A 57,671-nucleotide genomic window follows, 5' to 3' on the forward strand; every position below is an offset into this window, starting at 1 on the left:
GATGCTGCGTCGTGTCGCCGATGGTCGGGTGACCCGGCTCAGTAGCGACGGCCGTGCAGATGATTACTTCGACCTGGAGAGTGTTGCCTGGTCGCCGGATTCGCAGCAGCTGGCGGTATACCGCGTGCGTCCCGGACTGGCCCGCCGTGTCACTCGGGTGGAGGCCGCGCCTGCCGGTGGCGGGCAGCCGGTCGTGCACACCCAGCTCTATCCCAAGCCGGGCGATGCGGTGGATGTAGAGCGGCCGGTGCTGTTCGCGCTGGACGGCACACGGCGCGATGTGGACACGGCGTTGTTCGCCAACCCGTATTCGCTATCGCCGCTGCAATGGCGCAGCGATGGCCGCACTGTGGCGTTCGAGTACGTGCAACGCGGCTTTCAACGCATGCGCGTGATCGCAGTGGATGTCCGCACTGCGCGCGCGCACGTGGCAGTCGGCGAAGACGCACGCACCTTCGTGTATGCCGACCGCAGCTTTCGCCACGATGTCGAGGGGCGCGGCGATCAGGTGCTGTGGATTTCCGAACGTGACGGCTGGCGGCACCTGTATCTGTTCGATGGGCGCAGCGGCAAGGTGAAGCGCCAGCTCACCCGCGGGCCGTGGGTGGTGCGCGATGTGCTGCGCGTGGACGATACGCAGCGCCGCATCTGGTTCACTGCCAGCGGCATGGAGGCGGGCAAGGACCCGTACGACCGACAGCTCTACAGCGTGGATTTTGACGGCCACCGGTTGACTCGCCTGACCCATACCGATGCCGACCACGATGTCGCGATTGCCGACGACGGCCTGCATTACGTCGACGTTTACTCGCGTCCGGACCTGCCGCCGGTGATGGAGCTGCACGCCATCGATGGACAACTGCTGCACACCGTGGAGCGCGGCACTATCGACAAGCTGCAGGCCGCCGGCTGGCGCGCGCCGGAGACCTTCGTGGCCAAGGGGCGCGACGGCACCACCGACATCTGGGGCATGGTGGTGCGACCGCGTGATTACGACCCGCGCAAACGCTACCCGGTGATCGAAAACATTTACGCCGGGCCGCATGATTCCTTCGTGCCCAAGACGTTCTGGCCGTTCGGTTATCACTCCGGCGGCGACAAGCAGATCGGCATGCAGGCGCAGGCCGATCTGGGCTTCATCGTGGTGATGATCGACGGCATGGGCACCGCCAATCGCTCCAAGGCGTTTCACGATGTGGCGTGGAAGAATCTTGGCGATTCCGGTTTTGACGATCGCATCGCCTGGCATCGTGCACTGGCGGCCAAAGATCCGTCCTATGACATCAGTCGCGTCGGCATCTACGGCGCGTCGGCGGGCGGTCAGAGCACGCTTGGGGCACTCGAACGTCACCCAGAGTTTTACAAGGTGGGCGTGGCCTTCGCTGGCTGCTACGACAACCGCATGGACAAGATCAGCTGGAACGAGCAGTGGATGGGCTGGCCGGTGGATGCGAGCTATGCGGACGCGTCCGGTGTGGTCAATGCGAGCAAGCTGCAGGGCGATCTGCTAATGATCGTCGGCGAGCAGGACAGCAATGTGGACCCAGCGTCCACCGCACAAGTCGTCGATGCCTTGATCAAGGCCGGCAAAGAGTTCGATCTGCTCAACGTGCCGGGTGGCGAGCATTCGGTAGGCCGCTCCAGTGGCCCGATCGATTACGTGCAACGCCGCCAGTACGACTTCTTCGTGCGCCATCTGCGCAACGAACCCACGCCGCACTGGAATTGGCTGCCATCGGAGGCGCAATGATGCGTTTTTCTCTTCGATTCAGGGCATCGCGGCGCAACCGGGGTGCTGGTCTGCTATGGTCGCTGGCGTTGCTTGCGGTCAGCATGCCGCTGCTCGCCACGGCAGAGGAACTGCCGCGCTTGGTCACCAAAGACGGTCGCCATGCGCTGTTCGTCGACGGTGCGCCATATACGATCCTGGCTGCGCAGCTGCACAACTCCAGCGCGTGGCCGGCGGTGTTGCCGCACGCGCTGGACGATGTGGTGGCGCTGCATGCCAATACGGTGGAAGCACCGGTGTATTGGGAGCAGTTCGAACCGGTGCAGGGTCGCTTCGACACCACCAATGTAGACGCGCTGATTGCCGGCGCCCGCAAGCGCGGCCTGCGGGTGGCCTTGCTGTGGTTCGGCAGCTGGAAGAACGGCCAGATGCATTACGTGCCGGAATGGATCAAGCGCGACGAGGCCACGTACCCGCGCATGCGCGACGCCAACGGTGAGCCGGTGGATGTGTTGTCGCCGCATGTGGCCGCCAACATGCAGGCCGATGCGCGCGCCTTCACTGCATTGATGCAGCACCTGCGCAAGGTGGATGGCGACCGCCATACCGTGATTCTGGTGCAGGTGGAAAACGAGCCCGGTGCGATCGGTACTGTGCGCGATCACGGCCCGGCCGGTGAGGCGGCGTTCGCGCAACCGGTGCCTGTCGAAATCGCACGCGTGCTCGGCAAACCGCAGGGGAGCTGGCAGCAAGTGTTTGGCAGCGACGCGGCCGAAGCCTTCAATGCGTACGCAACGGCGGCGTATATCGAACAAGTGGCCGCCGCCGGCAAGCGCGCCTATCCGCTGCCGCTCTACGTCAACACCTGGCTGCGCTACAAGGGCAAGCGTTACCCGGGGCTAGACTATCCGTCAGGCGGTGCGACGGTGAACATCTTCGCGTTGTGGCGCGCGGCCACGCCGTCAATCGATTTCATCGGCACCGACATCTACACCAACGATTACACCGAATACACCAAGGTCATCGGCCAATACGCGCGCCCCGACAACCCTGCCTGGGTGTCGGAAACCGGCTTCGAAGCGGCCACCGCGCCGTATCTGTTCCATGTACTGGGGCAGGGCGGTGTCGGGTTTTCGGTGTTCGGCGTGGACGGCAACCAGGACAGCGAGGCCAATCGTGCCGCCGTCGCTGCGCATGCGGCCAATTTCAAGCTGTTGGCGCCGCTGCAGCGCGTGTTGGCGCAGGCCGCCTTCGATGGCCGCTTGCAGGGCATTGCCGAGCAGCCCGGCATGCCACAGCGCATCCTGCGCTTTGGCGATTGGCAGGCCAAGGTGTCGTTCGGCGCGCCGATGTGGGGCGACGCGCCGGCGATCCTGCCGGGCAACGACGACCACGCAGGCCGGCTGCTGGTGGCCCAACTGGGGCCGGAGGAGTTTCTGGTGACCGGTATGGCTGCACGCATTGAATTTTTCCGCGACGCGGCCGATACCCGTCATGGACAACTGTTGCGGGTGGAGCAGGGGCGGTATGTCGATGGGCGCTGGCAGGTAGAAAGGCAGCTCAACGGCGATCAGACCGACTACGGGCTCAACTTCGGGCGTGTGGATGCGGACGGTAACGTGCCTGTGGTGCTGCGGGTGCGGGTAGAGACTTACTGAGCCTTGCTGATCGTGTTGCCGACTTCCGCCTGTTATCTGCAATGGCTTGAGCCTTGTTCACATCCACTCACCGCCACACCGGAGCCACCATGAGCATCAGCAGCATCGCCAGTTCCGGAATGCAGGTCGCGGCCTTACGTCAGCAGGTGGCAGCCAGCAATGTGGCCCGCCAGCCGGTGGACGGCAGCCCACGTCAGTCTGTCGCGGCCAGCACGCAGGCCAACGGCGGCGTGTCGGCCAGCGTGGTCGATGCCAGCGCCGATCCATCTGCGCCCGTCACCGATCTGGTCGAAGGTCTATCGGCACGCAACGATTTCCAGGCCAACGCCACGGCGCTACGGCGCTCCGACGAGATGTTGGGTCGCTTGTTGGATGTGTTGAGCTAAGACGTTCGGAGTGGACGACGGCCGTTGTCGATCGGTTGTACCCGTTGCGCGGCCATCTGTTTGATGTCTGCACCAGTGAGGTCTGTCTGCTGCCTGGCTGCAAGGATCCGTCGAATTGCTTGGTGCGCAGAGGTTGCAGAGCAATCAGCGAATCGGTGTTCTCGCTCTCAATACAGATTGCCGCGACGGCTGTCTGCCCGCACCCCTGCGTCGTTCTCAGTCGGGGCGCAGCGCATCGGTCAAGCGTGCGCCGTCGGGCACGCCCAACCCAGTGTTGGCATCCCAGCCGGTGGATGCGCGGAAGCCGGCGTTGTCACCGGCGACGATGTCGCGGAACGCGTCAGGTTGGCCGTACAGGCGCGGTAGCACGAAGTGGGGTTGCATGCGGTTTGCGCCGTAGATGCGCGCCAGCAAGGCCGCCCATCACGGTGCAGCGGCGCTGGTGCCGCCCATCACGGCGGGTTGCCCGTTGATCGACAGGTAGTAACCGGTCTGCGCATCGGCGTTGGCCGCCACGTCGGGGACGCCGCGCATGCGCAGCTGGCGTGACTGATGCGGTGTATCGGTGAGATGCAGATCCTTCTGCCAGGCCGGGCATGCAAAGAACCTGCTTTCTCCGCCGCCGCCGTTCGCCCATGCCTGCTCGTTGGCGCTGTCCGCCGTCAGCTGTAGTCGAGTGCCGCCGCAGGCGAGCACGAACGGGCTGGATGCGGGAAAGCAGACGTTCAATCCTGGCTGCCCGTCGCTGGCGCCATCGTCGCCAGCGGCAATGCACACGGTGATGCCCATCAATGCGGCGGCCTGAAACGCACGGTCGTAGGCCTGGCGCGATTGCGGCGTCCATTGCGATTCGGTGAAGCCCCAGCTGATGGCGATGATTCCCGGGGAATGCTCGGTGTCGTGGATAGCGGCGTTGATCGCTTCCAGAAAGCCGTTGTCGGTGTTGGGCGCGAAATACACCACAAGTTTGGCACCCGGCACGAGTGTCCCGGCGATCTGGATATCCATCTGCGCTTGGACATCGGCATTTGCATTGCCATGCCTGACGGTGTTGGTGGCACCGTGCAACAGCACATCCACCAGCGTCGGCATGGGGACGTGCAACTGCGCGAAATAGGCGGCCATCTGCTCGCGTGCATAGCCGCCACCCAGCACGATGATGCCGATGCACTGCCCGTTACCGTCGTGCTCGGGAAAGCCGTATAGCTGCGCCAGCTGCGGCGGCGCGTACTGCATGATCGGGCTACCCTCCGGCGCTACCGGCGCGGGCGGTCGCGTCGCGGTTGGTAGGGGGGAGGTTGCGTCAGGCGCGCTTGGCAGCGTCTGCGCCTGCGGGCGCGCGTCCAGCCCCGGCACGGCGGTGACGATGCCGGTTAATGCCTGCCTGCGGCATCGACACCGGGCCGGTGCGGCCGCGATAGCGCACTGTGCCGTGTACGTAGTCGCGCAGGCTGACCTGGAACGCGGCTTCGCACTGCTGCACGGTGCCTTCAAGAATGACGGTGCCGCTGTCTGCATGCGAACGTTCGACCGCTAGGCCATAACTGGCGGCAAAGTCGGCAACGGCCTGCAGATCTGCCGCGCTGGCGGCGAAGCGTTCGCTGAACTCCGCGCGCGTCAATGCAACCGGCAGCGTATTGGGCTGCAGTTGCAGCAGCATATCGGCAGCGGCATTCAACGCCGGCATGCGCACCGCGAGTAGGACACGCAGTCGTTCGTCCTGCGGCGGTTGTCCGGTCTCGATGGTCGAGGGTGCGGTGTGGCGCTCACTGCCAGCGAGGATCGTATGCATGCGGGGGGAGCACTCCATCGAGGTGGGTGAGCCGAGGTGGTTGATGCAGATCGAACTGTGGCCGTCGCATGCTGCACGAACACTGCAGCACATACCGCTGCCAGCCGCACGCCATTTTGCATTCAAGGCCAAGCGCTGGTGATGGATGCGGCCGGTGCCACGTGCGATGGACTAAAATGCGAAGCGCTGACGCATTGAGTGGTGCACCACTGGTCGATGGCACGTCGCGGCAGTGGTGCAACAAGGCCAGCATCGCGCGCGCGCCTCAGATGCTGCGACAGCGCGCCGCGTGCTGGGGAGTGCTGGCGGTCTGGCGCATCCAGGGCTGCTGCGGGCACAACGGCAAGCCGTCCACGCGCCGTGGCGATGTGCAGATTTCCGCACGGGTGTCTGACCGCTGTCACAAGACGTGCCGCGTGAAGGCGCGCACGATGGGCAACGATCATTTGAGGGCGCACCGATGGACCGTAGAACCTTTCTGCGTCAGGGGATGGCGGCCACTGCGGCGGTTGGTGCGGGTGCCGCACTGGTCATGCCGGCCACTGCCGCCGCTGCAACGGCGCTGCCCGCGCACGCACTTCCCCGCCTAGAACCGCTGCCTTCGGCGGCGCATGTCGGCAGTACGCTGTGCAGCTTCACTCACCTGCAGCAGCACTGGACAGTCTACGAGCATCTGGACGACGCGCAGGGCCAGCTCACGTTGTGGAGCGACAGCGGCATGCTGCGGCTGGACAAGCGCACCGAGCCGGCCTATCCGGCCGAGGGCAAGCCATACTTCGGGCTGCCGCTGGCCCAGGTGGCGATGGCCGATGCCGACCTGCTGGCCGACCGCCTGCTGCGTGATGGCGACCCGGACGAAGCACAGGTGCGCGATGTGGCGCCGCCGCCGGCGTCCTTGCTCGACCCCAAGGACAACGGTGGGCGCTGGCCGTGGACCACCTTCGTCGGTACGCGCGAAGCGCTGGACACCATGCCGATCCTGCCCAATGGCCGCAGCCGCACTTCGCGGCCGGAACATGCCTTCACCGAACTTGGCGAGGAGGCGCTGATCAAACGGCGCGAAGAAGGCATGTTGGGTGGCTGGATGCCGGCGGTGCGCAAGGTGATGCGCCGCGAGGGCGAGGCCGATGCCTGGTACGACGTGCTGGTGTTTGCCGATGTGCGTGCCAGCGACCGCTTTGTTGTGCAGACCTGGCACCGCACGATGCAGGTCCGCGGCGGGCAGATCGTGGCAGTGCACTACACGCACAGCTATCCCGCATTCGGCGACGTGCGTACGGCGGCCACTGCCGAGCAGTTCTATGCGGCGTTGATCGATTTCGCTGCGTATTGGCAGCAGGCATTGGACGGCACGGTGCAGGCGCAATTGCCCGATGCGAGCTGGAATGACATGGCCCAGTTCGCGTTCGCGCGCGAGCTGGTAGTGCGCCCCGGTGGCGACTACCCGAAGTACGGCGCGGTGGAGCGCGACTACTACGGCAACGAATACGATGGTTTCCAGGACACGTTTACCAGCTCGTTTTACGCCAATCTGGAGTGGGGGCGTTTCGCACAAGCCGCGGCGGTGCTGGACAATTACTTCGATGCGTTCGTACAGGACGATGGCTTGCCGAATATGCGCGGGCCGGAAGTGGGGCAATTCGGGCTGACCTTGTCGTTGCTGGCGCGTTATCTGCGTTACACCGGCGATGCGCCACGGCTGCGTCGCTTGCTGCCCAAGATCGCCACCACCGCGCAGGTGTTATGCGCCTTGCACGACCAGGCATTGGCGTTGCCGCGCACCGCACAGGGCCATGGCCTGCTGCACGGTTGGAACGAATCCGATGCCTGCCTGTTTCCCGATCCATCGCTATGGTGGAAGCCGTATTACGCCAATAGCGCGTTGGCCATCCGCGGCTGGGAAGACATCGCACAGGTGTGGAGCACGCTCGGTGGCGACACGGGCCAGGCGACCCGGTGGCAGCGCCGCGCGACGCAACTGCGTGCAAGACTGCAGGCCAGCCTGCGGGCCAATGTGCGTCGCGATCTCTCGCCGCCGTATGTGGGGCCGTTGCCCGGCACCAAACTGACCTTCCGCCAATCGCTGCTGCAGGAAAAGCCCAGCGAACAGCAATGGCCGCACCGTGCGTATGCCGAGCTGCTGCAGGCCGATGTGTTGCCGGACGATCTGGCCAACCTGGTGATCGATTGCGTGCGCGGCCATGGCGGCACCAGCATTGGCGTGGTTGCCAATATCGCGCCGCCGGAGCCGGGCAGCCGCGATCTGCTCGGTTTCATTTCCTATGGCTATGCGCAACAACTGCTACGGCTGGATCGCATCGAAGAATATCTGCTGTTCGTCTACGCGCACCGCTATCAGGTGCACACGCGCGGCAGCTGGACGGCCGGCGAGGTCAGCGGCATCACCGGTGGCATGCCGTTGTTTTGCATGCCCGCGCAGATGACCATCCCGCTGCTGCTGCGCTGGATGTTGGTCAGCGACGACAGCGTGGGTGAGCAGTTGTTTCTTGCCCGTGCGGTACCTCGCGCATGGCTGGGCAGCGGCGCGCCCGTGGGCATCACCGCTGCGCCAACGCGCTGGGGGACGGTCACGCTAACCTTGCGCAACGATGCTGCGGCGCGTTGCATCAGTGCCGATGTGCAGTTGCCGGAGCGCGCACCCAAACGCACCTGGCTCACCCTGCGTGTACCCGCAGGCACGCGCCTGCAACGCGTGCTAGTGGATGGCACGCCGGTGCGACCGCAAGGCCCGCATGCAGATCGCGTGGCCTTGCCCGGCGCTGCTGCATTGGTGAAGGTGCAGGCTTGGTACGTGTGAGCCCAGCGGTGCGATGATCACGCGGCGAAGCTGCTGCGATGGAGCTGCAGCTATCGCGCGCCACAGCGCCGTGCGCGTGCACGCGCTGTGGTTGTTCACAAGAGACCAGGGCACATCGGGTGGCCGTGTCGACATGTCGCTGCTCAGGCAATGCAGGCATACCCGGAAACAGGCGCAAGCACGCGATTTTCCGCATGTGGTCCGACTAAATTCGTCAAGACGGCGCGGCGGTGTTGCCGCAAGATTTTTTAACGCAACGCGTGTATGCCAAGGCACGCGCTCTCAGGGGAGAGCAGTGTCGTTGCAGTTGCCGTCCTTGCATTCGTAGATACCTGCTGTTGAGACGGCAGGCCGCCGCTGCAGTCTCTGTCGTGATCGATCTCCCATCTGTGCGCTGTGCCAGCGCGGCTTGGCCGTGCACGCAGGTGGGCCATTGCCTGTGCCAGCACAAGGATTTCCGATGTCGCCCAGCCGCACTGCTGTTGCTTCTAAGCGCCTTGCCTTGCAGATCACCATGCTCGCTAACGCGCTGATGTTCGCGCTAGCCGTCACCTCGGTGCCGGCCGCGGCGCAGCAGCGTAGCGATGGCGCAGACGATGCCACCCAGACGTTGGATCAAATCAACGTCACCGGCACCCATCTGCGCCGCGTCGATGCCGAAACCGCCAGCCCGGTGGTGGTGATCGACCGCCAGCGCATCGAAGACAGCGGGCAGAGCACACTGGGGCAGCTGCTGCAGCGCTTGCCGATGATGGCCGGCTTCCAGGCCGGGCCGGCGCTCAATTCCAACTTCAGTCACGGCCGCGCGCTGGTGTCGCTACGCAATCTTGGGCCTGAGCGTACGCTGGTGCTGGTCAACGGCCATCGCATGGCCGGACCTGCCAGTAGTGTGGCTTCGGCACCCGGCGTGGACGTCAATGCAATCCCCGCGGCGATGGTGGAACGGGTGGAAGTGCTCACCGACGGTGCGTCGTCGGTGTACGGCTCCGATGCGATCGGTGGCGTGGTCAATGTCATTCTCAAGGACAAATACGATGGCGTTGCTGCCACCGTGGACTACGCGCAGAGCACGCATGGCGATGCCAACCGGCGCACGCTCGGGCTGGAATGGGGCAAGACCTGGGATCGCGGTGGGCTGATCCTGGGGCTTAGTCGCAACTCGATGAACCCGGTGTTCAATCGTGACCGCGGTTATGCCGCCAAGGACGTGGTCTTTCTCGATGGCCGCGTCAGCGAAGTGCGCGGCGCCAATACCCGTGCCTTCCTGACCGACGGGCGCGTGCTGACGCCGGTGGACGGCGTCGCGCCGGGGCCGGTCGGCGAAGAGGCCTTTCGCCCCTACAGCCGCGCCACCGACAGCTACAACGTCTACGACGCGCAGTACCTGATCACCCCAATCGAACGCACCAACGCCTCCCTGCACGGCAGTTTCGACGTGACCCCGGCGGTGCAGGCCTATGTGGATGTCTTCTGGACGCGCAGCAAGACGGTCTCGCGCCTGGATGCCTACGGGCCGGAAATGCCGGATGCGGTGGACAACTACTACAATCCGTTCGGCGACCAGCTGGACGCCTACTATCTGCGCTCCCCGCAGGCCAATACGCGCGTCTACACCTCCACCATGTTCCAGACCAACATCGTTTCCGGTCTGCGTGGGCGCGTCGCCGATAGTAGCTGGCAGTGGGATGCGGCAGCAGGCTATGCGAACTACAAGGACACCTTGGTACGCACCGGGTTCTCGGTGACTTCCACGTTGAATAACGCAGTCGGCGCGTCGTTCCTGGACAGCGATGGAGTGGTCAAGTGCGGCGCGCCCGGTGCGGTGATTGCCGGCTGTACGCCGATCAACGTCTTCAATCCCAACGATCCGGCCACCATCGCCGCATTGCGAGGCACCCAGTTGGCGGTGGATCTGATCGACAAGAGCCAGATGCGCTTTGTCGATATCAGCGCCAATGGCGATCTGTTCAAACTGCCAGCCGGCGCGGTGCAGGCCGCGGTCGGCCTGGTCTATCGCACCAACAAGTTCGCCCAGGGCACCAGCAGCGCGGTCGCTGCGGCCGATGCCGATGGCAATTGCGACTACAACGACGGCTGCATCCTCAAACAGGGGCGCGACGAGTCGGTCAGGGAAGCCTATGCAGAATTGCTGGTGCCGCTGCTGAAGGATGTGCCGCTCGCCAATGTTTTGAACCTGAATCTCGGATCGCGCTATTCCAAGTACGACGCCTGGGGCAACACCACCAACAGCAAGGTCGCGATCGAATGGCGGCCGATCGCGAATCTATTGATGCGCGCCACCGGCTCGCAGGTCTTCCGGGCGCCGGCCTTGGGCGATTTGTATGGCTCCCCGTTCAATGGCGTGATCGACACCACCGACGATTTCAGGGACCCCTGCAACGGCTACGTCGGCGGTGGCAATCCGGCCTGCGCCAATGTGCCCAACGATGGCAGCTTCACCAACGCCGCGCAGTTCAATGTAGTGACCTCCGGCGCCAACAATGTGGGCTTCAAGCTCAAGCCCGAGCGTGGCCGTTCCTATAACCTCGGGTTGGTCTACGATCCGGATCAGATACGTGGGTTATCGCTGAACGTGGACAGCTGGCGAGTCGTGCTGGACGACATGCTGAGCGGTGTCGGCTTGCAACAAGTGGTCAGCGATTGCTTCGACGGCAGTGAAACCGCGTTCTGCCCGCTGATTCAACGCGATGCCGCGGGCCAGCTGACGCGTGTGTCGGTGCCGTTCGCGTACAACAGTGGCAAGGTGGATATTCGCGGTTACGACGCCGGCATCCATTACACGTTGGCCGAGACCGCCTGGGGCGCATTTGTGGCCGGGCTGGATGCCACGTTCTTTTCCAGCTATCGCTTTGCGGGCGATGCGCATAACTACGTTGGCGAAAATTCCAGTTGGGGCAACATGCCGCGCTGGCGTGCGGTCGCTAATCTGGCCTGGGACAAAGGCCCGTGGCATGCGAGTTGGAACACCCGCTACCTGGGTCGTACCGTCAACGGTAGCCAGTACGAAAATTTCTGCGCCGACACCAATGCCGATGGCAGTTGCGCCTATTTCCGGATCGGCTCGGTGGTGTATCACGACGCCTCGTTGAGCCGGAAGATTGCATCGCTGCACAGCACGCTGGCGGTGGGTGTCGACAATCTGGGCGACCGTAAGCCCCCACGGTTCTACAGCTACTCCAATGCGGCCAATACCGAAGCGAGCACGTATGACACGCTGGGGCGGTATTTCTGGAGCCGGCTACGAGTGGAGTTTTAGACGCGGCTAGCAAAACAGAGCGGGCAGTCGTCGGGCGGATGTGAGGGGGACGCGGAGGTGTTCGCTTTGCATCGCTGCACTTCGTATTGACGCAGGTGTTGCCAGCGCAAACAACTATGGTGAGGCGGGCTGCAGTACAACGGTTGCGATGCAGTGGGGGAGTAGTGCAGCTGTCTATTGTCCGATGCGCGCCAGCCGCCGCATCGATCGCGCTGTTTTGCACGCTAAAGGGATGGATGCATGAGGGATTTACGCTGGAAGTCGTTCCTGGCTCGGCACCGGCGCTGGTTGCGCTTGACCCGGCGCAGCGGCGCTGCAGCGCTGTTGTGGACATGCATCATGCTTGGTTGGCCACTTGCAGCCGCACAGGAAGCGCCGATCGCTCAGCCCAACGCAATGATCGGCGAGCCGCTGTTTCGCGGCCTGGACCACCCGATGCCCGACAGCGCCGTGCCGTTTGCGCCGGGCGGGCACCTGGCGAGGATCTACGCTGCCGATGTTGCGCATGGGGCAGGGCAGGCGCCGGGCAATGATTTCTGGATCGACCGCATGCTGGTGCGCGAGGGAACCGGCGGCGGCTTCGAGGATCGGAACGACTGGCTGTTTACCCGTGGTCGCGCCGCATATCTGACGTATCACGCGCCTGATGCGCCGGGATTCGTGGGGCAGGTGGCGTATTGGCATTCCACCGACTACGACGCGATGTTCCGCATCTACGCCACGCTGGGCAAGCGACATGTCCAATGGAAGGAGCGTTCGCAGCAGCGGCGGCAGACACCGAGTTATTTCACAACGGTGTTCGAAGATGCCGGCGTAGGCGTGCGCATGCGGCTGGTCAAGTACATCACCGAGCAGAACGTGGCGGTCGCCAGCGTCGTGCTGTCGAGTCTGGATGGGGCGGCGCACACGGTATCGTTGCAAGCCGTGTCGCCGATTGCGCAGCATGCCGATGGCAATGAGCTGACCGGCGCATTCGACGCCTATAACGCCATCACGACGGTCTTCCCGCGTCTTTCCGGCGATGGATTCCATGTCGAGGGGCAACGCCTGGTTCGCGAGATGGACATCCCCGCCAGCGGCGAAACCGCGGCAATCAAGCTGCAGCTCGGCATGCTCACCCGCGAGTTGCCCGAAGCGCGCGCCGAGTACACGCGCATTGCCGCGCAGACACCGCAGCAGGCCTACCAGCAGCACGTGGCCAGCTATAACCACTGGTGGGTGGACAACCTGCCGTACCTGGATACGCCCAACGAGAACATCAGCAAGAGCCTGTTCTATCGCTGGTGGGTGCTGCGCTTCAACTTTCTCGATGCCAACGTCCCCGGCAACGACTACCAGTTTCCGGTGGCCATCGAGGGCGTGCTTGGCTACGACAATGCCATCGTGCTAACGGCCGGGATGTTCCTGGACGATCTGAAATACCTGCGTAATCCGCTGTACGCCTATGGCACCTGGCTCAGCGCGGGCGAAACCGCCGGCGGCGGCAAGTACACCGACAACCCCGGCTCGCCGGAGAACTGGTCCAATTCCTACGCGCAATACATCACTGCCGCTGCATGGCGGTCGATGCAGATCCACGGCGGGCCGGTGGCGCTGGCGGGCAAGCTGGCACGCTATGGCAGCGGTGACGTGGATGGCGTGCTGGCCGCCTACGATCTCAATCACAACGGCTTGATCGAATACGACTGGGCGGCGATGACGGGTAACGATGCCGATGCGGTGTCGTTCGATTGGGCCGACCAGCATGGCCAGATCCGCATGGACCGCACCGAGAGTGCCTACGTCTACGCCAACGCGCAGGCGGCAGCGCAGGCCGCAACGCTCGCCGGCGATACCGCCACTGCGCAGCGCATGCAGGCCACTGCGCGCCGCATCCGCAAGGCCACGCTGGAGGTGTTGTGGCAGGATCACAGTGGCACCCCCGATTCGGTCGGCCTGTATGGCGACCTGCTCAAGCATCGCCAGGCCAGCGGCCCGCGGCTGGCGGTCGATTGGAAGGAAACCAACAACTACTATCCCTTCAGCGTCGGTTTGATGCCCAAGCAGGGCGATGCCGACTACGACCCCAAGTATGTGCGTGCATTGCGGCTGTTCGCCGATGCAGCGCAGTACCCGCTGTTTCCGTTCTACACGGCCAACCAGGTGGACATGCAGGCGCGCGGCAGCGGCTCGGATGTGGGCAGCAATAATTTTTCCACCATCAATGCGACCGTGGCATTCCGTTTGTTCGGCTCGGCACTGCGCGATTACCCCAGTCCGTATTTGAACGCGCAGAGCTATCGCAAATTGCTGTACTGGAACGCCTGGGCGCCCTATATCAATGGCGACAACCGCTATCCGGATCAGAACGAATTCTGGGCCAAGGGCAGTGCCAGCCGTGGCGGCAAGATCGGTTACCGCTCGTGGATCCACCACACCCAGCTGGGCGCGACCAACTTCACCATGATCGAGGATGCGATGGGCTTTCGCCCGCGCAGCGACGGCAAGATCGAGTTGTATCCGATCGATATCGGCTGGGATCATTTTGCCGCCGACAATCTGCGCTATCGCGACCGCAATCTGAGCATCGTCTGGGATCGCGATGGCAGCCACTACGGCGGGCGCATCCCGAAGGGCTATAGCGTCTATCTGGATGGCCGCCTGGCATTCCGCGTGGATCGGCTGGCACACGTGATCTACGACCCGACCAGCGGACAGGTCAGCGCCGCGCCGGATGCGGTCAATGGCAATGGCGCCGCGCAAGTGCTCCAAGCCCATCCTGCAACAGTGGCCTCGATCACGCAGGTGTCGTTCGCTGCCGGCACGCGGATCGCGCAGATCCTGGCCAAGGCCGGCGTGGATGTGACGTTGCCGCCAGCGAATAGCCGCAACCTGGCACAGGGTGCACGTGTCAGCGCCAGTTTTGCCGCAGCGGGGTTGCCGGCAACGGCGGCAGTAGATGGCAGTACTGCCAGTACGCCGTTCTGGGGGACCGCAGGCTCGCCGTCGGCCAGCGACTGGATCGCACTGGACCTGGGCGGCATGCGGACGTTGGATCAAGTGGTGCTGTACTTCTATCGCAGCTCGTCGCCGGGCGGTGATCAGAACGGCTTTCCGTCCGGAACGCAGCCTGGCTACGCAGCACCGTGGATCTACGCCGTGCAATATCAGGACAGCAGCGGGGCGTGGAAGAACGTTCCCGGGCAGGTGCGCGATGCCACGATGGCGGAAGGCAATCGCAATCGGGTGCGCTTTCCGGCAATCCATACCGCAGCGCTGCGCGTGGTGGTGACCCATGCTGGCACGGCGCGCACCGGCATCAAGGAAATCCAGCTGTTCGACAGCGGCTTGCCGGCGCCGGCGTTTGCGGGCAATACGCCGCCGCAGGTGCAGGCATGGCAGTTGGACACGCCGGGTGCTGATGGCGCGATGGTGGTGCAGGCGCGCGTCGGCGATGACGGCTTGCCCAATGGCACGCTGCAGGCCCGCTGGCGCGTGCAGCAGGCACCGGAAGGCGGCGATGCGGTGTTTGCCGATGCGGCTGCGCTGCAGACCTCGGTGCGTTTCACCCGTGCCGGGCAGTACACCTTGCGTCTGGTTGCCAACGATGGGGCACTGATGGGGCATGCCGATGTGCAGGTCAACGCACCGGCCTCGCGCCCACTGCAGAGCATTGCGTTGCAGGCCATGGCCAGCGTCAGTGCGCAACTCACCGGGATGCAGTACCGCGTGCAGGCCTTGAACGATGGTTTCATTCCACAGCCGGGCAGTTTTCCCAGTGGCAGCCTGCGCTGGGGCAGCTATGGGCTCGACCAGCCCGCAACGGTGTGGTTGCAATATCAGTGGCCGCGTCCAGTGCGTCTATCGTCCAGTGCGCTCTACCTGTGGAACGATCAGCCCAACGGCGGGGTGGGCGCGCCTGCCGGCTGGAAGTTGCAGATGCTGCAGGACGGACGTTGGCAGGACATCGTCAGCAAGAGCGGGTATCCGATTGCGGCGGCGGCCACCGGCGCGGCGAGCACCGCCAGCTTTGCGCCGGTGGTGACCACCGGGCTGCGCGTGGTATTGACGACCCAGACTACGGCCAACGGGCACGCCGCCATTGGCGTGGACGAATGGCAGGCGCTATCTGAGTTGCCCAAACAGATGGAGACGATCGATCTACGCACGGCTCCCGGTCAGACGCCGACGCTGCCGCAGGAGATCACCGCGTTCTTTGCCGATGGCAGCGTGCTGCCGGTGGCGGTGCAGTGGTCCGAGCTGGCCGCCAGCCGCCTGGGCCGCGAAGGTGCGGTGGAACTGCAAGGCCTGGTCGAAGGCGCGATTCCCGTCAAGGCCACCATCTGGGTACGCGCAACCCCGCCCGGGCAGATCAACACCGTGCAGCCGTTGCCGACGGTGACTGCGGTGGTCGGGCATGCACCGACGCTACCGGGCTTTGTCACGGTGCAATACAACGACGGCTCACGTGAACGCGTGCCGGTGCAATGGCCCACATTGCCAGCCGCGCGTTACGCACAGCCTGGGCAGATCCAGCTCACCGGTACGGCGCAAGGGCGTGCACCCACCCGGAAAGTGTCGGTGCCCCTGGTGTTGCAGATCAAGGCGGCGACGCCATGATGCGTCCGTTCTCATGTTTGCTGGTGCTGGCCTGCGGGTTGTTGCTGGCCAGCGCTCCGGCCTGTGCCATGCAGCCGCCGCAGGGAACGCCGCTGCACTCATCCGGTAATCCCATCCTCGCCGACGGCAGCGCATATTCCGCCGACCCTGCGCCACTGGTGGCCGACGGCAAGCTGTACATCATTGCCGGTCGCGATACCGCCGCTCCCAATCTCAATGCCTTCGTCATGCCTGGCTGGCAACTGTTCGTCAGCAGCGATCCGGGCAGCGGTGAGTGGACCCACTACCGCGATTTTCTTCGGCCCCAGCACGTCTTTGCCTGGGCAGACAAGCGGTATGCCTACGCGTCCCAGATCGTGCAGGGCCCGGATGGGCGCTATTACCTGTATGCGCCGGTGCAGCAGCGCGATTCGCCCAACGACGATCCTTTCGCGATCGGCGTGGCGGTGGCCGATAGTCCACTCGGCCCGTGGACCGATGCACATCCGCAAGGTCCGGTGGTCTCGCAGTCGGTGCCGGGGCGCAACGATATCCAGAACATCGACCCGACCGTGATGGTCGACGATGACGGACGGGTGTATCTGTACTGGGGCACCTTCGGCGCGTTGTATGGCGTGGAGCTGCAGCGCGACATGGTCACCTTCAAGGGGACGCCGGTCCTGGTGGACACGCTGGACGGCTATTTCGAAGCGCCCTGGCTGTTCAAGCGCAACGGCACCTACTACCTGGCGTACGCGGCCAACAACGCCGGTCGTCTTTCGCCATGCACGCCCACGCTGTATCACGCATGCATTGCCTATGCGAGCGCGCCAACCCCGCTGGGCCCGTGGACGTACCGCGGCATCGTGTTGCCGCCGGTGTCCTCCACCACCTCGCATCCGGGCATCATTGAATTTCAACGGCAGTGGTATCTGGTGTACCACACTGCCGACGCGCAGGGCGGCGGACATTTCCGCCGCAGTGTGGCCATCGACCGGCTGGAATGGGACGACAGCACCCAACCGGCCAGCATCCGCACCGTCGTGCCGACGCGGCGCGCCATGCCGCCGGCGCCGCCCACGCGCAATCAAGCGCCATCGGCCTACGCAACCGCGTCCAATGGTCCGGATATCCCGGTGCAGTACTGGATCGCCGCGCTCAACGACGGCATCGTCAAAGCCAATCCATTGCCGCCGGAGATGTGGGCCAGCTGGACGGACAACAATCCACCGCAGCAATGGCTGCAATACAGCTGGGCGCAACCGATCACCGTGGATCGCACGCGCATCGTGTTCTGGGCCGATCACCCCGCAGGTGCCGACGTCGGCGTGGCGCCGCCAGCGCGCTGGCATCTGGAATACCGGCACGCTGGGCGATGGCAGCCGGTGCAGCCCAGCGATGGGTATGGCACGCGCACCGATCACGATGAAGCGGTGTCGTTCGCGCCGGTGACAACGCGCTGCGTGCGCGTGGTGATGGATGCCTCCGGCAACGCGGCCAGCTACGCTGCGCTGGCGGTACAGGAATGGGAAGTGCTGGCACCACAGCCACAACGCCTGCCAGCTGCTACTGCCGCCGACAGCAAGCGTTGCGATGCGCCGTGAAACAGCTGACACAGCGCAGTGTGCGGCAGTCGCACCGATGCTGACGGTGCGCAGGCAGCGGAGCGCACTGGCGCGGTGTATGACGATTTGGATTTCATCGACCGCACGCATGTACGTCGCGAATGCGCACCCGTTTTTTCAACCGCCCTGACGCGCTCCACACCACACGGCAAGCAAAGGTTCGGATGCAGGTTGCCAGCGCACCGTGACTCCCTAGCGAGCTGCCGCAACGTACATCGCTTGTGTCTTTCGCAGCGATTGCAGTCACGGGCTCGGCCATCGTCCATCAATGCCAAGTTCTCGTTCCACTCATTCCATGAGGTCGCAGGTGCCACACATCCCCGCCATGCGCTTGCGCACCATCGCAGCGTGGTGCGTGTCTCTCGCGCTCATGCCGATCCTGTCAGTGACTGCAGCGCCTGTGGCCGCGCCCACGTCTGCGCAATACACGCAGGCACTGGGCTTGTCCAATCATTACGCCTCGCTGGTGGACCGGCAGCCCGCGGCACCAGTGTGGGTGGATGCAGGACATTTTCTGTATCGGCGTGGGGTGGCGCGCAGTCGCCAGGCGCCGGCCATCGAATACCGCCTGGTGGAGGCGGCCAGCGGCCGCAACACATTGGCCTTCGATCACGCGCGGCTGGCCGCAGCATTGACGCAGGCCGGTGCCAAGGCGGTCGACGCAGCGCGACTGCAACTTGAGGTGCCCACCCTGGAACAGCAGCGCCTGAGCTTCCAGTTGGCGAGGCTGGGCTGGCAATGCGATCTGCTGCGCTATCGCTGCACGCATGTGCCCGAACGCGACGTGCCGGCCGAATCGATGGACATGCGCCTGCCGCTCAAGCAGGGCGAACGCCAGGCCAAACTATCGCCGGATGGCCGTTGGCGGGCCTGGGTGGAGCAGGCCAATCTGGTCATCGCGCCGGTCGGCAGTCACGAGCACAGCGTGCTCAGCCACGATGGCAGCGCCGAGGATTACTACGCACTCGACAGCGTGGTGTGGTCGCCGGATTCGCAGCATCTGGCTGCGTATCGGGTCAAGGCGCCACCGCCGCGCAGGGTGTATTACATCGAATCGGCGCCAGCCGATCAGGTGCAACCGAAGTTGCATCAGCAGGTCTACCCCAAGCCGGGCGATGTATTGCCGGTGATGCAACCGGTGTTGTTCGACGTCGCCACGCTCGCTGCGCATCCGGTAGCGATGACCTTGCTGCCCAATGCCTTTACCCTGAGCGAGATGGTCTGGTGGAAGGACAGCCGCGGGCTCACCTTCGAATACAACGCACGCGGCCACCAGCTGTACCGGGTGATCGAAGTAGACGCACGCACGGCCGCCGCGCGCACGCTGATCGACGAAACATCCCCCACCTTCATCGAATACTCCGAGCTCAGCGGCGAGCATGAAAACGGCGGCAAGCACGCACGCCAAGATCTGGACGATGGCGCACAGATCGTGTGGGCGTCCGAGCGCGATGGCTGGGAGCAGCTCTATCTGTACGACGGTCGCAGCGGTAAGGTGATCCGTCAGATCACCCGTGGCGAGTGGGTGGTGCGCAAGCTCGATCGTCTCGACGAAGCCGCAGGGCAGGTGTACTTCACTGCCTCCGGCATGCAGCCCGGCGAGGACCCGTATTACCGCCACGCCTATCGCATCGGCCTGGATGGCAGCGGGCTCACTGCACTGACGCCGCTGGCTGCCGATCATGAGGTGCGCTATTCGCCGGATGGAACATGGATGCTGGACCTGTATTCGCGTGTGGATCTGGGCCCGGTACTGGAGCTGCGGCGCAGCGCAGATGGTAGCCTGGCACGCACCGTGGAGCGCACCGACCTAAGCCGCTTGCTGGCGGCAGGGTGGCAAGCGCCGCTGCCGTTCCATACCGCCGGGCGCGATGGCAAGACCGAGATCTGGGGCGTCATCTATCGCCCGCAGCAGCTCGATCCGCAGCAGCACTACCGGGTCATCGAAGATATCTATGCCGGTCCGCAGGGCGCGTTCGTCCCCAAGCGTTTTACCACCGCCACGCCGTCACTCACCGGGCTGGGGTTTGCGGTGGCGTCCATCGATGGCATGGGCACCAACAACCGCTCGCGCGCCTTCCACGATGTGGCCTGGCGCAATCTCAAGGACGCCGGGTTGCCGGATCGTATCGCCTGGCACAAGGCGGCCGCCGCGCACTACCCGTGGTATGACATCGACGGCGGTGTCGGCGTGTACGGCACCTCGGCAGGCGGGCAGAACGCCTTGGGGGCGCTGCTGTTTCATCCAGAGTTCTATGTGGCGGGTGTGGCCAATTCCGGTTGTCACGACAACCGCATGGACAAGATCTGGTGGAACGAACAGTGGATGGGCTGGCCGGTAGGCCCCTGGTACGCCGAATCGTCGAACGTAGAGAACGCCGCGCGGCTGCAGGGGCATCTGTTGCTGGTCACTGGCGATATGGACATGAATGTGGACCCGGCCAGCACCTTCCAGGTCGCCGACCGCTTGATCAAGGCCGGCAAGGATTTCGATCTGCTGGTCGTGCCCGGCGGCGACCACGGTGCCGGTGGCGATTACGGCAGGCGCCGTCTACTGGATTTTTTCGCGCGCTGGATGCAGCAAACGCCAACGCCGGACTGGAATCGCACCGCAGCAGCGCCAGCCGCACCGGCGCCGTGATGTGCGCCGCGGGTCACGTGCTTTGACCTGATCACCTGCGCGGCGCATCGAGGACGATGCCCCGATCCTTCCCGTCTTCATCCGCACCCCTAATCGCCGCACAGCAGTGCGCACGCGTGCGGGCTCGAGCGCGGTCAAGCCATCGACGCACGATCGTTCAGTTGCGAAACATGCTGTTTTCCGCATGCGCTGTCGCCAAATGCGACAAGACGTAGCGTCTACGCACAGGCACATTGTGACCAACTGCTGAAACTGGAGCGCATGGGCGCATCCAGTGCGACACGCACATCCTGCCTGACAACCCGCGTTGCTGCGCGATCGTTCGCTCGCCTGTGCCGCAGGTTGTCTGTGTGTCTGCACCACGGCCGTTGCCAGCGGTCCGCTGGAGCATGCGTCTGCCATCTACGTCCACCTGCGCTGCTGTCTGCCGGCACGGGCGTGCGTTGCCCATCGTTTGTCTGTCGTACCACTCAGGAGCCCTGCATGCCGATGTTGCCGTTGCCTTTTTCCCGCACCACTGGCGCAACCATGCGGCCGTTACCGAGCATGCTCACCACCGCGTTGTTGCTGGCGCTGTCGGCCGGTGCGGTTGCGCCGGCGTCTGCGCAGCAGGCCACCGGCGGCGATGCAACGCAGACTCTGGACAGTGTGGTCGTCACCGGCTCGCGCTTGCGTCGCGTGGATACCGAAACCGCCAACCCGGTGGTCACCGTCAGCCAGGAACAGATCGCTGCCACCGGCAAAGCGACCGTTGGCGATCTGTTGCAGGAACTGCCATCGATCGCCGGCAACGCCACGAACCCCTACACCAACAACGGCGGCGGTACTGGCGCTTCGGCGATCTCGCTGCGTGGCCTGGGCGACAAACGCACGCTGGTGTTGGTCAACGGCATCCGCCTGGCCTACAACGACGTCAACGCCATTCCGTCCAGCATGATCGAGCGCATCGAAGTGCTCAGCGACGGCGCCTCGGCGGTGTACGGCTCCGATGCCATCGGTGGCGTGGTCAACTTCATCCTGCGCTCTCGCTTCGACGGTGTGCAGTTCAGCAGCGACTTCGGTACCAGCAGCGAGCGCGATGGCAACCGCCGCAACTTCGCCCTTACCGCCGGCAAGACCTGGGAGCGCGGCAGCCTGATCGGCGGGCTGTCGTATCACAATATCGATGCCGTGTCGGCAGCAGCGCGCGATTACTCCAAGAACGCGCTGGCCCTGACCAATGGCCAACCGGTGAAGCAGGGCTCCTCCGCCACGCCTACCGGCACGGTCAACTTCAATGACGGGTCAGATCAATCACAGCTGCTTGCACAGTCCAATGGCTGCGGGCGCGTCACCCTCAACAGCGGCGTCAGCGGGCGCGCCGGCCCGAACGATTTCCACTGTTACAACGCCAGCGCGGACTCCTACAACTACCAGCCGTTCAATCTGTTGCAGACGCCGCAAAAGCGCACCAATGCCTTCCTGCTGGGCACTTACCGTTTCAGCGACGGCGTCGAGGGCTATGTCAACACCTGGTTCAGTAAAACCGAATCGGCCTCGATCATTGCGCCGATTCCGATCTTCTCCAATGGCGACAACATCCTGGTGTCGGCACAGAGTTACTACAACCCGTTCGGCGTCAATTTCGGCACCGATCGCACCACCGGCACCTCCTACAACGACCTCAATACGCGTGCCACCGTGCTGGGTAATCGCAGCTATCAATACAACACCTACAACTTTCAGATCAGCCCGGGCCTGCGCGGCCGTTTCGGCGACAGCTCCTGGCAATGGGATGCCACCTTCAACTACGGCAAGGTCAAGCAGAAGTCGATCAATAACGGCTTTCTCGACTATGCCGCGTTCAATCAGGCCATCGCCCCGTCGTTCCTGGACAGCGATGGCACGGTCAAGTGCGGCAGCGCGGGCGCGGCGATTGCAGGCTGCACGCCGCTGAACTTCTTCAACCTCAACGACAGCGCCAACCTGGCCACGTTGCAGGGCATGGTGGTCAATCCCATTGTCACCAGCGTGTACACGGTCAAGCAATTCGAGGCCAATGCCAACGGCACGCTGTTCGAGTTGCCGGCCGGTGCGGCCAGCCTTGCAGCCGGTATTTCGTATCGCAAGGAACGTTCTACCACCACCTCGGACCCACGATGGACCGGGGATGAGAACGGCCTGTGCGGAGTGATCGAATTCTGCTCGTCCACCTTGAGCGGCAGTTTCGATGTCAAGGAAGCCTATGCCGAAGCGCTGTTCCCACTGCTCAAGGATCTGCCCGGCATCAATGCACTGAACATCACCGTGGGCACGCGTTTTTCCGATTACAGCTCGGTGGGCAGCAAGACCAATAGCAAACTGTCGCTGGAATACCGTCCCATCGAAAACCTGCTGCTACGCGGTACCGTCTCGCAGGTGTTTCGCGCACCGAATATCAACGAGCTCTACACCGGTGTGACCGGCGATTCGGCAACCGTCAACGACCCGTGCAATGGCTACACCGGCGGCAACACGGTGGCCTGCGCCAACGTACCCACCGATGGCAGCTACCAACAATCGGACGGGCAGGTCTCGGGCAAGGCCTCGGGTGCGGCAGTGGCGGGCTACCAGCTCAAGCCTGAGACCGGCAAGTCCTACGACGTCGGGTTTGTGTACGACCCGCAATGGATCGACGGGCTGTCGCTGAGTGCGGACTGGTGGCGCATCGATCTGGAAGACACCATCACCACGGTGTCCGCGCAGACCGTGCTCAATCAGTGCTTCGCCAACTCGGCCAGCTCGTTCTGTGCGCTGATCCATCGCAATGGCAACGGCACCATCAATTACATCGCCGAGCCCACCGTCAACCTGGGCAAACTGTGGGCCAAGGGCATGGACTTCAACCTGACCTACCGCTTGCCCGCAATGGCCTGGGGGAATGTCACCGCCGGCCTCAACGGCACCTATCTCACCCGTTACGACGTATTGCCCGACACCACCGATCCCAGCTCGGTCACCATCCACAACGTCGGCCGTTACACCCAGGCCTACGGCAATTTTCCGCGCTGGCGCGCATTGGGCACGGTGAGCTGGGCGCTGGATGACTGGAGTGCGACCTGGCGCATCCGCTATGTAGGTCATACGGCTATCGGCAATTCGGATCCGGACCAGAGCCTGTCGGCCGATTCCAGCACGCCGACAGTGGTGCGCAACATCGGTGCGTACGTCTACAACAACCTGCAGCTCGGCTACAACGTGGAGCCGTGGCATACGCGCTTTGAAGTGGGCGTGGACAACATCGCCAACAAGCAGCCGCCGCTGTATTACTCCAACAACGTGGGCAATGCGAACACCGACGTGGCCACCTACGATCTGCTCGGTCGCTTCTATTGGGCGCGTGCAACGGTGAAATTTTGAGCGCGGCCATGTCGCCGCCGCTGTCGCGTAACGCGGCTGCTGCCCGAGCCGGCCGGGCAGCAGCAGACCATGTCGTCCAGATGCCCTGCAGCGCGATTGTCGGCCTGTGCTGTAACGGCGCGCGCAGTCCGCAAGCAGCGGCAGGAGCTAAGCTGACCCCATGACAGAGCCATCCAGCACCGAGCGCATCACCGACCGCGCCTTGACCCTGTCGCGGCGGCGTTTTCTGGCCTGGAGTAGCCTGGCGGTGGCCGCGGGCTTGCTGCGCTTCCCCGCCGATGCCAGCGCCGCCCAGCCTGGCCGCATGCGCGCGGTGCCGCTCGCCCAGGTCCGCCTGACGCCCTCGTTGTTCCTGGATGCGCTGCACACCAATCGCCGCTACCTGATGCGGCTGCAGCCGGACCGGCTATTGCACAACTTCGTGCTGTACGCCGGCCTCGATCCCAAGGCGCCTGCCTATGGCGGCTGGGAAGCGGACACCATCGCCGGGCATACGCTGGGCCACTATCTCAGTGCGTTGGCATTGATGCATGCGCAAACCGGTGATGCGCAATGCGCCACGCGTGCCGCGTATCTGGTGAGCGAACTGGCACGTTGCCAGGCGCATGCAGGCGATGGTTATGTGGCCGGCTTCACCCGCAAGAACGCGGCAGGCAAGATCGAAAGCGGGCGTGCGGTCTTCGATGAACTCAAGCGCGGCAAGATCGACCCGGCGCCGTTCTATCTCAACGGCAGTTGGGCGCCGCTGTATACCTGGCACAAACTGTTTGCCGGCCTGCTGGACGTGCATGCGCACTGCGACAATGCACAGGCGCTGCAGGTGGCGGTGGGCTTGGCCGGGTATCTGCAGGGCATCTTCGCGGCGCTGGACGATGCGCAGCTGCAGAAGGTGCTGTCCTGCGAATTCGGCGGCCTCAACGAATCGTTCGTCGAGTTGCATGTGCAAACCGGCGATGCGCAGTGGTTGGCACTGGCGCAGCGCCTGCATCATCACGCCGTGCTCGACCCGTTGATCGCCCAGCGCGACGAACTGGTGCACCAGCATTCCAATACCAATATCCCCAAACTGATCGGCCTGGCGCGCGAATACGAGGTCACCGGCGATGCAGCATCCGGCGCGGCAGCGCGCTTCTTCTGGCACACGGTCACCAACCATCACACCTATGTGATCGGTGGCAACGGCGACCGCGAGTACTTCCAGCAGCCGGACAGCATCTCGAAGTTCCTCACCGAGCAGACCTGCGAGCACTGCGCCAGCTACAACATGCTCAAGCTCACCCGGCATCTGTATCAATGGGGGCCGCAGGCTGCGTATTTCGACTATTACGAACGCACGCTGCTCAACCACGTGATGGCGCAGCAACATCCGCGTACCGGCATGTTCACCTACATGACGCCGCTGTTGGCCGGCGAAGCGCGCGGCTGGTCCACACCGTTCGACGATTTCTGGTGCTGCGTCGGCAGCGGCATGGAGGCGCATGCGCAGTTCGGCGACTCGATCTACTGGGAAGACGGGCAGGGCGTTTACGTCAATCTGTATGTGCCCTCCAGCGTGCGCGATGCAGCGGGTTTTGCGCTGAGCTTGCGCAGCGCGCTTCCCGAACAAGGCCAGGTGACATTGCGCATCGACGCCGCGCCTGCGGAAACGCGCACGCTCGCCTTGCGCGTGCCCGGCTGGGCCGGCGCACACACGCTGCAGGTCAACGGGCAGCTGCAAACAACGCAGCCGGTAGAGGGCTACCTGCGCATCGAACGGCTGTGGAAAGCTGGCGACACCGTGTCGCTGCAGCTGGAGATGCCGCTGCGCCTGGAACCCACACCCGACGATCCGGCATGGGTTGCGATCATGCGCGGGCCGCTGGTGTTGGCAGCCGACCTCGGCGACGCCGCAACGCCGTGGAGCAACAAGACCCCGGTGCTGATCGGTGGCGATGACGTCCTGCAACGCCTGCGGCCGCTGCCGGCCCACGGCCACTACGCCTATGCCGATGGCGCCCAGCAATGGCAGTTTTCGCCGTTCTACGCCCAGTTCGATCGCCGCAGCGCCGTCTACCTGGAGCACCGCGACGCCTCCGCCTGGCAACAACGCCAGGCTGAGCAGGCGGCAGCGGACGCGGCGCAACGTGCACTCGACGCGCGTGCACTGGATCGCATCGCCCTGGGCGAGGAAGCATCGGAAAAGGCGCACGCCCTCACCAGCGACAGCTCCTACGCACTGAGCTACCGCCGCCGCGCCGGCCGCGACGCCCGCACCGGCGGTTTCATCGCCTTTACGCTGCGCAACACCGCCCAGGCCCGCATCCTGCGCCTGCGTTACTGGGGCGATGAAACCCGCCGCCGCTTCCGCATCCTCGCCGACGGCGAACTCATCGCCAACGAACGCCTGGACGGCAATCGTGGCCTGGACTTCGTCGATGTGGATTACGCCTTGCCTGCAGCACTGGCCGGCCGTACCACCTTGCAGATCCGCATCGAGCCGGAGACCGGCTATTCGGCCGGCCCGGCGTTCGGGTGTTGGGCGCTGGAGTCGGCGTGAATATTGCGCCGACCCAAGCTTACGATCCACGATGAGAGCGAGCCATCCCATCGACAGCCCGACCTGCGCGGTGCGGGATGTGGACGAGCTAATCGATACAACTACGCTGCAGCAGCTAGGGGTACTCCAACGGGAGCGCCACAAATCCAGGTACGGCTGGAACCAAGGCATCACGTGCCTAGCGACTGTTCCCGAGCCCGTTCTATCTGCTGTCTGAGCACGCGCTTATTCTCGTCGGCAGTCATCGAGCCAAGCCCGGCGGCGTCTGCATTATGGACTGGAGCAGACATGCGGGCCTGTTTTTCCAGTGCGGGCAGACGCTTGGTGAGGTAGTAGCTGGGATAGTGCATGCTGACGTCCTGCAGCGTGGCCGATCTGAGTTCCAGAAGTCGCTGTTCTTTGGCGCTTGCGGTCGACCCTTTGTATCCCTCGATGAAACGGTCTGCGACAATCAATTTATTCGGGTTTTCAGGTTCTGTAATGATGCGTTCGCCCAGGCGCTCCATGTTGGCGCCGTTGCTGCGGTATGTCACCACGACCGGCTTTGCATTGACGGTCGTGATGATAATCATCATGTTGAAAAACTGTCGTCCCGAATAGTCGACCAGCGCAACAAGCTCCAACGTGCCATCGCCATCAAGATCGATGAATTGCGCTTCGCTGACGGTTGGTGGGACGATGTTGCCATCGGGATCGAACTTGGCGATCAATGCTTCGGTCAATTTCGGCAAGTCGCCGGTTCTATTGAGTTCAGCGGATCGCGGTGATTGCCAAGTTGCTGGTTCGCCGATATCCGAACTCCATGCCGGAGATGAGGCCGCCGAAGCGGCGAGCAGTGCAAGTAGGAAGCGATGGTTCATCATTGCAGCTCTGCCTTGTTGCATTGCCGGAGTCAGGTCAATTCAATTGTTTTGTCTACTGGCCATGTCGCGAGTGCATGGTGGTATGCCTGCTGCACTCACGGTGGCGGCTGGCGCGCGTTCAATGCTTTGGTGATGACTTTCGACTCGGTAAGTGATCTGCGAAGCAGGTGCGGCGTCTTCCATCAGCCAGAATAGACATAAAAAAAAGACCGGCGCATGCGCCGGTCTTGGTGTATCGCAAATGCGTCGCAAGCCTTAAGCAGACAACTCCAGCAACAACTTGTTCAACCGCTTCACATACCCAGCCGGATCCTTGAGGCTGTCGCCCGCCGCCAATGCAGCCTGGTCGAACAGCACCCGGCTCAAATCGCCAAAGCGGTCCATGTCCTGTTCCGCATCGAGCTTTTCGATCAGCGGATGGGCCGGGTTGAATTCGAACACCGGCTTGGTTTCCGGCACGGCCTGGCCGCTGGCTTCCAGCAGCTGACGCATCTGCAGGCCCAGGTCCCCCTGGCCGATGGCCAGGATCGCCGGGGAGTCGGTCAGGCGGTGCGAGACGCGCACCTCGGCCACGTCGTCGCCGAGAGCGGCCTTGATGCGCGAGGCCAGGCCTTCCTTGGACTTGGCCACTTCTTCCTGGGCCTTCTTGTCTTCTTCCGAATCCAGCTTGCCCAGGTCCAGATCGCCGCGTGCCACGTCCACGAACGACTTGCCGTCGAATTCGGTGAGGTAGCTCATCAGCCATTCGTCGATGCGGTCGGTGAGCAGCAGCACTTCGATGCCTTTCTTGCGGAAGACTTCCAGGTGCGGGCTGTCCTTGATCTGCGCGTAGCTTTCGCCGGTGAGGTAGTACAGCTTGTCCTGGCCGTCGGCCAGACGACTCACGTAATCGGCCAGGCCCACGCTCTGCGCACCGGTGGTGTCATGCGTGGAGGAGAAGCGCAGCAGGCCGGCGATCTTCTCGCGGTTGGCATAATCCTCGGCCGGACCTTCCTTCAATGCCTGGCCGAAGTTGCGCCAGAACGTGGCGTAGTCGTCCGGCTTGTCCTTGGCGAGTTTTTCCAGCATGTCCAGCGAGCGCTTGGTCAGCGCCGACTTCATCGAATCGACCACCGGGCCGGATTGCAGGATCTCGCGCGAGACGTTGAGCGACAGGTCCGACGAATCCACCACGCCCTTGATGAAACGCAGGTATAGCGGCAGGAACTGCTCGGCCTGGTCCATGATGAAGACGCGCTGCACGTACAGCTTCAGGCCCTTGGCCGAATCGCGGTGATACAGATCGAACGGGGCGCGGCCGGGCACGAACAGCAGCGAGGTGTATTCCAGCTTGCCTTCGACCTTGTTATGGCTCCACGCCAGCGGGTTGCCCGCATCGTGGGCGACGTGCTTGTAGAACTCCTGGTACTCCTCGTCCTTGATCTCGGACTTGGGGCGCGTCCACAGTGCGCTGGCGCGGTTGACCGATTCCCACTCCGGCTCGGCGGGCTTGTCGGCGTCTTCGCCGTAATGCTCCTTGCGCATTTCGATCGGAAGACCGATGTGGTCGGAGTACTTCTTTAGGATGCCGCGCAGCGTCCAGCCATCGGCGAAGTTGTCTTCGCCTTCCTTCAGCTGCAGCACGATGCGCGTACCGCGCTCGGGCTTGTCGATGCTGGCGATTTCGAATTCGCCTTCGCCGCGCGATGACCAATGCACGCCTTCACTGGCCGGCAGACCGGCGCGACGCGAGTACACATCGACCTGGTCGGCGACGATGAAAGCGCTGTAGAAACCGACGCCGAACTGGCCGATCAGGTTGGCGTCCTTCTTCTGGTCGCCGCTCAAATGCTTGAGGAAGTCGGCGGTGCCGGACTTGGCGATGGTGCCCAGATGCGAGACCGCATCCTCGCGGCTCATGCCGATGCCGTTGTCGTCGATGGTGACGGTGCGCGCGTCCTTGTCGTAGTCGACGCGGATGCGCAGCTCGCTGCCGCCTTCCAGCAGCTCGGGCTTGACCAAGGCTTCGAAGCGCAGCTTGTCGGCGGCGTCGGCAGCATTGGACACCAGCTCGCGCAGGAAGATTTCCTTGTTCGAGTACAACGAATGGATCATCAGCTGCAGCAGCTGCTTGACCTCGGTCTGGAAGCCCAGCGTCTGCTTGTCGGTTTCAACGGTCATTGGGGTCGTGCTCCGTGGTGGTCCAGGCCGCAACGCGGCCGATGGCCTGGGGAATGCGGCCGTCTGCCGATTTTTCAAGGCGGGCCCGAGCGAATATCTCGTGTGCCGCTGTCGGCGCGGGGCAGGGCGACGGCGGCAACGGCGGCGGTATCATGACCGGCCATTCGTCTTGCTTGAAGCCATGTTGCCAACTGCGCTACTGCGATGTTGCCCCCGCTTGCCATCAGGGGCCTGGCGATGAGCCGCCCGCAGCGGCCGGCCCCGCGGGCCGCGGAAGGGCAGGTGCGCATCGTTGGCGGGCGCTGGCGCAATACGCGGCTGGCGGTGCCCACCTTGCCCGGCCTGCGCCCCAGCAGCGACCGCGTGCGCGAAACGGTGTTCAACTGGTTGATGCCGCGCCTGTCCGGCGCGCGCGTGCTGGATCTGTTCGCGGGCTCCGGCGCGCTGGGGCTGGAGGCGGTGTCGCGTGGGGCAGCGTATGCCACCCTGATCGAGCGCGACTCCGGCCTGGTGCAGCGGCTGCGCGAGCACGTGACCCGGCTGGACGCCTCCACGCAGGTGGAGGTGCTGCAGGAAGACGCAGTGCGCTGGCTGGAGCGTGCGCCCGCAGCGCTGGCCGACATCGTCTTTGTCGACCCGCCATTTGCTGCCGGCCTGTGGCCCGCAGTGCTGGAGCGCCTGCCGGCGCATGTGGCCGCCGATGCCTGGTTGTACCTGGAAGCGCCCGCCGCTGCGCCGCTGTTGCCGGCCGGCTGGCATCTGCACCGCGAGGGTGCCACCCGTGAAGTGCGCTATGCGCTGTACCGCCGGGCCGCTGCTACACTGAAGAGCGATCCGACCACGGTAGTCTCCGTATGAGCGTTGCCAATAGCCGCACTGCGGTCTATCCCGGTACCTTCGACCCGATCACCAACGGTCATATCGACCTGGTGAACCGCGCCGCGCCGTTGTTCGAGCGCGTGGTGGTGGGCGTGGCGTACAGCCCTTCCAAGGGCCCGGCGCTGTCGCTGGAGCGCCGCGTGACACTGGCCCAGGAAGCGCTGGCGGCGCATACCAATGTGGAAGTGCGCGGCTTCGATACCTTGCTGGCGCACTTTGTGCGCGAGATGGGCGCCGGCGTGCTGCTGCGCGGACTGCGTGCGGTGTCCGACTTCGAATACGAATTCCAGATGGCCAGCATGAACCGCCATCTGATCCCGGAGGTGGAAACGCTGTTTCTCACCCCGGCCGAGCAGTACAGCTTCATCTCGTCCTCGCTGGTGCGCGAAATCGCGCGGCTGGGCGGGGACGTCTCCGGCTTCGTGCCGGCATCGGTGGTCGAAGCCTTGCGGCAGGTGCGGCAATCCCGCGCGCAGGCCTGATCAGTTGCAGTCACATCACCACACGCATTTCAAAGGGAGGAATTTCATGAAACACACCATGCGCGCTCTGGCGCTCGCTTCGATCGCCGCTCTGGCGGTCACCGCCTGCAAGAAGGAAGCGCCGGCACCGACCGCTGCCGCCGCTCCGGCTGCGTTGACCGCACCGGCCAAGGACGACAACGCCGGCTGGAAGAAGTACCTGCAGGAAGTGGTCGGCCAGAATCTGGGCACCACCACCAACAGCCCGTTCCTGTACTACTTGCCGCCGGAGTCCGATGCCGAGTTCGCCGGCAGCTACGAGCGTCAGCTGGAAAGCGTCAAGACCGCGCTCGCCCGTGGCGTGCAGCCGGGCAACATGCTGGCCTTCGGTTCGTCGGCGTCCAGCAAGATGGCCGACCTGATCGATGCCGCGTTCAAGGACGTGGCCCCGGACTCGATGAAGGGTGTGCGCGTGCTGTTCATCGGCAACGCGGCCGACAACGCGCGCGTGCAGACCATCGTCCAGCCCAAGGGCGCGGAATACATCTTCGTTGAAGCCAAGTAATGCCGTACCAGGCCGGATGCGCGGGAGGGCGCATCCGGCCGCGGCGTGGAAACCCGCCATGCTGCCGAGTTCGCACTCCACCGGAGCCGGCCGTAGCACGCCGGCCTCCGACAGCGCCCACGGCGTTGTCCATCTGCCGCTGCGCGCCATGTGCGCCCGGCCGCAGCAGTACATTGCGTTCCAGCGCTTGCGATTGCAGCGCGCTGTGCCGCGCCGCATCGTAGTGCCGATATGTCGCTGAAAATCAACGAGCTCTGCGTCAACTGCGACGTCTGCGAGCCGGCGTGCCCGAATCAGGCCATCTCGATGGGCGAAACCATCTACGTCATCGACCCGGCACGGTGCACCGAGTGCGTGGGCCATTTCGACGAAGCGCAATGCGTGGTGGTGTGTCCGGTCGAATGCATCGACCCGGATCCAGACATTCCGGAAACCCATGATCAATTGCTGGCCAAGCTGATGCAGCTGCAGCGCGATCATCCCGAACTGTACGAACAGGAGCCTCCCGCCCCGTGAGCATTTTGTCCCGACCTTTCTCCGCGCCTGGCCTGCTGTTGCTGGCCTTGGTGCTGGCGCCTGCCGCCTGGTGCGCCGATGCCGCCAAGCCGGCGGCTTCCACGACAGCACCGGTTGCCGCGCATCCGCCCGGTGCGGCGATTGCCAGCGGCCATGCCTTGGCCACCGACGCCGGTCTGCAGATCCTGCGCGAAGGGGGCAATGCCTTCGATGCCGCGGTGGCGGTGTCGTCCACGCTGGCGGTGGTTGAGCCGATCAGCTCGGGGCTGGGCGGTGGTGGTTTCTTCCTGCTGCACGACGCCAAGACCGGCAGGGACGTAATGCTGGACGCGCGCGAAACCGCGCCCGAGGCGGCCACCGAAGCGCAATTTCTCGACAAGAAGGGCGAGTTGGACCGCGACCGCTCGATCAACGGCCCATGGTCGGCCGGCATCCCGGGCCTGCCCGCGGCACTGGTGGAACTGGCTGCCAAACACGGCCGGTTGCCGCTGAAGCAGTCGCTGGCGCCATCGATCCGTATCGCGACGGAGGGCTTCCCCGTCTACGCGCGCATGGCCAAGGGGTATGCCTCGCGACGCGAGGTGATGGAGCGCTATCCCGGGACGCGCGAGGTGTATCTGCGTGGTGGCAAACCCATTGCCGAAGGCGAGCTCTTCAAGCAGCCGGAGCTGGCGCATACGCTGCAGTTGCTCGGCGACAAGGGGTTCGACGGGTTCTACAAGGGCGAAACGGCCAAGAAGCTGCTGGCTGGCGTGAAGCAGGCCGGTGGCCAGTGGACCGCGGCCGAGCTGGCAGGGTATCGGGTCAAGGAGCGCACGCCGATTCAGTTCGATTACCGTGGCTGGACCATCACCACGGCGCCGCCGCCGTCGTCCGGTGGCATCGCGCTGGCGGCGATGCTGCAGATTCTGGAAGGCTGGGATTTGAACAAACTCGATGACGTGCATCGCACCCATCTGGTGGTGGAGTCGATGCGCCGTGCTTACCGCGACCGCACCTTCTTCCTGGGCGACCCCGACTTTGTGGACGTACCGCAGCGGGTGCTGACCAGCAAGGACTATGCGCAGGGCCTGCGTGCCACCATCAATCCGGACAAGGCCACGCCCAGCGATCTGCTGTCGGGCAACCCCACGCCGCTGGAAGACGACGAGACCACGCACTTTTCCATCATCGACGGCGAAGGCAACCGCGTCGGCGCCACGCAGACGGTGAACCTGCTGTATGGCTCGGGCCTGATTCCCAAGGGCACCGGTGTGCTGCTCAACAACGAGATGGACGACTTCGCGCTCAAGCCTGGCACCCCCAATGCGTTCGGCGTGATGGGCTACGCTGCCAACGCGCCGAAGCCGGGCAAGCGCATGCTCAGCTCGATGACGCCGACCTTCATGGAGTCGGCCGACAAGGCGATCGTGCTCGGCACCCCGGGCGGTAGCCGCATCATCACCATGGTGCTGCTCGGTATCCTGGGGTACGACGCCGGCCTGGATGCGCAAGCGGTCAGCGCATTGCCGCGCTATCACCACCAGTGGCTGCCGGACGTCATCGAGGCCGAGACCGACGCGTTTTCGGCGCAGACCGCCAAGGGCCTGCAAGCGATGGGGCATGCACTCAAACTGCCCGGCGACACCGCCGAAGGCGGCCGCGGCTCCAGCCATGTGTGGGGCAACCTGCAAACGGTGGAATGGGACAAGCGCAGCAACACGCTCAGCGGCGGCAGCGACCCGCGTAACCCGGTGGGCAAGGCGCAAGTGCAGTTGGATGCGATCACACACTGAGAAGTGCTACCGATAACGGCTAGAGCGTCGCGCTCGCCCTGCGCAGTGCGACGCGCTGTCGAGGTGTTCGTATTGCAACGCGATTGGAGCGTTGCCTATTCAAATGCAAGTGCCTGCTCACCCACGGGGAATACCTGTTGCGCAGGTGGAAACGGCGGTTGAATCGCATCAGATACCAACCGCCGTCTTGCTCAAAAGTCGAAATGAGTGACTGCGCCTCCATTGAAACAATTAGCTCCGGCCACGTTTGTGTTATTCGCGGCGGCGGGGGCTTGGGGATAGATATGGCAGGCACTATAGGGTGCCGCCGCGCCGTCGAAGCGGATCGTAAAGTGTTGCGCGTCGTCGCTAGCGCTCGTATGGATGCCCCCGTTGGCCATCACTCTCACCCGACAGTTTGCTGCTGCTGCGTTATTGCTGCAGGTGTTCAGCGTATTTTGCAAAGGGGCCGGGATGTTGGCATACATGGCCGTGATCCGCTGGTTAACGGCATTGTTGGCATTTGCGTTCCATTGCATGGTCGCAAAAGCGTTCTGACTTAGAGCCAGAAGGCCGATCGACAACACAGCAGCAAAGCAGGGCGATGTGCGTGAACGTGCGTGCGACTCAGACGGTCGTGGCGCGGTGTCGATCAAGTGAGAGCGGTGGGTGATCGGGTAGGCATTCATAACGTGTCCTTTGGCGATGACAAGGTCGATGCGAAGGGCTTGCCGCTGCCGCTCGCAAGGCGAGCAGTCGGCAGGTACTGGGAGACGCTGTGGTACTGCCGTCGTTACGGCATAACCAAGGTAGGCCGGCGTCGGCGGAAAGAATTGGCCGAAATGACGGCAATCGCGGCACTTTCGATGTGAAGGGTGTGGATGTAGAAGGCCGAGCGCGAGATTTCTACGCGCGATTCGACCGATGCGGTGGAATCGCCGCTGCAGTGCGATGGCGGTGGCACTCAATCGCAGGCGCTAACGCGAACCGGGACGCTTATTCATTCGGCTTTCCTACGACCGAAGCTGTCGCATCGGATTGATGTCCGAGGAGTGGCACGTCGACCATGGCGGCTCTGCAAGTGCCCGGTCGCGACGCTGGTCGGTCCTGTTTCCGTCCCCGCTCATCGCTGCATCGCGCCACTCTCAGACTGAGGTTCCAGCTGTCGCGCCAGCCGCAGCGGTCCGTCATCTGCAGCCGCGGCGACCTGACTGGCCATTGCCGGTACAGGTCGCCGGCCGGTGCAGGCTACGCTTGTGGCTGCGCTCCATTCCCGCCACCATTGGGCCATGAACGTTCGTCATGCCATGTTGATTGTGGGTCTGGCACTCGCCTCCGCCAGCTGCCCTGCGCAGAATGCGGCCGATGCCTCCGCCGGCCAGATCCACGTCAACCAACTCGGCTATCTACCGGGCTCGGAAAAACTTGCCGTGGTCGGGCTGCCACAAGGCGCAGCAATCCGCTCGAATCGCTTCACGGTCGAAGATGCGCAGGGCCGCAACGTGTTGCAGGGGACCTTGCAGCCGGCCGCGGTGTGGTCGCCGGCCGATCAGCAGGCACAGGTGGCGGATTTTTCCAGCCTGCGTCTGGCCGGCACCTATCGGGTGAAGGTCGAGGGATTGCCGGCATCGGATACGTTCGCAATCGACGCGCATGCGTATCAGCCGTTGGTCGATGCAGCGTTGAAAGCGTTCTACTTCAACCGTGCCAGCACCGCGCTGCCGGCGCGGTACGCCGGGCGCTATGCGCGTGCGGCCGGGCACCCGGATACGCAGGTGCGCATCCATCCGTCTGCAGCGTCGGCGACGCGTCCGACCGATAGCGTGATCAGCGCGCCCAAGGGCTGGTACGACGCGGGCGACTACAACAAGTACATCGTCAATTCCGGCATCAGCACCTACACCTTGCTGGCGGCTTACGAGCAGTATTCGGCCTTTTTCAAGTCCAAGCCGCTGACCATCCCCGACGATGCGCCCGGCGTGCCCGGCATCCTGCAGGAGGCCTGGTGGAATCTGGATTGGATGCTCGCCATGCAGGACCCCGCCGATGGCGGCGTGTACCACAAGCTCACCAACAAGCGGTTCGATGGGTTGGTGATGCCGGATCAGGCCAAGCAGCAACGCTATGTGGTCATGAAGACGACCGCCGCGACCTTGGACTTCGCTGCAGTGATGGCCGTGGCCAGTCGCGTGTATGCGCCGTTCGACAAGCAGTATCCAGGGATGTCGGCGCGCATGTTGAAAGCCTCGCGAGCTGCGTGGGCGTGGGCGCAACAGCATCCGGATGTGATTTATCACCAGCCCAGCGACGTGCTCACCGGGGGTTACGACGATGCACATCTGGATGACGAATTCGCCTGGGCGGCGGCCGAGTTGTATATCGCCACTCACGAGGACGGGCTTTACGACGCCATGATTGCGCGCAACGTGCCGGCCACGGTGCCGTCGTGGGGCAATGTCGGTGGCCTGGCCTGGATGTCGTTGGCCGAGCATCGCGACCGACTCACGCCGCACGCCGATCGCGCGCGGATCGAACGGGAGATCACCGATCTGGCCCAGCAGTTGGCAGACAATTGGCAATCGTCGTCGTGGCGTGTGGCCATGGCCGGCAGCAATTTCGTGTGGGGCAGCAATGGCGGGGTGCTCAACCGCGCGATGATGCTGATAGAGGGCTACCGCCTGACGCAAAAACGCCAGTTCCTGGATGCCGCGCAATCGCAGCTGGACTACATCCTGGGCCGCAATCCGCTGGGGCTGTCCTTCGTTACCGGGATAGGGACGCGTACGCCGATGCATATCCACCACCGCCCCTCCGAGGCCGACGGCATCGCAGCGCCGGTGCCGGGTTGGCTGGTGGGTGGTCCCCAACCGGGGCATCAGGATGCCAAGGAGTGCAAGGTGCCGTACCCCTCGAAACTGCCCGCGCTCTCGTACCTGGACAACTTCTGCAGCTACTCCACCAACGAAGTGGCGATCAACTGGAATGCACCGCTGGTGTATGTGAGCGCGGCGATCGAGGCGTCGACGCACTGAGCTGAGCGAAGGCATATCGGAGACGGCGGGGTTCCTTCTCCCATGGAGAGAAGGTGATGCATAGCGCTGGACGGGCGCGCGGCGTCGGCAAGAACAGTGGCGCCGGAGCCTCAGCTCAAGTCCCGCTCCGCGCCCCGGCCGGCGCTCGCGGCGCGGTCGCTCCACGGCACGCGCGCCAGTGGCGCGCACGCTGTGCCGTTCGCCCCGGCGGGAAAGAGACTTGGCTGCCGATCACCGCATCGTCCTTGTCCAGCGCGTCTTCGTTGCTGGACAGCTCACTCCACCCGCGTGCCAAAAATCCGATCGCCTGCATCGCCCAGGCCGGGCAGGATATAGCCCTTGTCGTTGAGATGGTCGTCGATGGCGGCGGTGTAGACCTCCACGTCCGGATGCACCGCTTCCAATGCCTTCAGGCCTTCCGGTGCAGCGACCAGAAAGATGCCCTTGATGCGCTGCGCGCCGGCGCGCTTGAGCATGTCGATGGTGGCAATCAGGGTACCGCCCGTGGCCAGCATCGGGTCCAGGATGAGTGCGTCGCGTTCTTCCAGGCGGCCGGTGAGGCGCTCGAAGTAGGGTACCGGTTGCAAGGTCTCTTCATCGCGCTGCAGGCCGACCACGCTCACCCGTGCGGTGGGAATCAATGCCAGCACACCAGGCAGCATGCCCAGGCCGGCGCGCAGGATCGGCACCAGCGTGATCTTGGCGCCGGCAATGCGCTGCACCGTCACCGGGCCGGCCCAGCCCGGCTGGGTGTGCGATTCGGTGTCCAGATCGGCGGTGGCCTCGTAGGCCAACAGCGTGCCCAGTTCGGTGACCAGTTCGCGGAAGCCCTTGGTGCTCAAGGCGGCATCGCGCAGCAGGCCGATCTTGTGCTGGACGAGGGGGTGGCGGACTTCGACGATTTTCATGGGCAGCGGCAGGCGGGAGAGGGGCACAGTGTGCCGCAGCCGCGCGGTGCGTCGCCACAGATTGAATGTGACAACGCATGCACATGTCATGTCAGTGAAACGTCGTAGACATAGTGTGCGCACCCATTCTTAACCGATTGGGGGAAGCGACCGTGTTGAACAAGACTCCGCTCTGCCTGGCGATCACGCTGACGTTGGCTGCCGCCACATGGAGTCCGCTGGCGCACGCGGCTGAGGGTGCGGCGGCGGGCGTGGCTGCCAGCGCTGCGGCGATCGACCTGGAGCGGCTCGAAGTGCGCCCGCAGCTGGAGGCGCAGGAGCGCGCGGTCGATCTCAAGCGCGCCTCCGATGCCATCCAGGATGCAATCGCCTCCGATGCGATGGGACGTTACCCGGATAAGAATGTTGCAGAATCACTACAGCGCCTGCCCGGTGTCAGCGTCACCCGCGACCAGGGCGAAGGCCGCTTTGTCGTCATCCGCGGGCTCGATTCGTCGCTCAATAGCGTCACCATCGATGGCATGAACATGGGCACGCCCGAAGACGGCACGCGCTCCACGCCGCTAGATGTCATTCCTTCCGATTCCACCGAGCGCCTGAAGGTGGTGAAGTCGCCGACCCCCGACATGCCGGGCGATTCCATTGGCGGCGCGATCCAGGTGGAATCCACCTCCGCCTTCGACCGTGATGGACGCACGTTGCGCGGCTCCATCGAAGGCAGCCATCAGTCGCTGTCGGGCAAGACCAGCCCGAAGGGCGCGTTCAATTACAGCGATATCTTCGGCGGCACGTTCGGCGTCGCGGTGGGCGTGAACTACCAGGACCGCGAGTTCGAGTCGGACAACACCGAAGTGGCCTACGACACATTCGCCGGCGGCGCGGAAGACGATCTGTTCGCAAGCGAAGTGCAACGCCGTAAATATTTCATCGAACGCACCCGCATGGGTGCCAACCTCAATCTGGACTGGCGTCCGGATGCGGACAACCGCTATTACCTGCGCTCGCTGTACAGCCGTTTCGATGATGCCGAAACGCGTCAGCGCACCATCTTCGGCCTTGGCGACGGTGGGATCAGCGCCAATGGCGACAGCACCTATAACGTGGCCGACCTGCCGGCCGACAGCATTTCCAAGCGCGTGCGCTACCGCACCAAAAAGGAAGACAACATGGGGGTGAGTTTTGGCGGCGAGAACCGCCTGAGCGGTGCCACCGTCGATTACAAGATGGGCTATACCAAGACCACCGAGCGCGTGAACGATGAAAAGGAAGCGCGTTTCAACTACGACGGCGACGATCTGGCGGCGACGGTGGATCAACGCAGCGGCATTCCCAGGTTGGGCTTCTCCGACAACGGCTGGCAGAGCAACGACGATTTCGTGTTCGATCGTTTCGTGATCGCGCCCAAGCAGGTAGACGACAGCGAGCGTAGCGCGCAGATCAACGTGCGCTTCGATGGAAAGCATTCCAGCCTGAAGATGGGCGTGCTTGGCCGCTGGCGCGAGCGCGATGTCAACGTGGACGAAAGCGAACTGCGTCGCGGCCCGGGCATCGACCTGCGCGATTGGACGACCGCCGCGCCCGAACACCGGGGCGGCACCTTGGGCCTGAGCATCGGTTCTGACGGCATGCGCCGTTACTGGAACACCTCCGGCAACCTGTATGGCGCACGCCCGCAGGATGTGGGCGGCAATCTGCAGACCTCCCTGCAGGACGATTACACAGCCAGCGAAGATGTCTTGGCCACCTATGCGATGGGTACCTGGGACATCGGTGCGCTGCGCATGATTGCCGGCGTGCGCGTGGAAAATACCCAGTTCAATGCCACCGGCAACCAGGTGGATGTGGCGCCGAACGGCCGCACTGCCACGGTGACGCCGCGTGAGGCGTCCAGCAGTTACACCAATGTGCTACCCGGCCTGCATCTGCGCTACGACAGTGGCAACGACTGGGTGCTGCGCGTTGCGGCCAACAAGACCTTGTCGCGCCCGTCGTTCGGCGATGTGTCGCCGCGCGTGAGCATCAACCGTGGCGATAACGAGGTGAGCATCGGCAACCCCGATCTCAATCCGTATCGCTCGCAGAATCTGGACCTGTCGTTCGAAAAATACATCGGCAGCACCGGCCTGATCTCGCTGGGTGTGTTCCACAAGTCGATCGACGACTACATCGTGCAGACCCTGAGCCCCAACGACGCGGAATTTCCGGGGTTTCAGGTCACGCGCTCGATCAATGGCGACACCGCCAAGGTGCGTGGTGCCGAATTCAATTGGCAGCAGACCCTGGACTTTCTGCCCGAGGGCTGGAATGGCTGTCTGGTTGGTGCCAGCGCCACGGTGCTGGACAGCGATTTCAATCCGGGCCTGGAAAATCGTGCCGGCGATGACTTCACCTTGCCGCGTTCGTCCAAGCGCATCTACAGCGGCCACCTGGGCTACGAAAAATACGGATTCAGTGCGCGCGTGGCGGCGGTGTATCGCAGCCAATATCTGGACACCATCGGGCAGAGCCGTGCGTACGATATCTACGTTGCCCCACACACGCAGCTGGATTTCAGCATGAACTATCAATTCAATAGCCACGTCAGCCTTTATCTGGAAGCGCAGAACCTGCTGGACGAGCCGTTGGAGCTGTATCAGGGCATCCGCTCGCGCACCCTGCAAAATGAAGAGTACGGCCGCACCTATGCGCTTGGCCTGAAGGTGGCGCTGTGATCGCATCACGCACCTTCGTGCAGATCACGCTGCTGTCCGCCGCCGCCGCATTGGTCGGTTGTGCCAGCGCCCCGTCCGGCCGCGAAGCCGACGAAGCGCTGCTGAAAGATCCGTTGCTGAAGGAGGCCAAGGTCGCGCACGAAGTGGTGCCGGAAGCCTTCATTACCGCGCTGACGCCATCGGACAACCTGGATTCGCCGGCCAGCTGGATGGCGCCGGATGGCCGCCGTTGGGTGATCGCCACCGCCAAGGGCACGCATGCGCTGGTGGTCTTCGATGGCGACAGCGGCAAGCGGCTGCGTGTGGTCGGCGGCAAGGGCAAGGCCCTGGGAAAACTCGACCGCCCGAACGGCATCTCGGTGGTCGACGACCTGGTGTTCGTGGTGGAGCGTGATAACCGCCGCGTGCAGGTGTTTTCGTTGCCGGATCTCAAGCCATTGATGGCCTTCGGCCAGGATGAGTTGCGCGAACCTTACGGTGTGTGGGTGCGCAAGCATGATGGCGGCTATGAGGTGGTGGTCAGCGACAACTACATGTCGCCCACCAACAAGGATCTACCGCCGCCATTGGCCGAACTTGGCCAGCGCTTCCGACGCTATCAAGTCAATGCGGCAGGGCAGGGCTGGCAGGCGCGCCTGACGCAACGTTTTGGCGATACGACAGAGGCGGGCGCAGTGCGGATTGCCGAATCGGTATTCGGCGATGAAGCCAATGCGCGGCTGATGATCGCCGAAGAAGACGTGGCCGTGGGCACGCGGTTGCGCGACTACGGCATGGACGGGCGCTATCGCGGCCGCGATATCGGCACCGGGGTGTTCAAGGCGCAGGCCGAAGGCATCACCTTGTTTGCGTGCAACGATGGCAGCGGCTACTGGATTGCCACCGATCAGTTCAAGGACCGCAGCGTATTCCAGGTGTTCGATCGCAAGACGCTGGCGCATGTCGGCGCCTTCGCTGGCCGTGTCACGGCCAATACCGATGGCGTGTGGCTGGATCAACGCAGCGATGCACGCTTCCCGGGTGGCGTGTTCTATGCGTTGCATGACGACCAGGCGGTGGCCGCGTTCGATTGGCGCGATATTGCGCGCACGTTGCGCTTGAAAGCGTGCACGCCATGAAGATTGGGCGCCCGTCGGTCTACGCATTGCTGGGGTTGATCGCAACAGTAAGTGTTGCCGCGTCGGCGGCCGACCGTGCTGCCGAACCCACTACGCAGGTGCCGGCGGGTTCGACGCATTATGTTGCCGATGGCTTCCCGGACCGCATCGTCGCCACGCCGGCGCAGGACGCGGCCACAGGGTTTGCCGTGGCCTGGCGCGCCGATGCCAGCGTCGAGAGACCCTGGCTGGAACTGGTGGTCGCCGGCGATTCGCCGGATGTAGGTACGCCACGACGCATTCGGGCGAGCACGCTGACGCTCGCCAGCGAAAACGGCAGTTCGCACCACCACCGCGCCGATGTCGACGGGCTGCAGCCGGACACCTTGTACGCGTACCGCGTGCAGGGGCAGGGCACCTGGGGCGCGTGGAATCATTTCCGCACGGCTGCCACGGCCACCACGCCGCTGACCTTGCTGTATTTCGGCGATACCCAGAACAAGAATCTCAGTCTGGTCTCGCGAGTGATTCGACAAGCCTGGCGCTCGGCACCGGATGCGCGGTTGGCGCTGTTTGCCGGTGACCTGGTGAGCGGCAAGGACGACCAGGACGACAACGAATGGGCCGAGTGGTTCGAGTCCGGGCGCTGGCTGCTGGAAGGTACTGCGGTGGCGCCGGCACCGGGCAATCACGAGTATCACGAAGAAGGCGAAGACACGCCGCAAGCAACCCGTGTGCTCGGCAGTCATTGGCCGGTGACGTTTGCGTTGCCGCGCAATGGACCGTCAGCCACCGCGCGCACCAGCTACTGGTTCGACTATCAAGGCGTGCGCATTGCCGTGCTCGACGGCACCTCGGCACTGGATCTGGGCACCGGCCCGGCGCAGGCGCAGTGGCTGGATAAGATACTCACTGACAACCCGCATCCCTGGTCGATTGTGCTGATCCATCAGCCATTCTTCTCGCCGCGTGCCGATCGCGAAAACGAAAAACTGGTTGAACAGGTGCTTCCGGTGATTCGCCGCCACAAGGTGGATCTGGTGCTGCAGGGCCACGACCACACCTATGGCCGGCATGGCGACGAGGCCGGGCGGGCGACGCCGGTCTTCGTGGTCTCGGTGGCCGGGCCCAAGCAGTACCGGCTTTCGGACATGGCGCGCAAAACCATGCGTCCGGTGGGCGAAGACACCCAGCTTTACCAAGTGTTGCGCATGGACCATCAGCATCTGGTTTACGAATCGCGCACTGCCACCGGGCGGCTGTATGACGCGTTCGAACTGCAGCGCGATAGCGACGGCAGCAAACGCGTGATCGAACGCGAAGCGGGACGTATCGCGCCGCGCGATTGTCCGCGCAGTGCCACGCTCAAGGGACGTGCAGATCGCTGCTGGGAATGAGCCAGGCACAGGCAACAGCCTGCCTGGCAAGGCTGTGCTGCTGGCGGATGCGCCAGCAGTGCGCGAAGCATCAGCGATCTGCATGCGCGCAGTTCTGTGTCCTGTGCTGGCATTAATCCTCAACGCGCGCGACAGACGCGTTGAATATGACAAAACGGCAAGGAATTTAGTCGGGATTTCGAATGCAGTTACACGTTGTTTCAAAACTTCGCATCCACATAGATTTCTTCTATCAGTGTGCGTTTGATGATCATGTAGTGCAATTTATGTCACGTCGGGAGTGCGACTAGGTTGGTGCAGCCAAGCCACCAACCGGGCAGCCGAATCGATGCGGCGCTGCGGCGGCGGCTCTGGTTCCCCCAGTCCCCCCGAGTCGCCCGCCATGATCCCCCACCTTATGCACCTGACCGCTCCCACCAAGCACTTGCTCTGGGAAGAGCGCAGGATTTGCGATCGCTTGCAGCGTCTATTACCAGGATGGACCTGTTACGTCTGGGACGATGCCGATAACTCAGAACTGATGCGGCGTGCGTTCCCCGAGTTTGCCGAGCGCTACGAGCAGATCCGCTTCGGCGTCATGAAAGCCGACATCGCCCGCTGCGCGTACATGCATGCACATGGCGGCTTCTACTTCGACACCGACTACAAACTGCTGCGGCCACTGGATGCGCAGGTGCTATCGCAGCATTGCGTGCTGCCCGTCGAGGACGGCGCGCCGGGCCATGAAGACTTCAAGATCGGCAATGCCGTCTTTGGCTCCGAACCAGGCCATCCGTTCTGGCGCGCGTTCATCGAGCACATCTTTACCGCGCATGCGCCGGAAACGCTGCAAGACCACCGCGAGATTCCGATGATTTCCGGCCCACGTGGCCTGACGCGTTTTTACAACGCCCACGGTGGACAGTTCTCCGACATCCTGTTCCCGCCACGCGACGCCTTCCATCCGGATCGCACATGGTTCGGGCTTGGCCACCGTGGCGGCAAGATCGCAGTGGGCTCGCACCTGTGCTGGGCATCGTGGCGCGGCAAGTCGCCGCGGCGTGCACTGACCAACTACCTGCGCCGCAAGTTGAACGCTGTGCCGATTTGAGTGGCAGCATGCGCGGTCATATGGCAATCGACCTGGGGCAGGTCGCCCAGGTCGAATCTGGGTGAGGTCATGCGCCTGCATGCTGCAGGCAATTTATGCAAGCGAAAGCTTGCGTGTTCAACTGGCTTCGCATTGCGTATTGCAATTAGTACGCGAAGTGACAGCGGCAATGCCGGTGGCGCGTCGGTGGATGACGCAGCGTATCTCAGTGGAACGCAACCGCCCCCTTGCGACGCCGTCGCTGGCGCCGGTCAAAATGCCAAGCTACACAGCATGTGGCTGGTGGCAGATTCACCCTCCGCCCAGGCGGCACACCGACGGCGTATGCGCGCCGGTGTGCCATCTGGACCAGATCAGGCCGCCTCGGCCTGCAGCTGACGTGGGCCTTCCTTGAGGGCACGGGCGATCAAGCCGACCAACAGATCGAGCTCGTCTTCATCCATCGCAAAGTGCGGGGTGAAGCGCAGCGAATTTTCGCCGCCGTGGATCACGTTGACGCCACGATGGCGCAACCATTCTTCGGTCGAACCGGCACCGTAGCATTTGAATTGCGGTGCCAGTTCGCAGGAGAACAACAGGCCGGTGCCTTGCACCTTGGTGATCAAGCCGCCGAGGTCGGCCTGTAGCGCTTCCAGTTTGGCAATCGCCTGCACACCGCGGATACGAATGTTGTCGCGCACTTGCGGCGTGAACAATGCCAGCGTGGCGCAGGCGACATCGAGCGCGCGCGGGTTGGTGGTCATGGTGTTGCCGTAGGTGCCTTTGCGATACACCTGCGCGGCGTGTTCGTTCACTGCCAACACCGACAGCGGGTATTGCGCGGCGTTGAGCGCTTTGGAATAGGTTTCCAGATCCGGCGGGTCGAGCTGCTCGAAGCCCGGGTAATCCACCACCGATAGCACGCCATGCGCGCGCAGCCCGGCCTGGATGGAATCGACCAGCAGCAGGCTGCCGTGGGCACGGGTGAGCGCGCGTGCAGCGGCATAGAACTCGGCCGGCAACGCCCGCCCCGGGTCGCCTTCGCCCATCACCGGCTCCAGGAACACCGCTTCGATAAACCAGTGATTGCGCGCGGCTTCATCGAAGGCGCGTTGCAACGCGGCCACGTCATATGGCGCAATCGCAATGACGGAGTCCTCGTCGCGATAGCTGGCCAGATACTTGGTGTAGGTCTTGCGGCTGGAATCCGAATACAGCCCCGGACGATCGGTACGGCCATGGAAGCTGCCTTTGACGACCAGTCGCTTGATGGTGGCGCCGGCATGCCGCGCGCCCGGGTCGGTGTGCAGCTTGGCATTCGTATCGACGATACGCGCGGCCAGGCCCACCGCTTCGGAGCCGGAGTTGAGACACATGAAGCGGACGAATGGGCAACCGCCGCGGCTGTGACCGATCTCGGCGCGCAGGGCGCGATCAAGCCGGCGCTGCGCCAGGCTGGGCGTCATCACGTTGGCCATCACCTGGGGGCGCGCCATGGCATCGAGCACCGCCGCTGGCGTGTGGCCGAAGCCGAGCATGCCGTAGCCGCCGGCGTCGTACAGCACGGCCCCCTTGAGCGTGATCACCCACGGCCCGCGTGCGGCCAGCGCCACGTAGGGCGTCACTGCATCGTCGGCGTAGAAGTTGATGAAACCTTCCTGCACTGTGCTGATCTGGGCGTCTTCATCCAGATCCAGCAGGTCGGCGACGTCATCACGCACCAGCGCGTATTCAGCTGCCGCCGCTGCGATGGCATGTTGCAGATCGGGGTGATTTGCGGCCAGGCGCGCGATGGTCGCGTCGTCCAGGCCTTCGGTCAGGCGGCGGCCGGCATGGGCACGCAGCGGGGCGAGCGGGGCAAGGACGGACATGGCGCATCTCCTTCAATAGTGGCATTCGCTTTCTATTATCGGCAGAAGATCGGCGTTTGGCAGCGTGAATTTGGGCAGGAAGTGCGGTATTTTCGGCGATTCGACGAAAAGAATGCGCAATAGTGAAGATCACGCCCTCCGACGAACGCCTGTTATCGCTGTTGCGCGAGGACGCGCGGGCCTCCACCGCCCAGATCGCCCGCCGGCTCGGACTCTCGCGCACCACGGTGCAAAGCCGCATCGAAAAGCTCGAAAGCGACGGCGTGATCAGTGGCTACACCGTGCGCACGCATGACGACTACGAGCAGGGCCGCATCCGCGCGCACATCCTGATCACCGTGCTGCCCAAGAAGATGCCTGCCGTGGTCAAGGCGCTACGCGATATCCCGGAAGTGCGCCTGCTGCACTCGGTCAGCGGCGCCTACGACCTGATCGCCCTGGGCGTGGTCGGCGGCGTCAACGAGATGGATGTGCTCACCGACGCCATCGGCGCCATCGACGGGGTGGAGCGCACCACGACCTCGATCATTTTGTCGACGAAGTTCGAGCGGTGAGGGACGGGGAATCGGGAATCGGGAGAGCTTGATCCGGTAACCGGAACTCCTACTGCGCAGACCGGCCCGCTTTTACGATTCCCGATTCCCGATTCTCCATTCGCGGCCGCAGTTACACTATCCGGCTACTCAGCCATCTAATCCTGCGGTCTTGAAGAAGTCCGATTTCCATTACGACCTGCCCGAAGAACTGATTGCCCAGGCGCCGCTTGCCGAGCGTGCGGCCAGCCGCTTGCTGGTCGTTCCGCCGTCGCCGCAGGCGCTGGCCGACCGCCAGGTCCGCGATCTGCCCGAGTTGTTGCAGCCGGGCGATCTGTTGATCTTCAACGACACCCGCGTCATCCCGGCGCGGCTGTTCGGGCAGAAGGCCAGCGGTGGGCGGGTAGAGATCCTGATCGAGCGTCTGCTCGGTGAACGCGAGGCGCGGGTGCAGATCGGCGCCAGCAAGTCGCCCAAGGCCGGCAGCTTGATCGCGCTCGATGCCGGTGGCCAGGCCGAGGTGCTGGGCCGCGATGGCGAGTTCTATCTGCTACGTTTCGAGATCCCCACCCCGCTGGAACACTGGCTGCTGGCCGCTGGCCGCCTGCCACTGCCGCCGTATATCCGCCGCGAACCGGGCATCGAAGACCGTGAGCGCTATCAAACCGTGTTCGCGCGCGAAGTCGGCGCGGTCGCTGCGCCCACCGCCGGCCTGCATTTCGACGAGGAACTGCTGGCGCGCCTGCGCGAGCGCGGTGTCGAGTTCGGCCACGTCACGCTGCATGTCGGTGCCGGGACGTTCCAGCCGGTGCGCGTGGACAAGCTCGACCAACACGTGATGCACAAAGAATGGCTCAATGTCGGTGCGGCGCTGGTGGAACAGGTGCGCCGCACGCGTGCCCGCGGCGGCCGCGTCATCGCGGTGGGCACCACGGTGGTGCGCTCGCTGGAAAGCGCCTGGCGCGCCACCGACGCCGCGCCCGAGGGCGAATTACAGCCGTTCGCCGGCGAAACCCAGATCTTCATCCTGCCCGGCTACCGCATCCGCAGCGTCGATGCGATGGTCACCAACTTCCATCTGCCCGAAAGCACCTTGATGATGATGGTCTCGGCCTTCGCCGGCCGCGAGCGCATTTTCGAGGCTTACCACCACGCCATCGCGCAGCGCTACCGCTTCTTTTCGTACGGCGATGCGATGTTGTTGTGGGGCAGGAATTGGGGAATCGGGAATGGGGAATCGTAACGCGGTACCCGCCGAACGATCAGCCACCTGCCAACCGCTCTTCCCATTCCCGATTCCCGACTCCCCATTCCCGGCCTTTCAATGTCCCGACTCCAGTTCCAGCTTCAAGCCACCGACGGGCATGCCCGGCGTGGGCGCCTGACCTTTCCGCGTGGCACGGTGGAAACCCCAGCGTTCATGCCGGTGGGCACGTATGGCTCGGTCAAGGGCATCCTGCCCGAGCAGATCCGCGCGCTGGGGGCGGAGATCATCCTGGGCAATACCTTCCATCTGTATCTGCGCCCGGGTCTGGATGTGATCGGCGATCACGGCGGGTTGCACGGGTTTGCACGCTGGGACGGGCCAATCCTCACCGATTCCGGCGGTTTTCAGGTGTTTTCGCTCGCGCATCGCCGCAAGATCACCGAGCAGGGTGTGACGTTTTCCTCGCCCACCGATGGCGCACGCGTGTTCCTGGGCCCGGAAGAGAGCATGAAAATTCAGAAAGTGCTCGATTCGGACATCGTGATGATCTTCGATGAGTGCACGCCGTACCCGGCCACCGAGGACGTGGCGCGCCGCTCGATGGAGCTGAGCCTGCGCTGGGCGCAGCGCTCGCGCGATGCGCACGATGGGCTGTGCAACGATGCGGCGCTGTTCGGCATCGTGCAGGGTGGGGTGCATCCGGACCTGCGCAGCCGCTCGCTGGACGGCCTGCAAGGCATCGGTTTCGATGGGTATGCGATCGGCGGGCTGGCGGTGGGCGAGCCCGAGCACGAGCGCAACGCCATGCTCGAACACCTGCACCCGCGCCTGCCGGCCGAGCGCCCGCGCTACCTGATGGGCGTGGGCCGCCCGGAGGATCTGGTCGAAGGCGTGGCCCGCGGGGTGGACATGTTCGACTGCGTCATGCCCACCCGCAATGCGCGTAACGGCCACTATTTCACCTCGTTCGGCACCGTGCGTATCCGTAACGCCAAGTACGAGCGCGACCTGGACACCATCGAGCCGGGCTGCGGCTGCCACGCCTGCAGCAGTGGCTACACACGTTCCTATCTGCGCCACCTGGATCGCTGCAACGAGATGCTCGCGCCGATGCTGGGCACCCTGCACAACCTCTGGTACTACGAAAAACTGATGGCCGATCTGCGTGCGGCGATCGCGTCGGGAACCTTTGTGCAGTTCCGGCGGTCCTTCTATGCGGCACGCGGCGCCACCCCGCCGCCGTTGCCCGGGGAAGCAAGCTGAGACCGGCCGTCGGCGCCCTGGCGCGGACGGCGTGAAACCTGCGTGGCATAATTCCCGGCTGTTCCGCTCCGGCGGTACCTGAATAGCGAGCGGGCCCATGGGCGCGCTGGCACCAAACTAGGATGCACTGAATGAACTTGCTCGATTTCCTGATCCCCGTCGCTCAGGCGCAAGCCGCTGGCGCCGCGCCGGCACCCGGCCCGCTGGGTGGTCTGTCCACCTTTGCGCTGCCGATCATCCTGATTGCGGTCATGTATTTCTTGATGATCCGTCCGCAGATGAAGCGTCAGAAGGAGCACAAGTCGCTGCTGGACAAGCTGGCGCGCGGCGATGAAGTCATCACCTCCGGCGGCGTCGCCGGCGTGATCACCGACATCGGCGACAACTTCATCAGCGTGGAAGTGGCCGACAACGTGCGCATCCGCGTGCAGAAGAGCGCCGTGGGCCATGTGCTGCCGAAGGGCACGCTGAAGTCGGCCAGCTAACGCGTCTTAGCCGGCTGCGCCGCTCGGGCGGGCGCAGTCGGCACGTGGAGCCGGATGCTGTCACCAGCCGGTTCTGCTGTACCGCCCGTATCCATCTGAAGACCGCTGGCGACGCTGTATCGGCCGCCTGACGTCGTTCTCACTGCTAGGCGCGTCGCCGGGATGGTGTCGTGCAGGACTGTCGCAATGCTCGAATTTCCTCGCTGGAAGTACTTCCTGATCCTGCTGGTGCTGGCGGTCAGTGCGCTGTACGCGCTGCCCAACATCTATCAGAAGGACCCGTCCGTGCAGATCACCGCCAGCCGCGGTGCTCAGCTCGACGACGCGTTGCGCAGTCGTATCGACGCCGACCTCAAGGCTGCCGGCATCACGCCCAAGGCAGTCACCAAGGAAGGCGACAGCCTGATGGTGCGGTTGCCCTCGCTGCAGGCGCAGACCCGCGCCAATGACGTGTTGCGTCAGCAGCTGGGCGAGAACTACACCGTGGCGCTGAACCTGGCCTCCACGGTGCCGGACTGGCTGGCCAAGCTGGGCGGCCGGCCGATGGTGCTGGGTCTGGACCTGGTGGGCGGTGTGCACTTCGCCATGCAGGTCGACCAGAAAGCTGCGCTGGAAAAGCGTCTGGACGGGTTTGCCGAAGACATCCGCACCACCTTGCGCGATGCGCGTATCCCGTACCGCTCGGTGGAACGTCGCGCCGACAACAGCATCCAGGTCAGCCTGGGCGAGGGCGCCGACGCCGATGCCGCGCGCGTGGCGCTGGCCAAGGCGCAGCCGACCCTGACCTACGACGTCAGTGGCCAGAACATCGCGGTCAAGGTGCCGGAGGCCGAGCTCAAGCAGATCGCCAGCGGTGCGATCGAGCAGAACCTCACCACCTTGCGCAACCGCGTCAATGCACTGGGTGTGTCCGAGCCCACCATCCAGCGCCAGGGCGAAGACCGCATCGTGGTCGAACTGCCGGGTTTGCAGGACACCGCCGAGGCCAAACGCCTGATCGGTGCGACCGCCTCGCTGGAATTCCGCGCCGTGGTCGACGGTAACGCCGAAGATGCCGTGCGCAGCGGCAACATCCCGCCGGAGGCCAAGGTCTATCGCCTGCGCGATAGCAATGCCCCGGTGCTGTTGAACAAGCGCGCGCTGGTGACGGGCGACCAGATGGTCAGCGCCTCTGTCAGCACCGACCAGAACGGCATGCCGGCAGTTGCGGTGACGCTCAACAACGTGGCCGGCCAGCGTATGTTCGACTACACCAGCGCAAACGTCGGCAAGCTGATGTCGGTGGTCTACATCGAGCGTATTCCCACCGTGACCATGGTCGACGGCAAGGAAGTGCGTAGCGTGCGGGTCAAGGAAGAAGCGTTGCCTGCTACACGCATCGCTGGCGTGTTCGGCAAGAACTTCCAGACCACCGGTCTGGAAAAGACCGAAGCCGAAAACCTGGCCAAGCTGCTGAAATCCGGCTCACTGGCCGCGCCGATGGACTTCGTCGAGGAATACGTGATCGGCCCGAGCCTGGGTGCGGAGAACGTGGAGCGTGGCGTCACGGCGGTGGTCTACTCGTTCCTGTTCACCCTGGTGTTCTTCACCATCTACTACCGCGTGTTCGGCGCGATCACCTCGGTGGCGCTGCTGTTCAACCTGCTGATCGTGGTGGCGGTGATGTCGCTGTTCGGCGCCACCATGACGCTGCCGGGTTTTGCTGGCCTTGCGCTGTCGGTGGGTCTGTCGGTGGACGCCAACGTGCTTATCAACGAGCGTATCCGTGAAGAGTTGCGGCTCGGCGTGCCGGCCAAATCGGCGATCGCGGCCGGTTACGAAAAGGCCGGCGGCACCATCCTCGATGCCAACCTCACCGGCTTGATCGTGGCGGTGGCCTTGTATGCGTTCGGCACCGGCCCGCTGAAGGGCTTCGCGCTGACCATGATGATCGGTATTTTCGCCTCGATGTTTACCGCGATCACCGTCTCGCGTGCGCTGGCGGTATTGATCTACGGCAGCCGCAAGAAGCTGAAGTCTGTCGCTATTTAATGCGAGTCCCTCGCAAGAGCCCGACTGTAATGCGAGTCCCTCGCAAGAGCCCGCACATCCATGTGCGGACTTTCTAGGAAGATCTTTCAATGAAAATTTTTCCGCTTCATCTGATCCCGAACGACACCAAGATCGATTTCATGAGCTGGCGCAAGCCGGTGCTGATCTTGATGCTGGTGCTGGCAGTCGCCTCGGTCGGCATCATCGTCGGCAAGGGTTTCAACTACGCGCTGGAGTTCACCGGCGGTACGCTGGTGCAGACCTCGTTCCAGAAGACCGTGGACGTGGACCAGGTGCGCGAAAAGCTGTCCAAGGCCGGCTTTGAAAACGCCCAGGTGCAGAACGCTCGCGGCGGCAATGAAGTCATGATTCGCCTGCAGCCGCATGGCCAGAACAACAATCGTGACGATGCCGCACGCACCGTTGCCGAAGAGGTGCGCAAGGCGGTGACCAGCGATGAGAATCCGGCCACCGTGCAGCCCGGCGAATTCGTCGGCCCGCAGGTCGGTAAGGATCTGGCATTGAATGGCGTGTATGCCACGGTGTTCATGCTGGTGGGTTTTTTGATCTACATCGCGTTCCGCTTCGAGTGGAAGTTCGCGGTAGTCGCCAGCCTGACCGCGTTGTTCGATTTGCTGGTCACCGTGGCCTTCGTGTCGTTGACCGGCCGCGAGTTCGACCTGACCGTGCTGGCCGGCCTGCTGTCGGTGATGGGCTTTGCGATCAACGACATCATCGTGGTGTTCGACCGTGTGCGTGAAAATTTCCGTGCCTTGCGCGTCGAGCCGCTGGAAGTGTTGAACCGTTCGATCAACCAGACGCTGTCGCGTACGGTGATTACCGCGGTGATGTTCTTCCTGTCGGCGTTGGCGCTGTACATCTACGGCGGCGAGTCGATGGAAGGCCTGGCCGAGACGCACATGATTGGCGCGGTGATCGTGGTGATCTCGTCGGTGATCGTCGCCGTGCCGATGCTGAGCATCGGGCCGTTCGCGGTGACCAAGCAGGATCTGCTGCCCAAGGCCAAGGACGTGGAGGCGCTGGCGCGCCGTCCCTGATGGGTTGGCAAAAGGTGTGACGAAAAAACCGCGCATTGCGCGGTTTTTTCGTTTCTGGCGTTGGATTGCCTGGTTCACGGTTATGCACCGTGATGTCACGACTCAAGATTGTGAAAACCAGGAATTTCGTCGGACACGTGATGCCGATCGATACGCAGTACGTTGCGTAGAGAGCCGCTGGCCAGGATGAAGCGCCGTGTCCAACTGAGACACGCCTGCTCAGTGCGCAGGCTGTAGTGCCGAACGCGCAAGCGGTCGCGCACTTGATAGAGCAACTGCGTCGGCGGACGTGCGTTTACGCCATTGTTTTAGGGGGTGTATTTCATACGCCTGTGTCCTTGCTGGATAAAACTAGAAACCGCGCAAAGGTAGAGTCCGCTTGCCGTCGCGTAATCCCTTGATGGCGGCTAGGATTTCCCCATTCACAAAGCGCCAGCGATCGAAGATACTCCGTGCAACACCGCATTTCGGCGGTCCAATAGTAGTTAGGTGCCATAGCAAATGCTTAGCGGACTTTGGGACTGGTGGCAGACTCACTTTCTTCTGGGCTTGGTTGGCTCTTTGGTCGGGCTGCTAGTGGTTGCGCCTTTGCTGTTAGTCCCAGCTTGGCGCAAGCGATTGCTTCGGTCAGACATGGACATCGAGGGGATTGGTCTCGTGGCCTTGGCAGTCGTGTTGGTTGCGGTCGGGTGCTACAACTACTTCGGTGGCGTCAGTGGCACCTAACAATTCAATCAAGCCGAACTGGCTTCGCCAGTCGGCTTATCTCGGGCGTTAGGCCTCAATGCGCGTAATAGTCGGGCTGAAACAAGGCGACGAGTTCTTTCGTCTTCTATGGATATCCGAAAGTCGGAGCGGCATCTACATTGGCCACTTTACTGGCGTGGTGGACGTGCATTCCTCCTACCATCAAGATGGAACCCGCCATTCCAGAATTGCCAAGTCACATCATCAGCGATGGAAGGACGTACCACTCAAATCCCACAGCGGCGTCAAGCAACTCCTGCACACCAGCATCTCTACCAAAGCCCCGCATGACCGCTGGCCGTCAGTCGCATCAGATCGTGACGAACTATTAGTCTTGAACGGCGGACAGTTCGCTGACTACGATAAGCTGGCCGTAGATGCTTGGCTGTCTGACGCTGGCAGCAAGAGCACACTAGAGCGCCGCGCGGCGTACACCCATAACCACTTGGGCTTTCATCACATCTCACTTTCAACCTGGCACCTCTCGCACTTTCCAAATTTGGTCTTCGCACTGTCATTCTGGGCGGCAAATACGCATGCACCGGTTGAGGTCTAACAATTCATTCAAGTCGAAACCGCTTCGCGGTTCGGCTTAATTCAGGTGTTAGGCCGCAAGGAAACGTTCTCGACATGACCATTGCCGTCTATATCGACAGCTGCGCGTGGAACTACCTTCAAGAGAAGGCAGTGGATCTCGTCGCTGAGCTTCCACCCGATAGGTATGCGCTATACCTCACCCGAGAAGTCGAAATCGAAATTGAGGCTATCCCTGACGACGAAAAAAGGCAGCAGCTCAAGGCCTACATTCGCGATAATATCGAGAGTTCCTCCATAAAGACGACGTCTGTATTCGGTTTCAAAACCTTCGAACCTGATGGCTCCCCATCGAAAGCCCAAGTGTACGGCGGCTTTGGTCAGGGGGCGTTTCAATCTTCCACAGATCGAGAATTCTATGCGTTTCCAGGGATTAAGTCGCAATTGATTGGCAAAACACCACGCCGCAGCGGATTGAGTGCCAACCAAGCAGACGTATCTCTGGCTGCTCGCTCATTTGGATCCATCGTGCTGACCAACGATCAAAAAGCAGGGCCTCTGAGGATGGCTTCTGAACTTGGTGGAAAGGTTGTATACCTTGCTGCCCAAGTGGAGCAAAGTGGGCTCACTCTGGGCCAATACATCGCATCCTTGCAGCAGGTAACATGAATCGCTCTGTCACGCGGCCTAACCAATCGTTCGAGGCGGACGGCTTCGCCGCCGCTCAACTCCAGCGTTAGGCGGCACAAAATGCTTACTCGCGATCAGGCAAAACAGCTAGTGCAATCCCTGCTAGATTCCCAGATCACTGAAATGGACTGTGAGGTTGCAGTCATTGACTCCGCCACCTTGGAACGACCCTTTGGGTGGGTGTTCTTCTGTCAATCCAAGGAGTATCTGTTGACGGGCAACTACTCAACGCAGCTTGCTGGCAATTCACCACTGATCGTCAATCGACACACCGGCCAGGTCGTTGCCACTGGAACGGCCGAGCCGGCTGAGGAGTACATTGCGCGTTATGAGGCGTCACTTGCGTCGGGTGCCGCCTAACAATTCATTCAAGCCGACGCCGCTTCGCCGCGCGGCTTAATTTAGGTGTTAGATGGCCTTGGACATTTCAACGGTACGTGACCAATGCTAGAGAAATTCCTATATGCCGTTTTCGGAGCGCTGATAGCGGCATTTAGTTTCCTCGTGCGACGCCGCATCGAGCAGAGACCCATGTTCGAACAGATCGATAAGCAGCAAAAGCTGCTCGATCTGAAGAAGAGCTTAGAGGCGTCAGGGACTACCCTTGATGATTTGAAAGTGCTTGAAGACACGATTCTAGGAAAGGCCAGCTCGGCAAAGACACTGGCCGCCGCATATGAAGAACAGGCGTTCCAGATCTACGCCAGTGATCAATCGGAACACATGACTCAAGCGGACATGAATCGGCACGCCGCAGCGTCCTTCCACAGAGCCGAAGAAAGACTTGTCGCGCTGGTGGAAGATTTGCGAGAGGAGCTTTCTGCTGGCAGACGTGATGCGTTCGAAAAGTCTCACCAAGCATGGCTTCAGTATCGCGAGGCTGGCGCTGAGTTCCAGTCTAGCCAGTACCACGGCGGAAGTATCCAGACTCTCATCCACGCCAGCGCGCAAGAGAGCATTACCATTTCGCGGATCGTCGAGCTCGAACCTCTGCTTAGGGAGCTGCGGACAATATGAGGCGGCCATCTAACAATTCGTCCAAGCCGATGCCACTTTGCGGCGCGGCTTAACTCAGGCGTTAGGCCCGTAAAAACAGAATGCCGCAGACGGAAACTGATCCGTCTGCGGCATTGTTAGTATCACTCTTCGGCGATGATTGTGATGCCACGTTCAGTCACTTGCACTTGTGCTTTGTGGCCTACGGAAAATCCTGCCGCTTGCAACCAATCTCCGCTCAAACGCAAGAACGGTACCTGTCTCGGCAGGGTCCGGCGCTCTACATCTTTATGCTTGCTTTCGTAGACCTGATAGCCAACGGTTAAAAAACGCAGTTCCGGCTGCGCAGTCTTTCTCTTTACGGCCATAGTGGTGCTCCTAGCGGATTGTTGAGTTACGCCCCTGTTGAGAGGGCGACCGAGTACTTCAACACCGCCGCTAGACGGCCCCCAGCTTTCCCCGGCAAGCCGGGTCTTGTATGACTGGACGCTACTCGGCCATAGAAACTATGGGCGCAAAAAAACCGCGTTTCAGTCGCGGGCACTGCTAGCGGAAGGTATGTTGAGTACCTTAAGTCAATTTAGCGCTCTACTGGCTTGCGGTCAACTGGTGGGCATGGGCCTAACAATTCGTTCAAGCCGACCCCACATCGTGGCAGCGCCAGCGTGCTTTACGCTACGCTAGCACGTACTCGCTGCCCCGCTGCGGGTCGGCTTAATTCAGGCGTTAGGCGGTGGTGGAGCAAAACACCTTGGCGTTCTACCTCGTCAGCTGCTTCAGCACGCACGGGGGGACGTCGGTTTTAAGATCATCATGAGATCGAGCAGCAGACGCTGAAGAACAAGTCGCACTTATCAACCCAGGCCTTCTGCCAAACTCCAGATTGGCTGACAGGAGTAGTTGAATGCCCATGCAGCCGATGATGGCGCTAGACTTCGGTCACAGCAATCCAAGGGTGTGAGCCTGTGGACGGGATGCAACACATGGAAACCAACATGACCAATCAGCCCAAAAAGGGCGAGTTTTTCGAGCTGCTGCCGGACGGCCGGCGTGGAGGAAAGGGCCACGGGGTGATCTTCGAAAATGAGCAGGCTCTTTTGACGCCGCCCCGGCTTATTTTGCAGCCGGACGAAGGAGGATTTCCTCCGTTGAGAGAGACGCCACTATTGATCTACAACCCCATGGAAGGGGCGTTGCCTCAGGATCTAGAGGGAGGCTTCAGTGGCTACTGGCTGGTCTCCGAGCGGCTCCGCAAGGTGATGGAATCTGTGGATGCGGATGCCTTCGCCTTTGCTGATGCTGACTATCGCTTAGCCGATGGTTCCAAAGGTCCGACCGTCTTCCTCTGCGATGTCGTTCGCACATTAGATGCTTTGGATGAGGAAGCCTCGGAACTCGATATCAAAATCAGCGACGATTACGAGGCTGGAAAGTATTACAGCCTTGCGGGCGGTAGTCGCTTGGCTTTCAAGAGTGGCGTGCTCGGAAATGCGCATGTATTTAAACTTCCGTTCAACGATGGCGTCTTTTGTGATTGGGTATTCAAGGAGGCGGCTGAGGCCGCCGGTATTGGCACTAATGGAAATTCTGACGGGCTATGGCTCTACGACACGGTGAACTGCTGAGCGGAAACACTCACAAGGAAGCGATGATCTGCCATTTCTAACCAACGGATGCTTGGCGCAATCTGTAACTGGGCCAAGCCGACAGGAAGGTCACCGAGCGCCTGAAGTGAGCCGAAGTCTTTTGGGCATTAAGAGTGCTGGGCTAACTGATCATCGGTGGCCTGCAGAACGTCGGTCTTGCGGCTAGGTGGGCAGCCGCCGATGCTCCACGATCTAGGCGGGCAAGTTGAGGAGTTAAGCTGTTCACGTAAGTTGAGATCAAAGCACCAAAGATGAGGTGGAACGTATGCAATCAACAAGACCTAATCAGCCGACGCCGGGTGCCTTCTATATGTTCGTGTCGGACATGGAGAGCAACGGGCCGCGCTGCGGAGTGAGGTTCAACAATCTCCGCCAGCTGCTTTCGCCGCCGTGTGTGATCCTGCGTCCGCAAGAAGGCGGTTTCCCCTCGATGCTCGAGCAACCGCAGATGACTTATGACCCCAGTGCAGGTCCGGAGCCTCGTGATCTGGAGCCAGGGTTCGGCGGTTATTGGTTGGTGTCTGAGCAACTCCATGACGTCATGTGCTTGGTTGATCCAAATGCCTTCGCATTCGCTGAGGTGGATTACCGTTTGGCCGATGGTATTAAGGGGCCGCGTCGCTTCTTATGCGACGTTGTTAGAGAGCTGGATGCCTTGGATGAAGGATTGTCGAGGCTTAAGATCAAGGTTAATGACGATTATGTGCGTGGGAAGTTCTATTCGTTGGGGGGCGGAGCCAGCCTTGCCTTCCGAAATGAAGTCTTGGGACAGTCGCATGT

At 63.0% G+C, this 57,671-nt stretch carries 37 protein-coding genes and 1 pseudogene (2 of these 38 only partly in view); 31 read left to right on the forward strand and 7 right to left on the reverse strand.

Annotation, left to right across the window (positions count from 1 at the left end; genetic code table 11):
- The 3 genes from M0D43_RS19930 to M0D43_RS19940 form a co-directional block, all read left to right on the forward strand.
- Window positions 1–1,750, forward strand: partial view of a S9 family peptidase gene (locus M0D43_RS19930; protein ID WP_252162724.1) — the 3' portion only. 590 nt of this gene lie to the left of the window's left edge; the window shows 1,750 of its 2,340 coding nt (coding positions 591–2,340); the start codon falls outside the window, past its left edge; the stop codon is at window positions 1,748–1,750.
- Window positions 1,747–3,387, forward strand: a complete 1,641-nt coding sequence (locus M0D43_RS19935) for a DUF5597 domain-containing protein (protein WP_425510613.1) — start codon at window positions 1,747–1,749, stop codon at window positions 3,385–3,387. The genes M0D43_RS19930 and M0D43_RS19935 overlap by 4 nt, the downstream gene beginning before the upstream one ends.
- An 89-nt stretch (window positions 3,388–3,476) precedes the next feature.
- The gene (locus tag M0D43_RS19940) at window positions 3,477–3,773 is read left to right on the forward strand and encodes a flagellar basal body rod protein FlgC (protein WP_252162726.1); all 297 of its coding nucleotides are present in this window, start codon (window positions 3,477–3,479) and stop codon (window positions 3,771–3,773) included.
- Window positions 3,774–3,989: 216 nt separating this feature from the next.
- On the opposite strand, the pseudogene M0D43_RS19945 reads toward M0D43_RS19940, so the two are convergent.
- A pseudogene (locus M0D43_RS19945) lies at window positions 3,990–5,565 on the reverse strand (S53 family peptidase).
- Between the two features lie 460 nt (window positions 5,566–6,025).
- Here M0D43_RS19945 and M0D43_RS19950 point away from each other — a divergent pair.
- From M0D43_RS19950 to M0D43_RS19980, 7 genes are all read left to right on the forward strand, one after another.
- Window positions 6,026–8,383, forward strand: coding sequence for a glucosidase family protein (locus M0D43_RS19950; protein ID WP_252162727.1), 2,358 nt, complete (start codon window positions 6,026–6,028; stop codon window positions 8,381–8,383).
- A 460-nt stretch (window positions 8,384–8,843) separates the two neighbouring features.
- Window positions 8,844–11,660, forward strand: coding sequence for a TonB-dependent receptor domain-containing protein (locus tag M0D43_RS19955; protein WP_252162728.1), 2,817 nt, complete (start codon window positions 8,844–8,846; stop codon window positions 11,658–11,660).
- 240 nt (window positions 11,661–11,900) lie between these two features.
- Complete coding sequence (locus tag M0D43_RS19960) at window positions 11,901–16,259, forward strand: Ig-like domain-containing protein (protein ID WP_252162729.1); 4,359 nt, start codon at window positions 11,901–11,903, stop codon at window positions 16,257–16,259.
- Window positions 16,256–17,842 (forward strand): family 43 glycosylhydrolase, encoded by a 1,587-nt coding sequence (locus M0D43_RS19965; protein WP_252162730.1) that lies wholly within the window; start codon window positions 16,256–16,258, stop codon window positions 17,840–17,842. The genes M0D43_RS19960 and M0D43_RS19965 overlap by 4 nt, the downstream gene beginning before the upstream one ends.
- A 316-nt stretch (window positions 17,843–18,158) precedes the next feature.
- Window positions 18,159–20,504 (forward strand): S9 family peptidase, encoded by a 2,346-nt coding sequence (locus tag M0D43_RS19970; protein ID WP_260807516.1) that lies wholly within the window; start codon window positions 18,159–18,161, stop codon window positions 20,502–20,504.
- 483 nt (window positions 20,505–20,987) lie between these two features.
- Window positions 20,988–23,882 carry a TonB-dependent receptor domain-containing protein gene (locus M0D43_RS19975; RefSeq protein ID WP_260807517.1) on the forward strand — a complete coding sequence of 965 codons (2,895 nt, stop codon included), beginning with the start codon at window positions 20,988–20,990 and terminating at the stop codon, window positions 23,880–23,882.
- 160 nt (window positions 23,883–24,042) lie between these two features.
- Window positions 24,043–26,418 carry a glycoside hydrolase family 127 protein gene (locus M0D43_RS19980; protein WP_260807518.1) on the forward strand — a complete coding sequence of 792 codons (2,376 nt, stop codon included), beginning with the start codon at window positions 24,043–24,045 and terminating at the stop codon, window positions 26,416–26,418.
- Window positions 26,419–26,588: 170 nt separating this feature from the next.
- Here M0D43_RS19980 and M0D43_RS19985 read toward each other — a convergent pair whose 3' ends face one another.
- Together M0D43_RS19985 and htpG are read right to left on the reverse strand one after the other, a co-directional pair.
- Entirely contained in the window at window positions 26,589–27,278 is a 690-nt protein-coding gene (locus tag M0D43_RS19985; RefSeq protein ID WP_260807519.1) for a hypothetical protein, read from the reverse strand.
- 258 nt (window positions 27,279–27,536) lie between these two features.
- Window positions 27,537–29,441 carry a molecular chaperone HtpG gene (htpG, locus tag M0D43_RS19990; protein WP_260807520.1) on the reverse strand — a complete coding sequence of 635 codons (1,905 nt, stop codon included), beginning with the start codon at window positions 29,439–29,441 and terminating at the stop codon, window positions 27,537–27,539.
- 237 nt (window positions 29,442–29,678) lie between these two features.
- Between htpG and rsmD the strand changes: the two genes are divergently transcribed.
- From rsmD to ggt, 5 genes are all read left to right on the forward strand, one after another.
- The gene (gene rsmD, locus M0D43_RS19995) at window positions 29,679–30,299 is read left to right on the forward strand and encodes a 16S rRNA (guanine(966)-N(2))-methyltransferase RsmD (protein ID WP_252162734.1); all 621 of its coding nucleotides are present in this window, start codon (window positions 29,679–29,681) and stop codon (window positions 30,297–30,299) included.
- Window positions 30,296–30,802, forward strand: coding sequence for a pantetheine-phosphate adenylyltransferase (gene coaD / locus M0D43_RS20000; protein WP_101363760.1), 507 nt, complete (start codon window positions 30,296–30,298; stop codon window positions 30,800–30,802). Before rsmD ends, coaD begins: the two co-directional genes overlap by 4 nt.
- 46 nt (window positions 30,803–30,848) lie before the next feature.
- Window positions 30,849–31,346 carry a hypothetical protein gene (locus M0D43_RS20005; RefSeq protein ID WP_010372366.1) on the forward strand — a complete coding sequence of 166 codons (498 nt, stop codon included), beginning with the start codon at window positions 30,849–30,851 and terminating at the stop codon, window positions 31,344–31,346.
- A gap of 231 nt (window positions 31,347–31,577) precedes the next feature.
- Window positions 31,578–31,862 (forward strand): YfhL family 4Fe-4S dicluster ferredoxin, encoded by a 285-nt coding sequence (locus M0D43_RS20010; RefSeq protein WP_029220241.1) that lies wholly within the window; start codon window positions 31,578–31,580, stop codon window positions 31,860–31,862.
- Complete coding sequence (ggt, locus tag M0D43_RS20015) at window positions 31,859–33,637, forward strand: gamma-glutamyltransferase (protein ID WP_260807521.1); 1,779 nt, start codon at window positions 31,859–31,861, stop codon at window positions 33,635–33,637. Before M0D43_RS20010 ends, ggt begins: the two co-directional genes overlap by 4 nt.
- Before the next feature lie 191 nt (window positions 33,638–33,828).
- Here the strand turns inward: ggt and M0D43_RS20020 are convergent, their stop codons facing one another.
- Window positions 33,829–34,305 carry a hypothetical protein gene (locus M0D43_RS20020; RefSeq protein ID WP_260807523.1) on the reverse strand — a complete coding sequence of 159 codons (477 nt, stop codon included), beginning with the start codon at window positions 34,303–34,305 and terminating at the stop codon, window positions 33,829–33,831.
- Between the two features lie 600 nt (window positions 34,306–34,905).
- Between M0D43_RS20020 and M0D43_RS20025 the strand changes: the two genes are divergently transcribed.
- Window positions 34,906–36,648 carry a glycoside hydrolase family 9 protein gene (locus tag M0D43_RS20025; protein ID WP_425510615.1) on the forward strand — a complete coding sequence of 581 codons (1,743 nt, stop codon included), beginning with the start codon at window positions 34,906–34,908 and terminating at the stop codon, window positions 36,646–36,648.
- A gap of 275 nt (window positions 36,649–36,923) precedes the next feature.
- Here the strand turns inward: M0D43_RS20025 and upp are convergent, their stop codons facing one another.
- Window positions 36,924–37,556 (reverse strand): uracil phosphoribosyltransferase, encoded by a 633-nt coding sequence (gene upp, locus M0D43_RS20030; protein WP_252162737.1) that lies wholly within the window; start codon window positions 37,554–37,556, stop codon window positions 36,924–36,926.
- Window positions 37,557–37,708: 152 nt separating this feature from the next.
- Here upp and M0D43_RS20035 point away from each other — a divergent pair, with 152 nt between their 5' ends.
- From M0D43_RS20035 to M0D43_RS20050, 4 genes are all read left to right on the forward strand, one after another.
- Window positions 37,709–40,267 (forward strand): TonB-dependent receptor, encoded by a 2,559-nt coding sequence (locus M0D43_RS20035; protein WP_252162738.1) that lies wholly within the window; start codon window positions 37,709–37,711, stop codon window positions 40,265–40,267.
- Window positions 40,264–41,385, forward strand: a complete 1,122-nt coding sequence (locus M0D43_RS20040; RefSeq protein ID WP_252162739.1) for a phytase — start codon at window positions 40,264–40,266, stop codon at window positions 41,383–41,385. Before M0D43_RS20035 ends, M0D43_RS20040 begins: the two co-directional genes overlap by 4 nt.
- The gene (locus M0D43_RS20045) at window positions 41,382–42,761 is read left to right on the forward strand and encodes a purple acid phosphatase family protein (protein ID WP_252162740.1); all 1,380 of its coding nucleotides are present in this window, start codon (window positions 41,382–41,384) and stop codon (window positions 42,759–42,761) included. Before M0D43_RS20040 ends, M0D43_RS20045 begins: the two co-directional genes overlap by 4 nt.
- Window positions 42,762–43,143: 382 nt before the next feature.
- Window positions 43,144–43,851 (forward strand): glycosyltransferase family 32 protein, encoded by a 708-nt coding sequence (locus tag M0D43_RS20050; RefSeq protein ID WP_252162741.1) that lies wholly within the window; start codon window positions 43,144–43,146, stop codon window positions 43,849–43,851.
- A gap of 353 nt (window positions 43,852–44,204) precedes the next feature.
- Here the strand turns inward: M0D43_RS20050 and M0D43_RS20055 are convergent, their stop codons facing one another.
- A complete protein-coding gene (locus M0D43_RS20055; protein WP_252162742.1) occupies window positions 44,205–45,701 on the reverse strand; it encodes an aminotransferase class III-fold pyridoxal phosphate-dependent enzyme in 1,497 nt (498 codons plus the stop codon).
- Between the two features lie 122 nt (window positions 45,702–45,823).
- On the opposite strand from M0D43_RS20055, the gene M0D43_RS20060 reads away from it, so the two are divergent.
- The 9 genes from M0D43_RS20060 (at window position 45,824) to M0D43_RS20100 (ending at window position 55,266) form a co-directional block, all read left to right on the forward strand.
- Window positions 45,824–46,255, forward strand: a complete 432-nt coding sequence (locus tag M0D43_RS20060; RefSeq protein WP_101363770.1) for an Lrp/AsnC family transcriptional regulator — start codon at window positions 45,824–45,826, stop codon at window positions 46,253–46,255.
- Between the two features lie 151 nt (window positions 46,256–46,406).
- Entirely contained in the window at window positions 46,407–47,477 is a 1,071-nt protein-coding gene (gene queA / locus M0D43_RS20065; RefSeq protein ID WP_252162743.1) for a tRNA preQ1(34) S-adenosylmethionine ribosyltransferase-isomerase QueA, read from the forward strand.
- A gap of 81 nt (window positions 47,478–47,558) precedes the next feature.
- On the forward strand, window positions 47,559–48,704 hold the full coding sequence (tgt, locus tag M0D43_RS20070; RefSeq protein WP_260807524.1) for a tRNA guanosine(34) transglycosylase Tgt: 1,146 nt from the start codon (window positions 47,559–47,561) through the stop codon (window positions 48,702–48,704).
- 131 nt (window positions 48,705–48,835) lie between these two features.
- Window positions 48,836–49,189, forward strand: coding sequence for a preprotein translocase subunit YajC (gene yajC, locus M0D43_RS20075; RefSeq protein WP_101363773.1), 354 nt, complete (start codon window positions 48,836–48,838; stop codon window positions 49,187–49,189).
- A gap of 186 nt (window positions 49,190–49,375) precedes the next feature.
- Window positions 49,376–51,220: a protein translocase subunit SecD gene (secD, locus tag M0D43_RS20080; protein WP_260807525.1), complete on the forward strand. Its 1,845-nt coding sequence runs from the start codon at window positions 49,376–49,378 to the stop codon at window positions 51,218–51,220.
- 89 nt (window positions 51,221–51,309) lie between these two features.
- Complete coding sequence (gene secF / locus M0D43_RS20085) at window positions 51,310–52,278, forward strand: protein translocase subunit SecF (RefSeq protein WP_260807526.1); 969 nt, start codon at window positions 51,310–51,312, stop codon at window positions 52,276–52,278.
- A 1,377-nt stretch (window positions 52,279–53,655) separates the two neighbouring features.
- Window positions 53,656–54,228 carry a hypothetical protein gene (locus M0D43_RS20090; protein ID WP_260807527.1) on the forward strand — a complete coding sequence of 191 codons (573 nt, stop codon included), beginning with the start codon at window positions 53,656–53,658 and terminating at the stop codon, window positions 54,226–54,228.
- 81 nt (window positions 54,229–54,309) lie between these two features.
- On the forward strand, window positions 54,310–54,609 hold the full coding sequence (locus M0D43_RS20095; protein WP_260807528.1) for a YrhB domain-containing protein: 300 nt from the start codon (window positions 54,310–54,312) through the stop codon (window positions 54,607–54,609).
- A 171-nt stretch (window positions 54,610–54,780) separates the two neighbouring features.
- Entirely contained in the window at window positions 54,781–55,266 is a 486-nt protein-coding gene (locus M0D43_RS20100; RefSeq protein ID WP_260807529.1) for a lysozyme inhibitor LprI family protein, read from the forward strand.
- A 122-nt stretch (window positions 55,267–55,388) separates the two neighbouring features.
- Here M0D43_RS20100 and M0D43_RS20105 read toward each other — a convergent pair whose 3' ends face one another.
- Window positions 55,389–55,613: a SymE family type I addiction module toxin gene (locus M0D43_RS20105; protein ID WP_080640084.1), complete on the reverse strand. Its 225-nt coding sequence runs from the start codon at window positions 55,611–55,613 to the stop codon at window positions 55,389–55,391.
- Window positions 55,614–56,210: 597 nt separating this feature from the next.
- On the opposite strand from M0D43_RS20105, the gene M0D43_RS20110 reads away from it, so the two are divergent.
- Entirely contained in the window at window positions 56,211–56,870 is a 660-nt protein-coding gene (locus M0D43_RS20110; protein WP_260807532.1) for a DUF1629 domain-containing protein, read from the forward strand.
- 286 nt (window positions 56,871–57,156) lie between these two features.
- Window positions 57,157–57,671, forward strand: the 5' portion of a protein-coding gene (locus M0D43_RS20115) for a DUF1629 domain-containing protein (protein ID WP_227972196.1). The gene runs 127 nt beyond the window's last position; the window shows 515 of its 642 coding nt (coding positions 1–515); the start codon lies at window positions 57,157–57,159; its stop codon lies off the right edge, out of view.

The organism is Xanthomonas prunicola (genome assembly GCF_025266575.1).
Taxonomy (GTDB): Bacteria; Pseudomonadota; Gammaproteobacteria; order Xanthomonadales; family Xanthomonadaceae; genus Xanthomonas; species Xanthomonas prunicola.

What these genes read in the sequence shown, in the direction of transcription:
- M0D43_RS19935 (WP_425510613.1), top strand. Translation starts at nt 1,747, where the DNA reads ATGATGCGTTTTTCTCTTCGATTCAGGGCATCGCGGCGCAACCGGGGT.
- M0D43_RS19940 (WP_252162726.1), top strand. Translation starts at nt 3,477, where the DNA reads ATGAGCATCAGCAGCATCGCCAGTTCCGGAATGCAGGTCGCGGCCTTA.
- M0D43_RS19950 (WP_252162727.1), top strand. Translation starts at nt 6,026, where the DNA reads ATGGACCGTAGAACCTTTCTGCGTCAGGGGATGGCGGCCACTGCGGCG.
- M0D43_RS19955 (WP_252162728.1), top strand. Translation starts at nt 8,844, where the DNA reads ATGTCGCCCAGCCGCACTGCTGTTGCTTCTAAGCGCCTTGCCTTGCAG.
- M0D43_RS19960 (WP_252162729.1), top strand. Translation starts at nt 11,901, where the DNA reads ATGAGGGATTTACGCTGGAAGTCGTTCCTGGCTCGGCACCGGCGCTGG.
- M0D43_RS19965 (WP_252162730.1), top strand. Translation starts at nt 16,256, where the DNA reads ATGATGCGTCCGTTCTCATGTTTGCTGGTGCTGGCCTGCGGGTTGTTG.
- M0D43_RS19970 (WP_260807516.1), top strand. Translation starts at nt 18,159, where the DNA reads ATGAGGTCGCAGGTGCCACACATCCCCGCCATGCGCTTGCGCACCATC.
- M0D43_RS19975 (WP_260807517.1), top strand. Translation starts at nt 20,988, where the DNA reads ATGCCGATGTTGCCGTTGCCTTTTTCCCGCACCACTGGCGCAACCATG.
- M0D43_RS19980 (WP_260807518.1), top strand. Translation starts at nt 24,043, where the DNA reads ATGACAGAGCCATCCAGCACCGAGCGCATCACCGACCGCGCCTTGACC.
- M0D43_RS19985 (WP_260807519.1), bottom strand. Translation starts at nt 27,278, where the DNA reads ATGAACCATCGCTTCCTACTTGCACTGCTCGCCGCTTCGGCGGCCTCA.
- htpG (WP_260807520.1), bottom strand. Translation starts at nt 29,441, where the DNA reads ATGACCGTTGAAACCGACAAGCAGACGCTGGGCTTCCAGACCGAGGTC.
- rsmD (WP_252162734.1), top strand. Translation starts at nt 29,679, where the DNA reads ATGAGCCGCCCGCAGCGGCCGGCCCCGCGGGCCGCGGAAGGGCAGGTG.
- coaD (WP_101363760.1), top strand. Translation starts at nt 30,296, where the DNA reads ATGAGCGTTGCCAATAGCCGCACTGCGGTCTATCCCGGTACCTTCGAC.
- M0D43_RS20005 (WP_010372366.1), top strand. Translation starts at nt 30,849, where the DNA reads ATGAAACACACCATGCGCGCTCTGGCGCTCGCTTCGATCGCCGCTCTG.
- M0D43_RS20010 (WP_029220241.1), top strand. Translation starts at nt 31,578, where the DNA reads ATGTCGCTGAAAATCAACGAGCTCTGCGTCAACTGCGACGTCTGCGAG.
- M0D43_RS20020 (WP_260807523.1), bottom strand. Translation starts at nt 34,305, where the DNA reads ATGAATGCCTACCCGATCACCCACCGCTCTCACTTGATCGACACCGCG.
- M0D43_RS20025 (WP_425510615.1), top strand. Translation starts at nt 34,906, where the DNA reads ATGAACGTTCGTCATGCCATGTTGATTGTGGGTCTGGCACTCGCCTCC.
- upp (WP_252162737.1), bottom strand. Translation starts at nt 37,556, where the DNA reads ATGAAAATCGTCGAAGTCCGCCACCCCCTCGTCCAGCACAAGATCGGC.
- M0D43_RS20045 (WP_252162740.1), top strand. Translation starts at nt 41,382, where the DNA reads ATGAAGATTGGGCGCCCGTCGGTCTACGCATTGCTGGGGTTGATCGCA.
- M0D43_RS20050 (WP_252162741.1), top strand. Translation starts at nt 43,144, where the DNA reads ATGATCCCCCACCTTATGCACCTGACCGCTCCCACCAAGCACTTGCTC.
- M0D43_RS20055 (WP_252162742.1), bottom strand. Translation starts at nt 45,701, where the DNA reads ATGTCCGTCCTTGCCCCGCTCGCCCCGCTGCGTGCCCATGCCGGCCGC.
- tgt (WP_260807524.1), top strand. Translation starts at nt 47,559, where the DNA reads ATGTCCCGACTCCAGTTCCAGCTTCAAGCCACCGACGGGCATGCCCGG.
- yajC (WP_101363773.1), top strand. Translation starts at nt 48,836, where the DNA reads ATGAACTTGCTCGATTTCCTGATCCCCGTCGCTCAGGCGCAAGCCGCT.
- secD (WP_260807525.1), top strand. Translation starts at nt 49,376, where the DNA reads ATGCTCGAATTTCCTCGCTGGAAGTACTTCCTGATCCTGCTGGTGCTG.
- secF (WP_260807526.1), top strand. Translation starts at nt 51,310, where the DNA reads ATGAAAATTTTTCCGCTTCATCTGATCCCGAACGACACCAAGATCGAT.
- M0D43_RS20090 (WP_260807527.1), top strand. Translation starts at nt 53,656, where the DNA reads ATGACCATTGCCGTCTATATCGACAGCTGCGCGTGGAACTACCTTCAA.
- M0D43_RS20095 (WP_260807528.1), top strand. Translation starts at nt 54,310, where the DNA reads ATGCTTACTCGCGATCAGGCAAAACAGCTAGTGCAATCCCTGCTAGAT.
- M0D43_RS20100 (WP_260807529.1), top strand. Translation starts at nt 54,781, where the DNA reads ATGTTCGAACAGATCGATAAGCAGCAAAAGCTGCTCGATCTGAAGAAG.
- M0D43_RS20105 (WP_080640084.1), bottom strand. Translation starts at nt 55,613, where the DNA reads ATGGCCGTAAAGAGAAAGACTGCGCAGCCGGAACTGCGTTTTTTAACC.